This is a genomic window from Arthrobacter psychrolactophilus, from assembly GCF_003219795.1.
GTDB lineage: Bacteria > Actinomycetota > Actinomycetes > Actinomycetales > Micrococcaceae > Specibacter > Specibacter psychrolactophilus.
The window spans coordinates 1-57,671 of record NZ_QJVC01000002.1 but is presented as its reverse complement, the minus strand read 5'-3'; the positions used below and the strand labels follow the sequence as shown (position 1 = coordinate 57,671).

At 56.5% G+C, this 57,671-nt stretch carries 48 protein-coding genes and 3 pseudogenes; 29 read left to right on the top strand and 22 right to left on the bottom strand.

What is annotated here, in order from left to right:
- Window positions 1-23: 23 nt before the first annotated feature.
- Window positions 24-275 carry a hypothetical protein gene (locus CVS30_RS02630; protein ID WP_110483775.1) on the bottom strand — a complete coding sequence of 84 codons (252 nt, stop codon included), beginning with the start codon at window positions 273-275 and terminating at the stop codon, window positions 24-26.
- Between the two features lie 107 nt (window positions 276-382).
- On the opposite strand from CVS30_RS02630, the gene CVS30_RS02625 reads away from it, so the two are divergent.
- Window positions 383-1,522, top strand: a complete 1,140-nt coding sequence (locus tag CVS30_RS02625; RefSeq protein WP_220033852.1) for a N5-glutamine methyltransferase family protein — start codon at window positions 383-385, stop codon at window positions 1,520-1,522.
- A gap of 4 nt (window positions 1,523-1,526) precedes the next feature.
- Here the strand turns inward: CVS30_RS02625 and CVS30_RS02620 are convergent, their stop codons facing one another.
- Window positions 1,527-2,027, bottom strand: a complete 501-nt coding sequence (locus CVS30_RS02620) for a DUF3515 domain-containing protein (protein WP_110484094.1) — start codon at window positions 2,025-2,027, stop codon at window positions 1,527-1,529.
- 513 nt (window positions 2,028-2,540) lie between these two features.
- Between CVS30_RS02620 and CVS30_RS02615 the strand changes: the two genes are divergently transcribed.
- From CVS30_RS02615 to CVS30_RS18370, 10 genes and pseudogenes are all read left to right on the top strand, one after another.
- Window positions 2,541-3,923, top strand: coding sequence for a hypothetical protein (locus tag CVS30_RS02615; protein ID WP_245934395.1), 1,383 nt, complete (start codon window positions 2,541-2,543; stop codon window positions 3,921-3,923).
- A gap of 781 nt (window positions 3,924-4,704) precedes the next feature.
- Window positions 4,705-4,851 (top strand): hypothetical protein, encoded by a 147-nt coding sequence (locus tag CVS30_RS17900; protein WP_181419671.1) that lies wholly within the window; start codon window positions 4,705-4,707, stop codon window positions 4,849-4,851.
- Window positions 4,852-4,858: 7 nt separating this feature from the next.
- Entirely contained in the window at window positions 4,859-6,097 is a 1,239-nt protein-coding gene (locus CVS30_RS02610; RefSeq protein WP_110483774.1) for a glycosyltransferase family 4 protein, read from the top strand.
- Window positions 6,094-7,848, top strand: a complete 1,755-nt coding sequence (locus CVS30_RS02605; RefSeq protein ID WP_110483773.1) for a glycosyltransferase family 4 protein — start codon at window positions 6,094-6,096, stop codon at window positions 7,846-7,848. Before CVS30_RS02610 ends, CVS30_RS02605 begins: the two co-directional genes overlap by 4 nt.
- Entirely contained in the window at window positions 7,845-8,732 is an 888-nt protein-coding gene (locus CVS30_RS02600) for an ABC transporter permease (RefSeq protein WP_181419670.1), read from the top strand. Before CVS30_RS02605 ends, CVS30_RS02600 begins: the two co-directional genes overlap by 4 nt.
- Window positions 8,719-9,597 (top strand): ABC transporter ATP-binding protein, encoded by an 879-nt coding sequence (locus CVS30_RS02595; RefSeq protein WP_181419669.1) that lies wholly within the window; start codon window positions 8,719-8,721, stop codon window positions 9,595-9,597. The genes CVS30_RS02600 and CVS30_RS02595 overlap by 14 nt, the downstream gene beginning before the upstream one ends.
- Window positions 9,598-11,499 (top strand): glycosyltransferase family protein, encoded by a 1,902-nt coding sequence (locus tag CVS30_RS02590; RefSeq protein ID WP_245934394.1) that lies wholly within the window; start codon window positions 9,598-9,600, stop codon window positions 11,497-11,499. It abuts the gene before it with no gap.
- Window positions 11,480-12,769 carry a UDP-N-acetyl-D-mannosamine dehydrogenase gene (gene wecC / locus CVS30_RS02585; protein ID WP_110484089.1) on the top strand — a complete coding sequence of 430 codons (1,290 nt, stop codon included), beginning with the start codon at window positions 11,480-11,482 and terminating at the stop codon, window positions 12,767-12,769. Before CVS30_RS02590 ends, wecC (CVS30_RS02585) begins: the two co-directional genes overlap by 20 nt.
- A 71-nt stretch (window positions 12,770-12,840) precedes the next feature.
- Window positions 12,841-15,582, top strand: a complete 2,742-nt coding sequence (locus CVS30_RS02580; protein ID WP_181419668.1) for a bifunctional glycosyltransferase/CDP-glycerol:glycerophosphate glycerophosphotransferase — start codon at window positions 12,841-12,843, stop codon at window positions 15,580-15,582.
- 368 nt (window positions 15,583-15,950) lie between these two features.
- Window positions 15,951-16,187: pseudogene (locus CVS30_RS18370) on the top strand (transposase family protein); the annotation flags it as partial.
- A gap of 108 nt (window positions 16,188-16,295) precedes the next feature.
- On the opposite strand, the gene CVS30_RS18225 reads toward CVS30_RS18370, so the two are convergent.
- Window positions 16,296-16,625: a hypothetical protein gene (locus tag CVS30_RS18225; protein ID WP_245934432.1), complete on the bottom strand. Its 330-nt coding sequence runs from the start codon at window positions 16,623-16,625 to the stop codon at window positions 16,296-16,298.
- On the opposite strand from CVS30_RS18225, the gene CVS30_RS18220 reads away from it, so the two are divergent.
- Window positions 16,506-16,853, top strand: a complete 348-nt coding sequence (locus tag CVS30_RS18220; RefSeq protein WP_245934429.1) for a transposase — start codon at window positions 16,506-16,508, stop codon at window positions 16,851-16,853. The two genes, CVS30_RS18225 and CVS30_RS18220, sit on opposite strands and share 120 nt — an antisense overlap.
- Here CVS30_RS18220 and CVS30_RS18215 read toward each other — a convergent pair.
- From CVS30_RS18215 to CVS30_RS02570, 3 genes and pseudogenes are all read right to left on the bottom strand, one after another.
- A pseudogene (locus CVS30_RS18215) lies at window positions 16,788-17,408 on the bottom strand (transposase family protein); the annotation flags it as partial. The gene CVS30_RS18220 and the pseudogene CVS30_RS18215 overlap by 66 nt on opposite strands.
- A gap of 467 nt (window positions 17,409-17,875) precedes the next feature.
- A complete protein-coding gene (locus CVS30_RS17740; protein ID WP_220033851.1) occupies window positions 17,876-18,535 on the bottom strand; it encodes an acyltransferase in 660 nt (219 codons plus the stop codon).
- Between the two features lie 103 nt (window positions 18,536-18,638).
- A complete protein-coding gene (locus tag CVS30_RS02570) occupies window positions 18,639-19,463 on the bottom strand; it encodes an acyltransferase (protein ID WP_146233304.1) in 825 nt (274 codons plus the stop codon).
- A gap of 550 nt (window positions 19,464-20,013) precedes the next feature.
- On the opposite strand from CVS30_RS02570, the gene CVS30_RS02565 reads away from it, so the two are divergent.
- Both CVS30_RS02565 and CVS30_RS02560 read left to right on the top strand, forming a co-directional pair.
- Window positions 20,014-20,763 carry a putative transposase gene (locus CVS30_RS02565; protein ID WP_146233302.1) on the top strand — a complete coding sequence of 250 codons (750 nt, stop codon included), beginning with the start codon at window positions 20,014-20,016 and terminating at the stop codon, window positions 20,761-20,763.
- Between the two features lie 25 nt (window positions 20,764-20,788).
- Window positions 20,789-21,169, top strand: a complete 381-nt coding sequence (locus CVS30_RS02560; RefSeq protein ID WP_110483768.1) for a hypothetical protein — start codon at window positions 20,789-20,791, stop codon at window positions 21,167-21,169.
- Window positions 21,170-21,433: 264 nt separating this feature from the next.
- Here the strand turns inward: CVS30_RS02560 and CVS30_RS02555 are convergent, their stop codons facing one another.
- Entirely contained in the window at window positions 21,434-22,021 is a 588-nt protein-coding gene (locus CVS30_RS02555) for a YdcF family protein (RefSeq protein WP_110483767.1), read from the bottom strand.
- Window positions 22,022-22,076: 55 nt separating this feature from the next.
- A complete protein-coding gene (wecB, locus tag CVS30_RS02550) occupies window positions 22,077-23,219 on the bottom strand; it encodes a non-hydrolyzing UDP-N-acetylglucosamine 2-epimerase (RefSeq protein WP_110483766.1) in 1,143 nt (380 codons plus the stop codon).
- A gap of 656 nt (window positions 23,220-23,875) precedes the next feature.
- Here wecB and CVS30_RS02545 point away from each other — a divergent pair.
- The 6 genes from CVS30_RS02545 (at window position 23,876) to CVS30_RS02520 (ending at window position 31,746) form a co-directional block, all read left to right on the top strand.
- Window positions 23,876-25,447: a glycosyltransferase family protein gene (locus CVS30_RS02545; protein ID WP_181419666.1), complete on the top strand. Its 1,572-nt coding sequence runs from the start codon at window positions 23,876-23,878 to the stop codon at window positions 25,445-25,447.
- 12 nt (window positions 25,448-25,459) lie between these two features.
- Window positions 25,460-26,749 carry a UDP-N-acetyl-D-mannosamine dehydrogenase gene (gene wecC / locus CVS30_RS02540; protein WP_110483764.1) on the top strand — a complete coding sequence of 430 codons (1,290 nt, stop codon included), beginning with the start codon at window positions 25,460-25,462 and terminating at the stop codon, window positions 26,747-26,749.
- 73 nt (window positions 26,750-26,822) lie between these two features.
- Entirely contained in the window at window positions 26,823-27,635 is an 813-nt protein-coding gene (locus CVS30_RS02535) for a hypothetical protein (RefSeq protein ID WP_146233298.1), read from the top strand.
- 5 nt (window positions 27,636-27,640) lie between these two features.
- Complete coding sequence (locus CVS30_RS02530; protein ID WP_146233297.1) at window positions 27,641-29,833, top strand: glycosyltransferase; 2,193 nt, start codon at window positions 27,641-27,643, stop codon at window positions 29,831-29,833.
- Between the two features lie 81 nt (window positions 29,834-29,914).
- Window positions 29,915-30,775 (top strand): SGNH/GDSL hydrolase family protein, encoded by an 861-nt coding sequence (locus CVS30_RS02525; RefSeq protein WP_146233295.1) that lies wholly within the window; start codon window positions 29,915-29,917, stop codon window positions 30,773-30,775.
- A 59-nt stretch (window positions 30,776-30,834) separates the two neighbouring features.
- Window positions 30,835-31,746, top strand: coding sequence for a hypothetical protein (locus CVS30_RS02520; protein ID WP_110483760.1), 912 nt, complete (start codon window positions 30,835-30,837; stop codon window positions 31,744-31,746).
- A gap of 874 nt (window positions 31,747-32,620) precedes the next feature.
- Here CVS30_RS02520 and CVS30_RS02515 read toward each other — a convergent pair.
- The 5 genes from CVS30_RS02515 to CVS30_RS02495 all read right to left on the bottom strand — a co-directional run bounded on the left by CVS30_RS02515 (window position 32,621) and on the right by CVS30_RS02495 (window position 37,703).
- Window positions 32,621-33,253 carry a DUF624 domain-containing protein gene (locus CVS30_RS02515; protein WP_245934393.1) on the bottom strand — a complete coding sequence of 211 codons (633 nt, stop codon included), beginning with the start codon at window positions 33,251-33,253 and terminating at the stop codon, window positions 32,621-32,623.
- Between the two features lie 74 nt (window positions 33,254-33,327).
- The gene (locus CVS30_RS02510) at window positions 33,328-34,272 is read right to left on the bottom strand and encodes a carbohydrate ABC transporter permease (protein ID WP_110483758.1); all 945 of its coding nucleotides are present in this window, start codon (window positions 34,270-34,272) and stop codon (window positions 33,328-33,330) included.
- Window positions 34,272-35,198, bottom strand: coding sequence for a carbohydrate ABC transporter permease (locus CVS30_RS02505; protein ID WP_110483757.1), 927 nt, complete (start codon window positions 35,196-35,198; stop codon window positions 34,272-34,274). Before CVS30_RS02505 ends, CVS30_RS02510 begins: the two co-directional genes overlap by 1 nt.
- Window positions 35,199-35,317: 119 nt before the next feature.
- Window positions 35,318-36,601 (bottom strand): ABC transporter substrate-binding protein, encoded by a 1,284-nt coding sequence (locus tag CVS30_RS02500; protein ID WP_110483756.1) that lies wholly within the window; start codon window positions 36,599-36,601, stop codon window positions 35,318-35,320.
- Between the two features lie 88 nt (window positions 36,602-36,689).
- Window positions 36,690-37,703 (bottom strand): hydroxyacid dehydrogenase, encoded by a 1,014-nt coding sequence (locus CVS30_RS02495; protein WP_110483755.1) that lies wholly within the window; start codon window positions 37,701-37,703, stop codon window positions 36,690-36,692.
- 161 nt (window positions 37,704-37,864) lie between these two features.
- Between CVS30_RS02495 and CVS30_RS02490 the strand changes: the two genes are divergently transcribed.
- The 3 genes from CVS30_RS02490 to CVS30_RS02480 are packed head-to-tail and all read left to right on the top strand — an operon-like array spanning window position 37,865 to window position 42,924.
- Window positions 37,865-39,868, top strand: coding sequence for a heparinase II/III family protein (locus CVS30_RS02490; RefSeq protein WP_245934392.1), 2,004 nt, complete (start codon window positions 37,865-37,867; stop codon window positions 39,866-39,868).
- A complete protein-coding gene (locus CVS30_RS02485; protein WP_110483754.1) occupies window positions 39,858-40,991 on the top strand; it encodes a LacI family DNA-binding transcriptional regulator in 1,134 nt (377 codons plus the stop codon). The genes CVS30_RS02490 and CVS30_RS02485 overlap by 11 nt, the downstream gene beginning before the upstream one ends.
- Window positions 40,992-40,998: 7 nt before the next feature.
- Window positions 40,999-42,924 (top strand): DUF2264 domain-containing protein, encoded by a 1,926-nt coding sequence (locus CVS30_RS02480; RefSeq protein WP_110483753.1) that lies wholly within the window; start codon window positions 40,999-41,001, stop codon window positions 42,922-42,924.
- 84 nt (window positions 42,925-43,008) lie between these two features.
- Here CVS30_RS02480 and CVS30_RS02475 read toward each other — a convergent pair whose 3' ends face one another.
- On the bottom strand, window positions 43,009-43,962 hold the full coding sequence (locus tag CVS30_RS02475; RefSeq protein ID WP_110483752.1) for an endonuclease domain-containing protein: 954 nt from the start codon (window positions 43,960-43,962) through the stop codon (window positions 43,009-43,011).
- 188 nt (window positions 43,963-44,150) lie between these two features.
- Complete coding sequence (locus tag CVS30_RS02470; protein ID WP_110483751.1) at window positions 44,151-44,540, bottom strand: hypothetical protein; 390 nt, start codon at window positions 44,538-44,540, stop codon at window positions 44,151-44,153.
- Window positions 44,541-44,576: 36 nt separating this feature from the next.
- Between CVS30_RS02470 and CVS30_RS02465 the strand changes: the two genes are divergently transcribed.
- Window positions 44,577-44,999, top strand: coding sequence for an alpha/beta fold hydrolase (locus tag CVS30_RS02465; protein ID WP_110483750.1), 423 nt, complete (start codon window positions 44,577-44,579; stop codon window positions 44,997-44,999).
- A 9-nt stretch (window positions 45,000-45,008) separates the two neighbouring features.
- Here the strand turns inward: CVS30_RS02465 and CVS30_RS18210 are convergent.
- The 3 genes and pseudogenes from CVS30_RS18210 to CVS30_RS02450 all read right to left on the bottom strand — a co-directional run bounded on the left by CVS30_RS18210 (window position 45,009) and on the right by CVS30_RS02450 (window position 47,273).
- A pseudogene (locus CVS30_RS18210) lies at window positions 45,009-45,752 on the bottom strand (iron chelate uptake ABC transporter family permease subunit).
- Window positions 45,753-45,882: 130 nt separating this feature from the next.
- Window positions 45,883-46,062 (bottom strand): hypothetical protein, encoded by a 180-nt coding sequence (locus tag CVS30_RS02455; protein WP_110483749.1) that lies wholly within the window; start codon window positions 46,060-46,062, stop codon window positions 45,883-45,885.
- 20 nt (window positions 46,063-46,082) lie between these two features.
- Window positions 46,083-47,273 (bottom strand): CaiB/BaiF CoA transferase family protein, encoded by a 1,191-nt coding sequence (locus CVS30_RS02450; RefSeq protein ID WP_220033850.1) that lies wholly within the window; start codon window positions 47,271-47,273, stop codon window positions 46,083-46,085.
- A gap of 143 nt (window positions 47,274-47,416) precedes the next feature.
- On the opposite strand from CVS30_RS02450, the gene CVS30_RS02445 reads away from it, so the two are divergent.
- Both CVS30_RS02445 and CVS30_RS02440 read left to right on the top strand, forming a co-directional pair.
- Window positions 47,417-48,256 (top strand): IclR family transcriptional regulator, encoded by an 840-nt coding sequence (locus CVS30_RS02445; RefSeq protein ID WP_110483748.1) that lies wholly within the window; start codon window positions 47,417-47,419, stop codon window positions 48,254-48,256.
- Window positions 48,257-48,414: 158 nt separating this feature from the next.
- Window positions 48,415-49,803 (top strand): FAD-binding oxidoreductase, encoded by a 1,389-nt coding sequence (locus CVS30_RS02440; RefSeq protein ID WP_110483747.1) that lies wholly within the window; start codon window positions 48,415-48,417, stop codon window positions 49,801-49,803.
- Window positions 49,804-50,117: 314 nt separating this feature from the next.
- Here the strand turns inward: CVS30_RS02440 and CVS30_RS02430 are convergent, their stop codons facing one another.
- Both CVS30_RS02430 and CVS30_RS02425 read right to left on the bottom strand, forming a co-directional pair.
- Window positions 50,118-51,224, bottom strand: a complete 1,107-nt coding sequence (locus CVS30_RS02430; RefSeq protein WP_110483745.1) for a histidinol-phosphate transaminase — start codon at window positions 51,222-51,224, stop codon at window positions 50,118-50,120.
- Between the two features lie 68 nt (window positions 51,225-51,292).
- A complete protein-coding gene (locus CVS30_RS02425) occupies window positions 51,293-52,747 on the bottom strand; it encodes a purine-cytosine permease family protein (RefSeq protein ID WP_245934391.1) in 1,455 nt (484 codons plus the stop codon).
- Window positions 52,748-53,073: 326 nt separating this feature from the next.
- Between CVS30_RS02425 and CVS30_RS02420 the strand changes: the two genes are divergently transcribed.
- Complete coding sequence (locus CVS30_RS02420) at window positions 53,074-54,261, top strand: acyl-CoA dehydrogenase family protein (protein ID WP_110483743.1); 1,188 nt, start codon at window positions 53,074-53,076, stop codon at window positions 54,259-54,261.
- 71 nt (window positions 54,262-54,332) lie between these two features.
- Here the strand turns inward: CVS30_RS02420 and CVS30_RS02415 are convergent, their stop codons facing one another.
- Together CVS30_RS02415 and CVS30_RS02410 are read right to left on the bottom strand one after the other, a co-directional pair.
- Window positions 54,333-54,584, bottom strand: a complete 252-nt coding sequence (locus CVS30_RS02415; RefSeq protein WP_110483742.1) for a DUF6458 family protein — start codon at window positions 54,582-54,584, stop codon at window positions 54,333-54,335.
- 36 nt (window positions 54,585-54,620) lie between these two features.
- Window positions 54,621-55,112, bottom strand: coding sequence for a hypothetical protein (locus tag CVS30_RS02410; protein WP_110483741.1), 492 nt, complete (start codon window positions 55,110-55,112; stop codon window positions 54,621-54,623).
- On the opposite strand from CVS30_RS02410, the gene CVS30_RS02405 reads away from it, so the two are divergent.
- Both CVS30_RS02405 and hutU read left to right on the top strand, forming a co-directional pair.
- The gene (locus tag CVS30_RS02405) at window positions 55,113-55,514 is read left to right on the top strand and encodes a hypothetical protein (RefSeq protein ID WP_110483740.1); all 402 of its coding nucleotides are present in this window, start codon (window positions 55,113-55,115) and stop codon (window positions 55,512-55,514) included. It abuts the gene before it with no gap.
- A 342-nt stretch (window positions 55,515-55,856) separates the two neighbouring features.
- On the top strand, window positions 55,857-57,536 hold the full coding sequence (gene hutU / locus CVS30_RS02400) for a urocanate hydratase (protein WP_110484086.1): 1,680 nt from the start codon (window positions 55,857-55,859) through the stop codon (window positions 57,534-57,536).
- Window positions 57,537-57,671: the final 135 nt, after the last annotated feature.

Here is a 57,671-nt window from a genome sequence, read left to right as displayed (position 1 = left end):
GGTTGCGTGACCACCTGTCCGGACTATTTTGGTTGTTCGGCCTTGATGCCAAGGAAACCTGTGGTCCGAAATAGATGGATCATACGCATCGCGGCGCCTATCAGGCACACCACGGCGCCGCCTACAAGAATCAGCAAAAGCACCAGCACAAGGGCAAGATTATCCGAGCTTCCTGGCACCAAGGGTGTACCAATAATTCCAGCCAGTCCTGCCAGCATGACGAGACCGCCAATGATCATGAGTTTCAGGCCGGGAGTGAAGCGTTTTTTGGTCATGGACCGAATATAGCCGATGAGTCTGATTGCCTCACGGGCTAAACTAGTTTCTTATTGATTCTGCGGAAACGAGGCCGCGCCGCATTCTGCAAGGAGTTCCAATACCCATGAGTACCCAGTCAACCCAGCCGGAGCCCACCTTGAGTTGGATGCAAGGGGAAATCGAGCATACGGCACGGTGGTACTCAGCGAGTGGTACCCCCGCCCCCAAAAAAGTGCAAGCAGTGGATGACTCCTTGACCGCCGATGAAGCTTACCGCCTTGCCGCGCAAGGAACGGCAATGCTGTGGCAAGGCGACTATCACAATGCCCGTCAGCTACTGTCGGCTATTGCCCGGCGTCTGCCCACATTTTCACGGAACGACGGCGAGGACGTCGCTAAGGCTTTCTATCGCTATCGCCAGGGCCGCACCCAGCGCGCGCGGATGCTGGGCCAATTGCTGGTTCCGTTGGAGACAGGCCCGGCCGTGGCGCTCCGCCGGGCACCAGATGTTTCACAGTCATGGTTGGCAGCAGCGGGCCCCGTCGAGGAGCCAACGGTTGTCACGCTGCAGGAAGTCTTGGGCGCAGTTGGTGCTTATGAGTGGCGCCGCAATGGCTTGTTTGTTCAAGATCTCGACGCGGTTATCTACCCGCATTACGGGACGTTTGCTCCCATTCGCAGCGAGTATCTTGGGCTTGTGGCTCAGGCCGAGTTACCACCAACGGCGTTGGCCTTTGATATCGGCACAGGTACCGGGGTGCTCGCGGCAATTCTGGCCCAGCGTGGCGTCAAACGCGTCATTGCGACGGACAGCGAACCTCGGGCCATTGCCTGCGCAAACGAAAACTTGGTGAATCTGGGTCTGGCGGATTCTGTGGAGGCAACGCTGACAGATATGTTCCCGGAGGGTCGTGCCCTTTTGATCGTGTGTAATCCGCCGTGGTTGCCGGGAACTGCGAACACGCTTTTGGACCATGCCGTTTACGATCCCAAAAGTCGCATGCTCAAGTCATTCCTCACGGGTCTTAAAAGCCATCTGGAACCTGAAGGCCAGGGTTGGCTGATCATTTCCGATCTTGCGGAGCACCTCGGCTTACGTTCGCGAGATGAACTACTGACTTGGATCGACAATGCGGGCCTGAAAGTTTTGGACAAACTGGATACACCTGCACGTCACCCTCGTTCGATGGACAGCAACGATCCATTCTTTGAAGCTCGCAGCAAGGAAGTCACATCTTTGTGGCAGTTAGGGCTTAAAGCATAGATTCTTACCCTGCAGAAGTACTCGGAGAGGCAATGGCTAGATCGCCCAATCCTGTGCATCCTCCCGTGGAGGGGATTTTGGAGACTGCCGCCGAGATCTCTGTCAGGACAGTGTCGGAAGGAATAGTGTTTTCTTCCAGCACTAGTTCCGTAGCCGGGTTGCGGCCGTAGCTGGTGATGGTCCACGTTGTATTCTCTTGCCGAAGTACCCAGTCCACGCCATTGACGGTGACACATTTGTCAGTCGTTGGGCCTAAGACTTTAACGCCACAACGCAGAACCACCAAGGCTGGGTCGCCCCACGCTGCCGTTGCCTGGCTTGAGGTAGTGCGTCGTTTCGAGCCGGCCAGGGAATCCGGAAGGGCTACCATCATGGGAGCACAGGCGGGATTGTTGGCGTCCTTGGCTTCATTGATGGTCACCGAGGGTGCGCAGGCGGTCAAAACGAGCAATGCGGAAGCGGCAAAAGGCGCAGTAAACCGCCAGGACCGGGAATTCAAATACATGTACTGAAGCATATCGGTCAAAGCTGGGAGCAGGCTTCGGCTGCAGTACTCACGGGCTTACTCACCTGCTCGTATCGTTGAAATGGGACAGGTGAGCAATTCAGAATTAGTCCAATCCATGTGCAATACTGCCAAAAATTGTCCGCCCGTTCATCTCCCGCTGCTAACATTGCAAGCTGAGCCAGAAGGCGTAGTGCATTCGGCGGTTAGCCGGTGCAGATGTGGCTGGAGATTCATAGCACCGCGCCGTTGCCCCTAATTGTTTGGAGTTCACTTTTGCGTCAGAAGAAGGCTTGGATCATTTCCGGAGGTGCCGCAGCTGTTGTGTTGGCTGCATCTGCGGTCGTCCTCCCTCCCATGTTCGACGGCGGTTCTGAGGTACCCGAGCCCACTGCGGTAACGCAGGTGGTAGTAACCCCAGATCCAACAAAGACCTATCCTCCTGTGAGCAGTTTTTATGATCAGGCTGGCCCGCCCGCCGGGTCGCCGCTGACGGCCGTAGACTCGCAGACCTTGACCATCAGCAAGGATGAAGTTGGAACCTCTCTTTCCACGTCTCAGATCGGCATTTCGTTGGAAGCGACAGATCTGGCCGATCCCAACCTGAGCGCGGACAACGTCTCAATGGTGGAAGTCCTGAAGGGTCTGCACCAGCCGGTCATTCGTTTTGGTGGCAACGCTGTAGATCGACGTTTTTTCTGGACATCAACAGGTGAGCCTATTCCAGCGGATTACACCGGAGACAAGGCGCACCCGGTGCGATCCGCTGGCCCAGATGATCTGAAGCGTATTAAGGGCATGCTTGATGCTGCCGATGCTTACGCCAGCCTCTCAGTGGACTTGGGACATTTTGATCCCGCTCGCGCTGCTGACATGGCCAAATTTGGTGCGGAAATCCTTGGCGACCGACTGGTAGCCATCACTATTGGCAATGAGCCCAACGGATTCGGCGACGGGGATCGCCGACAAGGGGAATATACGGCAGCGGATTTCATCAAAGAAGCCCAAGCCTACGCCGACGCCATGTATGAAGTTGCTCCGAACGTGCCTATTTCCGGGCCCGGGACTTACGCCGCGGACTGGGTTACTCCATGGGTAGAGATGCCCATGAAGCAAAAGAAGATCCTAACCTTCCATCACTATCCATTGACCGGTTGTAACACCGGTGCTGGGGCTGACCAGCCCACTATGGCTAATCTATTATCGACAAACATGCACGAACGCTCCATTGACTACAACAAGACGTTTGTAGAAAAGGGCAACGCAGCTGGAATCCCGACTTGGATTCCAGAAACTGGAATCTCGGCTTGCACCGGCAGCAATGAAACTACTAAGACCTATGCATCAGCGTTGTGGGCAGCAGACTACGCTCTGAATGCTGCCCAGACGGGAATCCAACAGACTGATTTCCACAGCTCCATGATCACGTGCAAGGGTGGCCCGCCCATGTCCGTAGTTTGTGCAGAAGGAGAATACCTTCAGCCCACAGGAGTCATGAATGTCCGAGCTAACTACTACGGACTTTCAATGGTCTCGTCCATCGGTGCCGGTAAGTTCCTCAAATCAAGCAATGAGGGTGGCGGGCTGAACTATGCTTACGCGATTCAGCAAGAAGATGGCAGCACAACGGTAGCTTTCGTCAATGAAAACAACCCGGAGACGGCGGCGCAGACCAAGGTGACGCTCAAACTACCTGACATCCCCGCCACGGCGACAATGACCCAAATGACGGGCAGCAGCTACGCAGCAGAAGACGGTGTAAACATTGACGGAGCACCCGCGGCTCCGCCAGCTCAAGCCGACCGCCCCGCACCGATGGACTTCAAACCAGGTGAGCAAACACAGACTTTCTCGCTCACCGCTGGAACCGTCACCATTATGAACTTCAAGTACTAAAAATCGCGTCTGGACTTACTGAGAACTAGGCAGGGTTCGCCAGATTGGCGGGCCCTGCTTTTCATTAGCTTGGTGGCGTTAAGGACACAATTTTACCGGAAGATTTGGCTGAAAGTGACGTCACATCCTACATGACAAAGCTAACAGTTTTGAGTGATGAGTCTGTTAAAAAGCTGTGTTCATGAGATGATCAATCTGATGGGCTAATTGTCATGCCCGTTATTATTGTGAGCAAAAGTCATACTCCGGACCTCGTGTATGGACTTATTGCATCATCAGCGGGCAAGCAAAGGGCGGTTCGAACTTGATTAGTGGGTACAGGCGTTATGCCCGGATTTCACTCGCGGTGGCCTTCTTGGTATTTGTGTGCATTGCTCTCCAACACACTTCTATAGCGAGTGCCGACGACGGCACTTCGCCTCCACCGAGTATCGGTACACCCTTGCCGGATCCTGGCCCTGCAGCACCCTCAATTCCCGTGGTCCCCACTCGGACCGAGCCGCCTCCAGCGCCAACTACGGAGCCAACTCAGGCGCCCGTTGTTCCTCCCTCTCCAGATCCGGCTCCTATTGTTGAGCCGCCTGCTCCGGAACCGATCATTGAGGAACCCGTTGTTCAAGAACCTATCTACGTAGAACCGGTTCCTGAAATCGTTGAACCTGAGCCCACCACAGTAGCTCCGACAACCGCTGCACCCACCACAGCAGCGCCAGCAACCACTCGAGCAACATTTGGTAGCCCTATCAAAAGCACCGAGACGATAGCGCCTGCTCAAGCCAACTTGTCGACCACCCTGCCGCCGGACAATCCCATCTATCTGCAGGCTCTGGTCATTGTGGTATTGCTGGGCATTGGTGTTTGGTACCTCCGCTTCATGAAGCGCGGCGGCAAGCGCTTAGGGACCGCCACAGCTAGCCCGGTGAAATAGACCAAAGATGTCGAATAATGGAAAAAGTGGCCAACGCACTCGGATCATGCTCATGGCCCATTCGTACTGGCCAGAGAACAGCCCCCCGCAACGCCGCTGGTCATCGCTTATTCGTGAATTCCGGGCTGCAGGATGGCAGGTCGATGCTGTCGTCCCGGTAGCTCATTTCCCGCAAGGAAAGCGAACCCTGTCTCGACAGCAAGCTGGTACGGCATTTCGGAGCCAAAAAGGACCGCATGGCGAGACTATTTTACGAATTCCCTATGTGCCGCACAGTGGAAATTTTCACCCTGCACGTTTGATCGATCAGTTGTTTTCTGCTGCCATGTCCGTTCCTGCTGGTATCTTTTGGCGCAAGCCCGATGTTGTCATTGTGACAGCGCCAAGCCTGCCCATCTTGCTGGCTGGGTATGTCGTTGCAAAAGTGCGACGGGTACCGCTCATCGTTGAAATGCGTGATGCCTGGCCGGACCTGGCTAGAGATGCCCGGCTCGTCAAGGGCAATGTCAAGAGTGGTATCGAGCGGGTTGTCGAAGCGGTTCAGTTCCGTGCGGATATAGTTGTTGCCGTCACACAGGGATTCGCTGAGACACTTCGTGCGCGTGGAGTCAAAAACGTTGTCACGGTTAGCAATGGACTTGATGTTGATTCAGTGCCGAGCTTTGCTGCGCCTCCAATGGACAAGGAAATCCTTGACGTCCTGTACCTCGGTAATCATGGACAGAGTCAGCGATTGGACACAGTAATTCGGGCCAGCGCATTGGTCGGGCACATCATGCATTTGCATATGGTGGGTCATGGAACTCACCGTCCGGTTCTTATGAAATTGGCCGCAGAGATCAACGCTCCAGTCTCGTTCCACGATTCTCTCCATGGCCAGGAAGTTCTAGAACGCTACAAGGCTTCGGATAGCTGCATAGTTTCTTTGCGCGATGATTGGAAATCGTTTGAAGCCACTGTGCCGTCTAAAACTTATGAGGTCCTAGCCGTGGGGCGCCATGTCACTGCTATCGTGCGTGGTGAGGCGGCTCGTATTGTTAAGGACGCTGAGGCGGGGGATGTTGTCGCGTGGAAGCCCGAAGCTATTGCGCAGCTATGGCGTGAATTGGCAGCCGATAGGAGCCGCTTAGACGCCGGTACGTCTGGGCGTGATTGGGTTCGCGCTCATGCTAACTACCCTGTCTTGGCTGCCAAGTACATGCGTGTAATCAATACTGTGACAGGCAAAGGCAGCGTTGACGCATGAGTCGCATTCAAAATTTAGTGCTAGCGGCTGGAACTGCATTGAATCACCTCAGCGATGATCCCGTGGTGTTGGCCCTCCAGATTTCCCGACGTTTGCCGACATCAATAGTGATGCCGGCTGCAAAACTGATGATCAGGACTTTCCCTCACTCCACAGCAACGCATTCCATGTTGGCCAGTTTCGTGACAGGCGATATCGATGCTCTGGAGGTAAAGTTATCTGATGCGTTGACCCGTGATATCTCCGCGAACCGGGCCCGGCTTGCTGCCGATGTAGCTTTGGCAGCTGGTCGACCTGATTGGGCCGATCAGTTCCTTCCTCTCGCCAAACCATCCAAACGTTTTCCCGCGACTGAAGCCCGCCGTGAATGGTACAGCGGCAATATGGAATCCGCCATTGCTGCTCTTGCCGGTCAACGCGGAGCCATGAAACGGCATAGGGAACGCCTCGCGGGGGAGCAGCGTACCTTTAGTGGCTGGACTCCGGAACTGCCCAGCACTCCGATGGCTCCCATAAGGGGACGTGTGTTGCACCTGTTGACCAACTCTCTGCCTCACACGAGCAGCGGCTATGCTCAACGCAGCCATTCCATAATGCTTGCCCAGCAGCAAGCTGGGCGAGAAGTTTTGGCAGTCACTCGGCTGGGCTACCCCGTGCAAGTAGGCAAGGTACTAGCTGCAGGTGAAGACATAATTGACGGGGTTTGTTACCGCAGGATGATTCCATCCAATCTAGCTAGAACTCCCGATGCACGGATGCAGCAGGAAGCTGAAGCGCTACTTAAGATTGTTGTTGAATTCCGTCCTGAAATTCTGCACACCACAACTCATTTTGCCAACGGTCTTGTCGTAAACGCTGTGGCTAAAGCCGCGAATATTCCGTGGGTCTACGAGGTGCGTGGACAATTGGCAGATACCTGGGCTTCGACGCGCGGCGAGAGTGCCAAAAATAGTGAGCGTTATCAGCTATTTCAAGCAGCTGAGGCGCGAGTCATGCAGGACGCTGATGCCGTCGTAACTCTGGGTGAGACCATGCTTGCTGGGATCGTTGCCCAAGGGATTTCATCAGAGAAAGTAATTCTGGGCCCCAACGCCGTCGGCGGGGATTTCCTTGCGGAACCAGGCACTCCGGAAGCTGCCCGAGAAAAATTGGGTTTGGACCCGTCGCTCAATTACATAGGTACCGTTAGTTCCTTGGTCGATTATGAAGGCCTCGATCACCTCGTGGATGCGTTTTCGCTCTTAGCGCCACAGTTCCCGAAACTTCGTCTGCTGATTGTCGGAGGAGGAACGGCGGGCCCGGCGTTACGAGACCAAGCCGCCAAGTTGGGGCTGTCAGATCGGGTGATCTTTACAGGAAGGGTTGCACGTGAGGTTACTTCCGAGTACCACCAATCGATGGATATATTTGTTGTGTCCAGGAAAGACCTCGATGTCACGAAGGCTGTCACGCCGCTGAAACCAGTGGAAGCGTTGGCCAGTGCTCGTCCAGTTGTCGCCAGCGATCTTCCGGCGTTGCGGGAGATCGTGACTCCGGGTGAGAACGGTATGCTGAGCCCTGCCAATAATCCAAAAGCACTTGCATCCACGTTGGCTATTCTGCTCCGTGACGAGACGCTACGTCAGCGCCTTGGCGCGAGTGGTCGCCAATCTGTGTTGAAAAACAGAACATGGGCGGCAAACGCCCAACGCTACGCGGAGAGATACGAAGAATTGATCAATCACCAGACCAGGAAGGAAGTCATAGGATGACACGAACACAACAAATCCCCATGGTGTTTGCTGCTCCGATCGACATCCCCGTCAATCTGAACAATCTCAGCCGTGTTGGTGCGCGCCCGGCGTTTCTGGACTATCTAGTTCAACTGTGGGACTTCCGCAGCTTTATCGTCTATGACGCTCGAGCTCGAGTAAAAAGCGGAACGCGTCGCGATAAGTTGGGCAGCGCGTGGCTGTTGTTGAACCCCATTTTCAATGGTCTCACTTACTTTTTGGTTTTTGGAGTATTACTTGGTACCGGAAAAGGAATTCCGAACTTTATCGGGTATCTTGTCATCGGGGTTTTCATGTTCCAGATGACTTCGGGTGCGATCACGGGTGGCGCGCGCTCGATTCAGCAAAACCGGGCACTCGTTCAAGGATTTACCTTTCCTCGGGCGGCCCTACCCCTGGGTGTGAATCTTCGCGAAGCCATGGTCAACGTGCCAATGATCTTGGCAATGATGTTGCTGGTTCTCTTAATTCCCCCCACAGAACCAATCACCTGGCGATGGCTACTTATTGTCCCCGTCCTTGTTTTGCAGTTCATGTTCAATCTCGGTATCGGAATGTTGCTGGCACGGGTCATTGCGCGTGTGAACGACGTGGCCCACTTGTTGCCCTTCCTCTTGCGGGCAGTGATGTACCTATCAGCGATTTTCTATTCGTACGAGAGATTCATCAATAAGCCGGTACTTCTTCACATCATGCAGGCGAATCCCGTCTTTATCATGATCGATATTGCTCGAGATTGCCTACTCTATGCGGAAACACCTTCGTTGCATTCGTGGGCGGTGCTCACTGCATGGTCTTTGTCCGCTTTGATCATTGGCGGCATCTACTTCTGGAAAGGGGAAGAGTCCTATGTCCGTGGCTGATATGCTCACCAATTTGACGCCCACCCCTTGCATCGTGGCTGACAGCGTTGCTATGAGATACCGGGTACCCTCCACAGAAGTAACCGAAGACAACCGTTATCCACATATGAAGTTCTTGCGGCTCCTGAATCCCTTGCCAAACACTGTGACTGTTAACGCGCTAAATGAGATCTCTCTCGTGGTTAATCGCGGTGAATCGGTAGGAGTTATTGGCCGCAATGGCTCAGGCAAGAGCACACTGATGCAACTTATCAGTGGACAAATCCGCCCTACCTCTGGTGCCATCCATGCCTCGAGCACCCCCATCATGCTGGGTGTAAATGCTGCATTGGTCCCAGAACTTTCTGGTGACCAAAATGTAGTGTTGGGTTGCCTCGCTATGGGGCTGAGCCATGAAGAGATCGCTGACCGCTTTGACGAGATTGTAGAAGTCTCCGGCTTGGAAAAGTCCATTCACTTGCCAATGAAGTCCTATTCCTCTGGAATGGGTTCCAGACTTCGCTTTGCCATCGCTGCCTGTGCCAACCCGGAAATTCTTCTCGTGGATGAAGCATTGAATACTGGTGATGCGCAGTTTGCTGCGCGGAGTAAGAAGCGTATGGATGAGCTCCGTTCCGAGGCCGGTTGTGTGCTCCTGGTTAGCCATAGCCTAGATACCATCAGACAGATGACCACCCGAACAATTTGGTTGGACAAGGGCGATTTCATCATGGATGGTCCGTCAAAAGACGTGACGAAGGCATACACCGCCTTCACCAAGCACCTTTCTAAAGGGAACAATATCTCGGCGGCCAAACTTCGAGCAGAAGCGCAGTCTTCTTTGCCCATGGTGAATTTGCTAAAGACCACTGGAAGTGCCGGCTAAGTGTATTCGTCTGTAGATTTTCGCACTGCCGTGTGGCACCTGAGAAATGGTGGAACCGCGCAGTACAAGGAGTGGCAATCGCGTCGTCGCTCAGAACTCGGCTTCATTTCCCCTAAGGATGCTAAGGGGGTGGAAGGCGGATGGGTCGGACGGGGTAAGAAACGCCGGCTTTCCTTTGCGGAAGCTACCCTTCCTGCCGATTATGTGCGCCGCCAAGACCTTAACGTCGGCGTCATCCTCGATGATTTTTCGTCAATGGCGTTTGCCTTCGAATGGAACCAGATTGCTCTTGATCCGGCATCCGGTGAGCAGCAATTACAGGGGTTGGACTTAGTCTTCATTGAGTCAGCTTGGGCTGGCAATAGCCGTCTCTGGCGAGGCAAGATTGCGGGACCCGTTGGGCCCTCACAGCAGTTTCTGGACCTCCTTTCGGCCTGTAATCGGTTGAATATTCCCACCGTATTTTGGAATAAGGAAGATCCACCACACTACGACGATTTTCTTCCTGCAGCAAAGCTGTTTGACGTTGTGTTTACCTCTGACGGGGACCGGATTCCACACTATCGGCGAGACTTAGGCCATGAGAGAATAGCTGTTCTGCCATTCGCGGCCCAGCCTGCTGTTCACAACCCTGTTCGCCCGTCAAAAGGCTGGCATCATCGTGACGTGGCCTTTGCAGGCATGTACTTCGCCCATAAGTACCCTGAACGCCGTGAGCAGATGGACATGCTACTCACCGGCGCCATGGATGTTTCAGCAAAGATGACGACCGGCCTGGAGATCTTCTCCCGGCAGCTAGGCGGAAGTCCGGAATATCAATTCCCGGTACCGATGGATGCCCGTGTTGTTGGATCTTTGACTTACCGCCAAATGCTGTCCGCTTATAAGGCGTACAGGGTATTCCTCAACGTGAACTCTGTTGTAGATTCACCGAGCATGTGTGCACGACGAATCTTTGAGATTTCGGCCGCCGGCACTCCAGTTATTTCGGCTCCCAGTGCTGCGATCCGTCACTTCTTCACGGAGCAGGAAGTGCCCGTGGCGCAGAGCCGTGAAGAAGCGGGTCACCTGAGTCGCGCGCTTGTGTCCAACTCCGAGTTTAATGACCGGACAGCCCATTTGGCACAACGGCGTATTTGGCAGGAACATACATACGCTCACCGGGTTGACTTGATTCTTGACCATGCGCTGCCCGAGAAAACCAGACAGGTACGCCACCTCAGCGTTTCTGCCTTGGTGCCGACCATCCGACCCGGGCAAGTTGAGCAAGTCTTCAGGACCTTGAGTACCCAAAACGAGGTTCGGGCGCAGTTAGTCCTCTTGACTCACGGATTTGAGTTGGCAGGCTCTGAGGTGCAGCGTCTGAAATCCGAGTACGGCCTAACCGACGTCATCGTCTTGACCGCGGACCGGGACATATCCTTGGGTGCCTGCCTAAACCTCTGCGTTGCAGTGGCATCGGGAGAAATCCTCACAAAGATGGACGATGACGATCACTACGGCCCCAACTATCTCTCAGACCAGCTATACGCGTTGAGCTATTCTAGGGCAGATATTGTAGGCAAACAGGCGCACTACATGCACCTCGTAGAGTCTAAAGCCACTGTCCTTCGCTTCGCTCGCAAAGAGCATCGTTACACGGACTTCGTTATGGGCCCAACTATTATGGGACACCGGCAGGTTTTTATCGAGAATCCGTTCCCGGAACTAGGGATTGGTGAGGACACGGGCTTCCTGCGTAACGCGAGAGATGCAGGCTTTAAGATCTATTCTTCTGACCGCTTTAACTTTTATCAGGTGAGGTCCGGAAACGGCCACACCTGGCAAGTAAATGATGCCGAGATGCTTGCATCTGGTGACATGAAATTTTATGGGAGTCCAAATGACCACATTGACATCTGAGCCTGGGGCAGTATCGGCTAAGTCTGAATTCAGTAGCGTGGCCGTTATCGGTCTCGGTTATATTGGGTTGCCTACTGCAGCCGTGTTGGCTCATAGTGGAATCGATGTCGTTGGCGTTGATATTTCTGAGAAGACGGTCGAGGCTGTAAATCGTGGTGAGGTTCCCTTCGTTGAGCCAGAGCTCGGAACTCATGTTGCAGCAGCTGTTTCTCAGGGAAAACTAAAGGCCCAACTGTCAGTATCGGCGGCCTCCGTCTACATTATTGCCGTTCCCACGCCGTTCTTGGAAGATAAGTCTGCCGACCTGAGTTTCATCATGGCTGCGGCTGAAAATATCGCCCCGGTCCTGGTGGGGGGAGAGTTGGTGATCCTCGAATCAACTTCACCTCCAGGAACAACGCAGAGGCTTGCCGACCATATTTTGGAAATTCGTCCGGACCTTAGCCTCGATGGTTCGGACAATCGACCCGTTGTGTACTTCGCACACTGCCCTGAACGAGTACTCCCGGGCAAAGTCATGACTGAAATCGTCACCAATGACAGGGTAGTCGGGGAGGTCAATCCCGGAGCAGCGGCAATGGCGAGCAGCCTCTATCGCACCTTCTGTAAAGGGAAGATGCTGGAAACCGACGCAGCTACTGCGGAACTCTCGAAGCTGGTTGAGAACACCTATCGTGATGTCAACATCGCTCTAGCTAACGAGCTCTCTATTGTCAGTAAGAACTTGGGAGTGGATGTCTGGGAACTGATTGAAATCGCAAATCACCACCCGCGGGTGAATATTTTACAGCCAGGTCCAGGCGTTGGCGGACACTGCATTGCAGTTGATCCGTGGTTCATCGTGGCAGCAGACAAAGAAAATACTCCGCTCATCCGCACAGCGCGAGAAGTCAACGATGCAAAGCCAGGGCACGTTGTGAAACAAATAATGGCCCCATTTAAGGTATCTGACAAGCCCATCATCGCCGCGCTTGGTCTGGCATTCAAGTCAAACATTGACGACATGCGGGAGTCGCCCTCAGTTTCAATAGTTCGAAAGCTTGCACTGGAAAATACGGGGATTAAAATCCTTGTTGTTGAGCCACATACGGATGAACTTCCTCAGCAACTAGACGGACTGTCAAATGTTCAATTAGTAACAGCAGCAGAAGCCATCGATCAGGCTGATGCTGTCGTCCTACTCGTAGATCACGATAAATTTAGAGAAATAGATATTGACAGGCTTTCTAAGAAACACGTTGTAGACACTAGAGGGTTCTGGTCCAAATGATCGCGCCATTGAAGAAATAGTATAGCTAATCCTTCCGGTATGTGTTTAGAGTCTTGAAAGAAGCATCAACTTTGAGTAGTTCAGAAGAAGTTCTTTTCAGCGTAGTAATTGCAGTCTATAATAATGCTGAGTATGCATCGGATCTTTACCGGTCGCTTGAATGCCAGTCTAAAGTGGAAGGCGGATGGGAAGTCATCATCGTCAATGACGGGTCTACAGACTCGTCGTTATCTATTGCTGAAAATTGGCAAAAAAAATCACGACTCAATATTAGGGTTTTGGATAAAACAAACTCAGGCGTATCGGTTGCCCGAAATCACGGTATATCAGAATGTTCAGGGAAGTGGATAACTTTTGTTGACTCTGACGACGTCCTGCACCGAGACTATATGGCTTCTCTGGAAGACTTCCTGAGACGTGACCGGCATAATATGGCATCACTTTTGGCCACAAGGTCCGTCATCTATAATGAAAAAACTGGAATTCTCGTGGATAACCATCCTTTGGCATGGAAATTCAAGCACGGTGATAGACTAGTAGACATAAATCAGCAACCTCATGTAGTACATCTCGGCGGTCACGCAACGGTTGTTAGAAGAGATTTTATCGAAGCGAATTCAATACGATTCAATGAAAATGTCAGACCTGGATTTGAAGATGCAGACTTCATAGGTAGATATCTAGGGAAGTTTGAGCGTCCGGTGATAGGGCTGGTAGCGAGTGCCCGCTATTACTACAGAAAACGCTCGAATGGCACCTCTCTAATTGATACGACATGGACCAAACCAGAGAAATTTTCACATGAGCCAAAATATGGTCACTTGGGAATGCTTCGTTCAATTACCGCAGATCGCGGATATACTCCAAAATGGGCGCAAAATACGGTGCTCTATTCACTTTACTGGTACTTCCTTGCTGACCGCAGTTGGAATTCACCTATTGCTGGAGTACAAAAGCAGCTGCTGGACGATTTTTGGGTGGTTCTACATGAAATAATGATGTACATAGACGTGGATGTTCTGCGTCAATTTAGTCTTCGAAACTATGGATGGTATCTCTCTGAGGGTATTATTCGCCAGTTCAAGAACAATTCTTGGGTCAAGTCAGAAGGCCATACGGTCTACCGATGGGGTGGCATAACCTCGAAGAAAAAGACTCAAAAATTCGTCTATTCGTATATCGGTGTAAAACCCAAAGAACAATTCTTTGTCGACGGTAAGAGAGTGACGCCGGTCCATACTAATACCGTGGTGAACAGGGCCTTTGATCATGAATTAATGACTGAACGAATCTTGAATCTTCCCTCTCATGGTAAAGTTCGGATCTGGCTTGATAATAAGGAAGCCACAATAGTTAGGATGCCGCCATTCAACAGGCTTCCGTCTTTTGCAGATGAAATGGATCCAGATTTGATTCTTTCCGGCGAATCGAAGATTGTCTCACCACATGCGGTTACATCTGAGTACAAGAAAGCTAATGGAGGCCTGACAAAGAAGGCCATAGTCGGAATCAACGCATTAGCGTCTAGAGGTAGCGAAGAAGCATGGGTTAATAATAAATATGTTATACGTTCCGTATATGACATATTATCCAGGGTCGTGAAGCGTAAATATCAAAACTGGATAATTCTTCATAATAAAAGCAAAGATGCAAAAATATTGCGTGCATCCTTGCAGCCTGAAGTATGTGTAAATTACAAGCATGCGTGGATATTTATTGACAGACCTGACCGCGGGGATGATAATGCGGAGCATCTCTATCGATATGTCCGCAAGAATCATCCCAATGTAAATATTTGGTTCTTGATTGAAGAGTCAGCTCCTGACTGGAATCGTTTAAGTGCCGATGGTTTCAATTTGCTACCGTATGGTAGTGAAAAAACAATTACTGCAGTTCTTAACGCCAAATTTATTTTATCATCACATATGGATGCTGGAATATTCGATTTGATTGATCGTAAGCGTTTTGGCGCTACATCAGCTAAGCGAGTATTTCTTCAGCATGGCATGAATATGAATGACATATCCAAATGGTTGAATACCAAAGATCTTCCACTTATGATCACGAGTGCCCGGCCAGAATTGGAGGCTCTAGTCTCAGAACGTAGTCAATATCGGATTTCCAAACGTGAGGCGAAGCTGACGGGTCTTCCTCGACATGACAAACTCGTGAAAATGTCTAAGGAAACTCCAGTCTCAGAACGTCAGAATATTTTGATCGCACCGACTTGGAGGAAATATCTGTCGGATGATATGGCAGTTCTAGATTCAGAAGTTGCGCGAAGAGATTTTATTCTGGGCACCGATTTTTATAAGTCTTGGCAGGGGCTGTTAAACTCTACGACAATTAGAGAGATGGCACAGCGAAATGGACTCAATATTGTATTTGCCCTTCATGATCATCTGACAGAGTTTGCTCGTCTTTTTGATTTCGGGGACCATGTAAGTGTTCTTCCTTATCGTGAGATGTCTGTCCAGAAGATGCTGGCAAACACTCGTCTATTAGTTACAGATTACTCCTCTCTAAGTACTGAAGCGGCTATTGCCAATAGTCCTGTTATTTACTATCAATTTGACTCGGAGTCCATCTATAGTGGAAAACATTCCTTCAAGAAGGATTGGTTTGACTATAAAATTAATGGATTTGGACCGGTATGCAATAGTCAGAGCAGTGTTGAAGGATCTCTGATTGATATAGAGTCTAACGCTTGGGAGCCATTCAACCTCTATAAGAAGAGGTTGTCAGAGACCCTTCCCTATTTGGATGGAAGTGCCTGTGCTCGTGTCGTCCACCAAATTATGAAGATTGCTTGATCTCTGACGCTTAAACCAATTGACGGTTCCGTCCTCAGATTTCAATACGAGTGCATTGCTCGTAGGATTAGTCCGAGCGGCTCTTAGTGGTTCGTGGGGATTCAGATTCCCGGGTGAGTGTCATGCCGTCGTCCTGGCGGCACTTCTCAAGAGAACAACTAATGTGTAGTTGTTTGGGTTGCGGTAGTGGAATTTTTCAAGTCAAGCGGTACCACGGTGAGTTAGACAGCCGTCAGGCGGCTCTTCGTGGTTGGTGGGGGTTTGAGTTCTTGATTTAGCTATGCAAAGGGCCCGTGGCCCTGCTGGGATGAGTGTTATCTACGCATTCAACCTGAACAGGACCACGAGCCTTGAACGAGCCTACCGTTGTGGCAGTCGATGCTGCCACCACCCTTTTCAATCTGCCTGACTACCGCGTCATATCAACGACCCTGAGCGCTGATGGTTGCCGCCAAGTCATTGTTGAAAGTGAGCAACCACCCGGGTGCCCCAGTTGTGGTGTGGTGGCCACGCGCAGGAGGGAACGCCGCTTCCAACGCATCCGCGACATTCCCGTCGCCGGCCGAATTGAGGTGTTGTGGCGAAAGTACCGCTGGTACTGCCAAGAGTTGCAGTGCCAGCGGCTGTCATTCTTTGAATCAACCACACAGGTCCCTCCTCGGGCGCGCTCCACTGGCAGGCTCCGAGATCACTTGGTAGATGCGGTGATCCGCTCAGGCCGGACCATGTCCGAGACCGCTGCCGGTTTCGCCGTGTCTTGGTGGATGGTTAGGGCTGCGGTGAATGAAGCCTGCCTGCTCACGCTCCCGAATGTTGATGCCTTGCGCCCAAGGATGCTCGGTATCGATGAGCACCGCTTCCGTTCCGTACGCTACTTCAAAGACCCAGACACCAACTCCTGGCACCGCTTCGAGCCCCCAAAGATGACAACCATCGTTGACCTCGATACCGGTCAAGTCCTGGGCGTTGTCGATGGCCGCGACCACACCGGTGTTGGTGCGTGGCTGATCCAACGCCCATTGGGTTGGCGCCTCGGAGTGCATGCCGTAGCGATTGACCCCTCCGCTGCGTTCAGGAAAGCACTACGGATGTGGCTGCCCCGCACGGCTGTGGCGGTGGATCATTTCCACTTGGTCTCCTTGGCGAACCAGGCTGTGACCGAGGTTCGCCAGCAGCTCTCTCACCAGGTTCATGGTCGGCGGGGCCGGGCCATAGGTGGTGATGGCTCGTTCGAGGACGTCCTTGGCATCGGCGCTGTTCTCGGAACGTGAGTACGCTGCTGTGCCCACATCGAAGCGCGAAGCGTCATCGAGGAGCTGGTACATGGTCACGAGCTGCCCACCGGTAAGACGGTACTCGAAAGCATCCAGTTGCCACAACGACATCACAGTGGCGCGCACGAACGGGATGTACGAAGATTTCGGGCGTTTCCTGGGGGCTGCATCGACGTGGCCGACACTGGATAGCAGGCGGGCTATCGTCGCGACCGAGGGAACCTTCCCGCCCGGGAATTTCTCTTGCTGGCTCGCTTCGTAGTAGATCGAGCGTGGGCCGCAGTCCCGGCCATCGGCTTTGAGTTGTTTGCGGATCTTCACCAACCCGTTGATAACCGAGGGGCCATATTTGCGGGCCGGAGTCTTCGGTGCACGTGACCTGGGGTGCAGGGCCCCCATGGACTCATGGAGGGCACGGTTGCGGATCTTGTAGAAAACACTGCGGGAAATCTTGACCGAACGGCAAAACTCCATGACCGAAAGTGCATGAGGCTGGGTCGGATCGCACTTGATGATAGCGGCGCGAGTTTGAGGTGAAAGAGAGTTTGTCATCCAATGACTATCGTCATCAACGCACCGATAAAAGTGTCTCTGATGTTATGAGACATGGTGTCTCCGAAGTGATGAGACAGGACACCCCACCACGCTGCTACTGGAAACACCGGAAATACCCATGCCCGCTACCAAAAGCGTCGTCTAAACACCCTAACCAATCACGAAGAAATACCAAACCGGGAACCCAGGCATCGAGCTCATCTTCAAATGCACCATCAAAAAGAATCCCTCACTCTGAGTGAATCAAATCGTGATACCAAGAGGCCCGGGTCGATTTGATTTGGCACAAACAATCAAGAGAAACCGCCAGGTGCAAACCATAAAATTGCTCGACTGAATAATTCACGATGGCAAGAAAATGAATTCTGTTGTGTCCTTGTCACACATGAATTGTTTTCATAAAAGATTCTCTCAAAATATCAACTTTAGTTACAACTAACACACCTTGTGAACTAATGTCGCGACTATTTCAATAAAACCGTGTTCTCCCACGAAACATTCTTGGCCACTATTTTCGCGGGAGACCCAGAGACTAGGCAATTATTAGGTATAGTCCTCTTAACTACTGTGTTTCTAGAAAGTAACGAATTCTTTCCAACAAAGCTACCACCTAGAACTGCTACACCATCGGCTAAAAATACATTATCATCTATATGAATATCTCGTGAGGAATTTACGCGGCTACCATCTAAAACTGAGAAAATCGGATGCGAGTCATCACTCAAGATGTAATTTGACGAACGCATAGTAACCTTGTTTCCAAGACGAACTGTGGAACCTTCAGCAGCGCTAATATTAACCATAGAGGTACTCGAAGAATCGTCACCGATTTCTACACTGGAATCTTGCCCAACTCTTATGAAAGCACTCAAGCTTAGTCCGCAATATGAATTGCCAATTTCAATCAATCCATTATCGCAATCAAACAATGCGCTAAAGAAATCAAAATGATTCCCCTGACCCACCTTCAAGGTATTATTTATACCTCGAAAATTTACTGTAATTTTCCCTTCCATCGTAGCACCCTCATACACAATTCGATTGCCACGATCATCACTGTACTCAAAAATCGACTTTAAAATCAAAATAACTCTTTCCAAAAAGCAGCACACAAGGGGCGACATGAACTTCATCGAATAAATCTTCCATGAAGAGAATTAAATCAAAAGGAAAAATTCCTTAAATTTCAGAATATTCCACTAAACGTTGCTGTCGATGGAGATTTGTCTACTTCCAGAAACGAGAGGAAGCTCGTTTCCAAATATTGACTATGAAAAGTTTAGTTCTAGAAAAAATCTTGATCTCGTCGACTTCGTAGCCTAAGAATGTACTAGCAGTTGAGTCAACTACTGTAGGTGCCCAATATGGAGACTTCTGTATTGCACTTGCATCGGGTTTATAAAAAGGTTCCTTAAGGGAAAGATGAATGCGCTCCCATGCAATATTTTTCTTTATGATTCGAGCTGGAATTCCTGCAGCTATGCAATTATTAGGCAAGACACCATCCACTAAACTCCCGAACCCGATAACAGAGCCGTCGCCGATGTTCGCTCCGCCTGAAACTGTGGAGCGCCTAGCCAGCCATACGTGATTTCCAATACGAATTGATTTCGCAGGATTAACCCGTAGTCCACTTTCAACGTCGTAAACCGGAAATTCATCTCCAGTTGAGATATACGCATCGGATGAGAGCATCACATCACTGCCGATCACGATACTGCATCCCTCCGTTGCAACAATTGTAGAAACCATAGAATTGGATACACTATTACCAATTACTATCTTAGATTCAGAACCGACTTTAAGAAAAGCCTTGAGTGGGGTTACACCAAGATTTTCACCAATCTCGATTTGACCTTCGTTTCCAAAGAATTCTATATCAAGAAAATTGAAATTCGCATTCTTATGTACAACAATTCTGTTGTTTCTACCGTGGAAAATAATATTTACGTGCTTATCAATATTTCCCTTGTACTCAATTCGATTGCCTGATTCATCTAAGAAATTTGCCAGTTTACCTATATTTGCCATCATTCTATTCTCTGAAGTCAATTTTGGAATACATTATAAAATTTGAAATAAAAAGCCCGTCAAGATTGCAATCATTGATTGAATCTGCTAATCATCTCAATAGATGCAAGCATATCCATATATTATACTACTTCCGCTTTACGGAAGCTAGACGCAATGCCTTCCTAGGGTGCAATTGGGAAAATCCACTGAAAAGATAAACTGCCCAAACTGTTTTGCAGAGGCTTGCAGTAGCAAATACGGGTCGATCGGATTGCAGTCGTGGGACTCGGTAGCGCCAAGTCCCGTAGCTGCTTTGTTGTTGCTGGTTGCATCAGCCTGCCTTCCGATGCGAGTGTGACGGTCCATGTTGGACCCGCAGTGCTGTATGTATTCGTTGGCATTGGTGACGACGAAGTCTTGGTGGATTCTGCGACGCCCTCGCTGCTCAGGAAATTGGGTCCATGAGGTGTTCCTGTCAATACAGTTTTGCAACTTAGCCATTCTGAGCCGGTGATCTACTCCAGAAGTGCTACGTCGGTTACTGTCAATGCCGGGGAGGCCATACGAATCGCCGTTCACGGTGCCCCCGGTGTTCGTGGTCATGGCAGAAACAGATGCGTCTCTGGCCGCCGAAATCCGCGGCCTACTGCCTGAACTCCGAACCGCGGTGGGTGACGATCGGCGGGTACTGGTTGGCTTTGATCGTGGCGGCTGGTCGCCAGCCTTGTCCAAACACACGTCCGCTTCTGGTTTTGATGTGCTCACTTGGCGCAAAGGCGCCACAGAAGACATCACCGAAGAACACTTCAAAGAAGCCACCTACACTGACGAGCATGGTGAACTAAAGACGTGGATGGTCGCTGACACGCTCGTTGATCTGCCCCTGGCTACGACGAAGATCACCGGGGAAACGCTCCAGATCCGCCAGATCAGCCGAATCGTGGCAGCAAGCAATGGTGGTACCCGGCAAATCCATGTCCTCACCACCGACCGGACTATGAGTGTTGGGGAGGTGGTATATCGGATGGCCTCACGCTGGAGGCAAGAAAACCAGTTCCGCTATGCCCGCATGCACTTCGCCCTGGACCCACACGATTCATATAGTTCCAGCGATGACAAAGAGAACCGGATGGTGCCAGAACCAGCGAAAGCCCATGCGTACCAAAAGGTTGTTGCCGCCCGGAAAGCGCATGCAGAAGCATCAGCAGTGGCTGACCTGAACCTGTTAGCGTTGAAAACTCCGTCAGCAGGGACTGATGAAGTCATCGTGACCAAGTGCCATGCATATCCACGTCATGGCACCAGTATGGGAAGCCGAAACAGCCTCGCTTGCTGCTGAGAAAGTACATCAGAGCATCCCGACAATGGTTCGACTCGATGATTTGAACCCGGGCCAGCAAGTCCTCGATACCAAGACGGAATTAATTCATCACAGCATCCGTATGGCCGCTTGCAACACCGCGATGACACTCGCGCGGGAGAGCAGTACCAAAACCAGCTACAAACGTGCCAATCAAGAAGCCCATGCACTCATGCGACAGATGTTCAATCAGAGCGGTGACATCGACACCACCGAGCCCGGCTACCTCACCATCACACTGGACCCGCTACCGGCCAAAGTCAAAACCGTGGCCGCCACTCAACTGTGCACGCACCTCACCGGTACCTCACCAGTACCCAAACCCGCTACCCCGGCACCAACCTCATCCTCCGTTACACCATCAAAACAAAGCCCTCACCTCTGAAGAATTAAATCGTGATGTCAGGAGTCCCGAGAACAGGAGCATCAATATTTATATAGCAGGATGAGGGCTTCGATCATGCCGTAATCGATACAATAGGAATCTCAACTTCTTCTCCCATAAATCGCCACGAAGAATACAGTCTCGACTAAATCGATAAAGGGGTGGTAGACAGTGAGTCTATTCTGATTGCTTCTGCATGCGTATCATCTATTGGCATCAAATTGGTCCAACTTGTTCAGCGGATAGATAGCGTAACTTGCAGTTTCATCGAATAGGGGAATCGCACTCGGGGTACAGGAACACGGTGAGCAGCCCTCCGGTTTCAATGACGAACCGACGTAGCCACTGTTTAGGAGAAAACTGTGGGTCAGTGGCGACCATCTGAACCTTGGACGGTGTGCACTGGTTCAGTAATCGCTCCGCGCGAGCGATGTGGTACTTCGACGTAACGACCACAATCGATTTCCAGCCGTGTTTAGTTGCCAACAAGCCGATGGCGTCAGCTTCGCCTCGGGTGTTCATTGGATCTGGAGTAAAGCAGATGACGTCTGGGTAAATCGTTTCGTTGCTGTGAGTGTCGCAGTACTCATCGGCACTGGCATTACCTTTGGTATCCGTGTTGGAAATTACCAGGTAAGGCGCCTTGATGTCAGACCGAACCATCATGGCATCGAGGAGTCGTTCCTTACTTGCTCCGCCTAGCATCACCACGGCATCAGCTTGCGTGGGTGTGGATGTATGGACGTTATAGAACAGCTGTGACGCTACAATGAGCCAAATTGTCAGTAACACCATTAGGGCCGCTGACACTTTAACTACAGTGCGGCGAAATGGGGTTTTGGTGGCAGGCATCGGACTATTCTATCCGCCTACCTTGTGGGTGGACATTCCGCCCACAAGGTAGTTGCTATGCGCCAAATTCAGCCAAGCGATCACCTTGGCCCAAGAGTTCGCTGATGGCAGCTGTTGTGCGGGCAGCAGCTTTCCCGTCACCGTAAGGGTTCGTCGCATTCGCCATCGCGTTGAAAGCGTGCTGATCCGTGAGGAGCTGATTGACCTCATTGACGATGATGGTTTCGTTGGTGCCAATGAGTTTAACCGTGCCGGCCACGACGGCCTCCGGACGTTCGGTGTTGTCACGCATGACCAATACCGGCTTGCCCAAACTCGGGGCTTCTTCCTGGACTCCACCGGAATCGGTAAGAACCACGTGAGCAAGTGACAACATCCGAGTGAATTCACCGTAGGGGAGGGGCTCTGTCACAAGGACGTTGTTCTTGCCCTCCAGTGCCGGAAGGACTGCTTCGCGAACGACAGGGTTCTTGTGTGCCGGGAGAACAATCACCATGTCGGGGTGAGAGTCAGCCAAAGTTGCCAAGGCGCGACCCACGCCTCGCATAGCATCGCCCTGGTTCTCGCGACGGTGGGTGGTCACCAAAAGGATGCGCTTACCGGAAGCTGCAAGGGTCTCCAACTCAGGATCAGTGAATGGGATTTCTTTACCAACGGTAGTCAGCAGAGCATCAATGACGGTATTTCCCGTCACTACTACGTCGGCGGGGTTGACACCTTCAGCGAGAAGATTCGCTTTGGACGTGCTGGTGGGTGCCAAATGCAGCGAGGCAATTTGCGTTGTGATCTTGCGGTTGGCTTCCTCGGGGAAAGGCGAGAAGAGATTGTGTGAGCGTAGTCCGGCCTCGGCGTGGACCACAGGGATACCCGCGTAGAAGGCTGCGATTGCCCCAGCAGTGGAAGTCGTTGTGTCGCCTTGAACGACGACGACGTCTGGGCGGACAGTCTTGAACAGCTCATCCAGCCCCGTAATGGTCCGGGTCAAGATGTCTGAAAGTGACTGACCGGCCTTGTGGATATTCAAATCGTGATCCGGGCTGATCCCGAAGAGATCATTGACTTGATCGAGCATTTCACGGTGCTGTCCGGTAACTGTCACCACGCACTCGAACGTTGGGTCAGCCTGAAGCGCTGCAACGATTGGGGCCATCTTGATGGCTTCGGGACGCGTGCCATAGATCGGCATAACAACAAACATGGTGCACCTTCGTGGTTTGCAAGGAGAGCGACGGCTCTGGAGGATCAATGTTCCAGACCCCAGAACTGCCGGGGCTCTACGGATGATTCCTTTACCCTACTAGGTCACTAGAGCACTAACCCGCCGTTGCCAATGGGAATTGGCAGCGTTCCTTCAGCTTTCACCCAGCTAACCATCCAAGGATCCCTTGCGTTCACCCGCTGTTCACAAATAGCTGGCTAACTAAATTGCAGCGCTGGTCAGAACAAGCTGGCCTTTGCCGAAGTGACGAGATTTAAGGATCCTAGATGGTAGACCCTCCGCAGGGTGAGCAAACAAACCTTGCAACGGATACCCGCAAGGACGTGGTGCCAACCGTACGAACTGCCTTGTGGCACCTCCGTAAAGGTGGACTCAGTCAAGTCCGTTCCTGGGCACAATCGAAGAACTCGTCAAGCCAAATAGCTGCCCCTGAACCTGCCGTGGGAGCCACAGGCACATGGTCAGGGTCGGGAAATGCACGGCGCCTTGAATTTGCCTCAACCGTCCTCAACCGGGATCTTGGGCCTCGGAACCCTCAAGTTAGGGCCGCCGTTATCCTTGATGATTTTTCAGGCTTGGCATTTGGCAGCGAGTGGAACTGCACTCCACTGTCCAGGAAAACCTGGCGGCACCAAGTGGAAGCCGAGGATTTCAATCTCCTCTTCGTGGAGTCGGCATGGTCAGGCTATAAGAAGGAGTGGTTCGGAAAGCTCGACGGTGAAAACCATGAAGGTTCTGAGCTTTCCGACATCGTGGCGCACTTTGCTGGCAAGGGCATTCCTACAGTTTTCTGGAACAAGGAAGACCCCGTGCACTACGGAGATTTCCTTGCTGCTGCCCGTCTCTTTGACTTCGTCTATACAACGGATGCCGACAGGATTCCGGACTATCTTCGGGACCTTGGCCATGAAAGGGTCGGGCTCTTACCTTTTGCAGCACAGCCGAGAATCCACAACCCTGCGCGTCCGGAAGCGGGATGGCATGAGCGTGACGTTGCCTTTGGTGGCATGTACTTCACAGAGAAATATGATTCACGACGTGAGCAAATGGACCTGCTTCTGGGAACTGCGGCAAGGCTTTCACCATTGATGGAGAACGGCCTGGAGATCTTCTCGCGACAACTCGGGGGCGCCGAAAAATACCAGTTCCCGAAGGAACTAAACACGTACGTTGTCGGCAGCCTTGACTATTCACAGATGCTGACGGCCTACAAGGCCTATAAGGTCATGATGAACGTCAATACCATCACGGAATCATCAACCATGTGTGCGCGCCGAGTGTTCGAAATTTTGGCTTCTGGCACCAACGTCATTTCCACACCGAGCAAGGCACTCAGCCAGCTATTTGCCTTGGGCGAGATCCATATTTGTGCAACCGAGGACGACGTCGCAGAAGCCGTCATCACCTTGACCCGCGATCCTTTTGCTGGCGAGCAGGGACTGCACCTGGCACAGCGCCGCATCTGGGCAGAACACACATATCAACACCGTTGCGAGAGCGTCCTCTCAGCTGTTGCCCCACACCTAGCTGGGGGAGCGAGTCCCAGACGAGTATCCGCCGTCGTGCTTGTTGAAGACAGCGGACAGATACCGCACGTCATGGAAACTCTGGGAGGACAACGCGGCGTGGCGCTTGAACTGGTCCTGGTGACACACGGCTTTAAGCTGAACCACGATGAGATCGAGGGACTTGGGCAGAGATTCCCATCGTTGGCAATCGCAGTTCTGGGAACTGGTTCAAGAGATTCCCGCGCTGAATGCCTCAACAAGGCGATCGAGGTAGCAGCCGGAAATATTGTGGCGCTGATGGATGCCAACGACCACTACGGGCCAAACTATCTCAAGGATCAGCTGTTTGCCTTGGCATATTCAGAGGCAGACGTCGTGGGTAAACGAGCGCACTATTCGCTCAAGATAAAGACTGGCCAAGGCAAATGGAAGTCACGCCAGAGCGAACACCACTGGACCACCGAAGTTCTCGGGTCCACCATCACGGCAGAGATTGAGCGTTTCAGGCTCCTGCCCTTTTCTAACGACGTGCAGGAGCCGGAACAGGATTTCCTTGACCGCCTACACAACAGCGGTGGCACCATCTATTCAGCCGACCGCTTCAACTACCTCCGCCTGACAGGTAAACCACACGCGGCACTGGCTGCGGACAGTGACGGATTATCTCTGGCTACCCACACATCCAAGATCTTCTTTTAGGAGCACATAACCATGAATACGATTAATCATGTTGCAGTGATCGGGCTCGGCTACATTGGCCTACCCACCGCGGCCATCCTTGCCAGCAAGGGTCTGCGCGTTAGCGGAGTGGATGTCAACGACAAGACCATCGCAGCTGTGAACGCCGGTGAAGTTCCCTTTGTTGAGCCGGGGCTGAGCGTAGTAGTCAAGAAAGCGGTAGCTGACGGTTTTCTCAGCGCCATGTCATCGACGCCGGCAGCTGATGCCTACATCGTGGCGGTTCCTACCCCATTCATGGCAGATAAGAGTGTGGACGTGAAATACATCCATGCTGCAGCTGAAGGGATTGCGCCTCAGCTGGTGGGTGGCGAATTGATCATTTTGGAGTCGACATCGCCTCCCGGAACCTCCCAACGTCTGGGTGAATTCTTGATCGAGCTGCGTCCCGACCTCGCATTGCACGCCGGCGAGGGTAAAACCGTCATTCATGTGGCGCACTGCCCGGAACGTGTACTGCCTGGAAAGATCATGGATGAGATGGTCAGCAATGACCGCATCATCGGCGGCGTTTCACCGGAAGCCGCTGAGCTGGCACGCGATCTGTATTCAGTTTTCTGTGAAGGGGAGTTGCTTATTACCGACGCTGCGACGGCTGAGTTGGCCAAGCTGGTGGAAAACTCGTTCCGCGACGTCAATATCGCCTTCGCCAATGAGCTTTCCGTGATCTCCGAGAAATTTGGTGTCAACGTTTGGGAATTGATTGAGCTAGCTAACCACCACCCTCGTGTGAACATTCTTCAGCCGGGTCCTGGCGTGGGTGGACACTGCATCGCCGTGGATCCGTGGTTCATCGTGGCTGGGGCTCCCGAGGAGTCACGACTTATCCGTACGGCGCGTGAGGTCAACGATGCGAAACCACGTTGGGTTGTCGACAAGGTTATCGCTGAGATCGAAGCGTTACCAGCAAATTCAGAGGTGGCGCTTCTCGGTCTGGCCTTCAAGGCCAATATTGATGACCTGCGTGAGTCGCCGGCCGTTGCCATTGCTTTGGAACTAGCGGAACGTCTACCGAATCGCTTGCTCAACATTGCGGAGCCGCACGTGGATGTCTTACCCAATGCCTTTGACGCATTTAGCAATGTCAATCTGCGAAGCATTGATGAGGCGATTGATCGCTCTGGTGCGGTGGCTATTTTGGTGGATCACGACGAAGTGAAGACACTTGACCAAACCGTATTTGGTGAGCGCGCGGTAGTAGATACTCGCGGCATCATGCGAGTCAATAAGGGGTCCAACCAGGCGTCATTGGTGGCGAGCTAACGTGAAGCACTTATTGGGGTTACTGCAGAAGAGTCGCCTGTTTCAAGTTGTTGCCGCACTATTGACCGTGTGTGTGGCGCTCGCCGTGGCGTATATTTTCATGTCCTCGAGACTGTTTTCCTCAGCCAGCAGCCTGGTGATCGCTATAGTGGTGGCTCTCCTGACATTGCGGGTCATCCAGCTTGAATGGAAGACCGCCACAGCGGAGAAGTCACGTAAATTTCGTCGCGCGGAGCTCGATACGCGATTTGAAACACTGAACCGATCGCTGCGCGCTGAAATGACGCGGCTATCCGAGTCGACGCGCGTGGCCATGCCGAATAATGTGGCGCCGGTGGCAATTTCCTCCGCGGTGGCCCATGAACCCTCCGCCGGCATCGTGATTGGCAGAACGGCTGCAAGCGTCCCGGAATCTACTGTGCGCCAGTCTGTCCTCTTTGAACTTTTGGGGCAAGGTGGACGGGGGAACGCACTTCCAAAGATTGCAGGTGTTCTTTCGCCCAGACTGAGGCGTGCTCTGGAGGGGCTTTATGACGTGACGGAGTTGTCTCCGAGCTTTGCCCGCGAACAAATTGCAAGGATCGGTGCCGGGATGGTTGTCATCGATCAAAAAGCATTTGAGAGTGGACCCTGGTATGGCGCCGATTCTGCGACGGGGACGCTCCTATTTGCTGAGCTCAGCAGCACCATCGAAGCGGCAACAAGCGCCGGAAATCCCGTGTGGTTTATCGCAACAGATTCAGTCCCCAGCCCCTACACTAATGAGTTTCGTAAGAGATCAACTGGAGTATTTGGATTTGAGAGCACCGATGTAACTTGGACCGAGGGGCTTTCCGTGAGGTTTGTGAATGCAGTAGACGAGTATGTGGCAGGGGAGAAGAAGTAATGCTCTTGAATCAAAAAACTGAGACAGCTATTGATCCTCTACGAGGTCATGAACGCCGGATTCTCCTCTACGGAGACGTCAACCTCAACATCATCGATGGTTCAGCTATCTGGCTGGTATCTATGGCTGAGGCATTGGCGGCGACGAATTCTCAGGTGACTCTGCTGCTGAAGGCACGTGTCACAAGAGATGGATTTTTGGGCCGAATTGAAGAACTGCCAAACGTAGAGATCATTCAGCCAGAGCACGATGGAAGTGAATCCGATGCGCCGGAATTTGCCCCCAGGGCGGCAGCTCAAAGGTTGGCGGAGATAGACCGCGCCAACCCTTACGACATTGTGATTTGCCGGGGCTCGAAGGTTTGCGCTCATGTGGCAAACTCAGTTCAGCTCAATCACAAGTCATGGATCTACATGACTGATATTCCTCACCCGATTGAAAAAATCGGGGCGGCGCGGCTTAACAAACTACGCACCGGCATTGGAGCGTGCCAACGTGTCTTCGCCCAGACACGAGATGCGCAGTCCTACATCGAGGCCGCTATCCCCGAAGCCTGCGGCAAGACGCTTGTCCTGAATCCTATGGTTCCCGATGAGTACTACGCCTTCATGCCTCGGGAATCTGATGAAGAAATAACCCGGATTGTGTACTCAGGGAAGTTCGCCAAAGAGTGGCGCACCCTGGAAATGTGTGGTTTGCCAGCCGCCCTCATCGATGCTGGGATTTCTGCCACAGTGACAATGATTGGTGACAAATTCCAGCATGATCCAGCGCATAAGCATTGGGCGGCTCACATGGAGACGGCCATACACAATGGTGGAGTCGATTGGCGTGGCGGGATGCCCCGCGATGAAGCAGCCCGGACGGTGGCTGAACATGACATCTCCCTCAGCTGGCGCAGTAGGAAAATGGACGACAGTTTCGAGATCTCTACGAAAGTGCTCGAGTCCGCGGCTATGGGGGTGCCACCACTGATTAACAGGACGGCGGCGCATGAAGCGATATTTGGAGCTGACTACCCACTTTTCCTGGATGATGACGACACAGACTTGGTACTGAAAGTCATTGAGTCTTTGGGAACTGTCAAGCAGGAACTTCGTTATCGAGTGAGAGAGGCTGTAACGTCCTTCTCAATTTCTGCCTCGGCGCAGCGACTTGAATCCTACTTCCGCGCCGCAGAAGCAGACTACTCACTTTTCCCTCGGGGAAAACGAAAAACTCGCGTGGTCCTGGCCAGTCATGACTTCAAATTCGCCGGCGAACTAGTCACAGCTCTTTCCGCCCGGGATGACATTGAGCTGAAATTTGATCGCTGGCCCACACTTCACACTCACCAAGAAGCCCAGTCTCGAGAGTTGCTTGAATGGGCTGATGTCATCATTTGCGAATGGGCTGGGCCGAACGCCGTCTGGTACTCGCAGAACAAGCGGCGGAGGCAGAAGCTGATAGTTCGCTTGCACATGTTCGAGTTGCGAGGCCCGTGGCTGCCCAACATTGATGTGGCTGAGATTGACACACTTGTGTGCGTCTCGGAGCTCTACGAAGAGCGTGTGCGGGCTACTCCAGGATGGGAAGAGGCAAATATTCGAGTCATCCCGAACGCGGTGGAGGGCATTGACTTGTTCCGTCCGAAGCTCAGTGGCAGCGAATTCCGGCTGGGAATTGTTGGAATTGTTCCCGTACGTAAGCGCCTAGATCGCGCAGTCGACTTACTGGCAGGGCTTTTGGAGAAGGATGAGCGGTACACGCTTCACGTGCGTGGACGCATGCCTTGGGAGTACTCCTACGAATGGAACAAGCCCACACAACAAATGGCCTACCGTCAGATATTTGCCGATATCGGGGCCGATGAAAGGCTCCGAAAGGCTGTTGTTTTTGAGCCGTTCGGGGCAGATATGGGCTCATGGATGAGGAAAATCGGATTCATGCTCTCCCCGAGTTCGGATGAGAGTTTTCACCTGGCGCCAGCCGAGGGCATGGCCAGTGGATCCGTGCCAGTATTTTGGCCTCGCCCAGGAGTTGAAGGAATTTTTGGATCACGGTGGAAGGTTTCAGACTCGGCCGCGGGAGTCGACTTCGTCCATGGATTGGCGAGCAACCCGGCTCTCTTTGAAGCAGAAGCCACCGCGGCACGCAGCTATAGTGCAAAGTTTGAAGCGTCGACTGTAGCTGCCAGCTGGCTCGAGGAAATCCTATAACTGACAGCTTGCACTCCGGGTTCGGATCTGGTTTTTACGGGATCCGAAAGGGTCCTGAGTTCACGGTGGAAAGAAGAACGCATGAAGAGATACATCAGATTAAAAGAGCTCCCACCATCAACAGAGAGATTTCATACACCCTCGGAAGAGCAAATTGAATGTTCGGATTCTTCGCTGGTTGTTGAACCCTACATTTGCCGTGTAGATGATCAGGGGTTTATGAAGACAGGCTTTGAAGGGGGTAGCCATCTACAACCAATCGTTATTATGGGTGATTCCTTCGTTGAATCGATGTATTCCGCGGAGGAGCTGAGGTTCGTTTCTCAGGTGGAACGGAACCTTAATGAGGACAGCGAAAAGTACCGTTTCCTCAATGCTGGGTACTCTGGATCAACCTCACTTCAGTTGCTGAATTCATTGATCAACAAGGTGTATCCAACCGTTGGCCCAGGATCAACGATCGTTTTTTTCGCTCCGCATAGCGATAGAGACAACCTGTACAAGGACGGCTCATACTGGAACGGAAGCCAACGAGGAGCCGCACTGCTTCCGGCCTCCGGGGTAGGAAATCCGCAGCTGGTTCATGAGATCGAAGCCTTTAGCTCCGTCTTGACCCTCCTTGCTGCAGCGTCAAAGGCTCTGCAGCTGAATCTCATTTTGGGTACGGCGCCATTCAGGGTGGCTGATTTTGCTTCCGACGCTCCTCTAAGGAGGCTCTACCGACGAAGTCGAGAAAACTATGAATTGGGTCTACAACGTCGGCGAGCGTTTTGTGCGGAAGTGAGGAACTTTTCACGGGAAAACAACCTGCCGCTTATTGACGGTGAGATTGCCCTTGCCGGCGATGCGAGCTACTTCTACGACGAACTGCATCTGAACAGCACCGGTCACGAAAAGTTTGCCGAGTTCGTCTCACCTGAGCTGGCCAAACATTTGTCGTAACCGAATCTGGCACGATGTAGAAACTTTCCCACGCGAACAAAAAGAGTACTAGGTATCTAATGGCCAAGAGGAATTTGAGTAGATTCAATGCCTTTGACATCCACACGTATGCGAGCATCGATGAGTTTCTTGCTGCGGATGTCCACGAGGGAATCTCCACCATCTCCTATAAGGGACTGCCACTGGATCTATTGAACGTGAACATAGGGTCCCGCAGCACGCTAATCATGTTCCATTCGGCGCTGAGCAACAATATGCAAACGTTGCCGGTTTTCTCGGGCCAACGCCTTGCGGAGCGACTTAACATGAATCTGCTATCAATTTCCGATCCATCACTGGGTATGGATGAGAGCCTCCGTCTTACATGGTTCATGGGCAATAGGAGACAGCCTCTGATGGAAGATCTTCCTCATGTTCTCTCACATGTTGTACGGTCACACCATTTTTCCCGGCCGATCTTCTTTGGCGCTTCGGGCGGGGGATTTGCGGCCCTCCTATTTAGCCGAACCGTAGAGAATGCAATCACAGTTGTGGCAAATCCCAGGATAGATCTCAGCCAATCCCCAAATCCTAACCTTGCGCCGTATCTCAAGCACTGTTTCAATGCAGTCGGAACTACTCCTGCGGTGCGAGTCATGCGTGACAACATGGTCATGCAATTGCAAGCAGATTATGCCAAGGGACACGTCAACGACATCGTCTACCTCCAGAACGTAAAGGATGCATTCTTCCTTACAAAAAACATGCGCCCCTTTATTGACGCGCGACGTGGCAGCGGTACGTTATGGCTCCTTCTTGATGACTACGGCGTAGGGCATAAACCCGTCCCCACTGAGGTCTTGGAGTCGGTGCTGCGGAATGTGAAGGTAGCAAGCAGCTGGGTGGGTTCGGGGCCAGACGAGCTGCGCCTTAGAAAGAATCCATCAGTAGTGGATGTGGACGTGTGGGTCGATGATTTGATGTCGCGCTAGATTTGCTGAAGTTTACGGAATTCTTCATTCGAGCAAGAGTCTCGGACAATTAAGGCAGAACTATCTGGATTCCCCAAATTCGGTTTTGGCACCACGAGTCAATCCAGATTCATTGTGGCTGTCCTGCTCACTTCTAGGTGCCACGTCCTGCCTGACTAATGCAGATCAGAGCAGTATTACCATCAGTCGGGCACTGCCAGGCAGTGAGTACTACCGCCCGGCACGGCCCTTGACACTTAGGTCATGCCCATGTATCAAGGGCCGAGGTGGCATTCGAAAAGTGTGGGTGCCTGGCGCCGTCGCTATTTCTGCGCGAAGGTATTTGGCCTTGGAATCGCTAAGCGCACCCAAACCGCTTTCGCTCAACAGTGGTCCCGACTACAGTGTTTTCCGCTGTGTCACCGCGATACCCGAAGCTATCGTGGCACCCACGAGCAGCGGTCGGTGCACGGCATTGTCTACCTCACCCGGGAATTTGTCGTGTTGCGCGGAGCACAGTGCACAATAGCGGAGCAGCCATGGACGACGCGCAAAGGGCGAGCCTCGCCTTCAATCCCTTGCTCCATGTGAACTATTCCGTGGTGTCTTCTTGAATTTCATCAACGGCATGGGCGCATCCGGAGAAACACGATGGCAGGTCCCTGCAAAATGAGAGCGATCGCCTATTACTGCACTGCTTCCGTCGTGTTGCAAAATCAACACCATGGACAATAGTTCACCGAAAATGAGAATCCTGGTGGAGGCCCAAAAGATCGACTTTCATGTCCCGACGGACTCGAGAGCCAGAGCCAGAAGATGAATTGGCTGTGATGGCGAACTCTTCCGGCGACGGTCCCTAAAATTGGTTCCTGGCAAAGATTCCTTTTCGGAAGATCTATTGGGACCGCAAGGCTGCATGGAAAGCGTATGAGGCGTTGCTCCAGATGACGAACAGCAGCGGCGCCGGCGCTAGGGCGACGCCGAGAATTGGTTGCAACACCGCGGCCGATACGATGATTCCCAGCAGAAGGAACATGCCAAGGCTGAGATACCACCGCTGAACTACCAGATACAGGGCGGCCTTCAGGATGCTCTTGAGGCCGGTGTCAGGAAGGTTTACAACGCCGACAATCGTCGTCACCGTCAGGCTCACCGAGACTGCGGCAACCATAACGATCAACGGGACGAGAACTGCAGCCCCCGGCATTGTCTGAACGGCTACCAAATCCAAACCGAGGAACAGCAGCACCGCGACGGCGAGCACGCCGAGCAGTGCGGTTCGCTTGAAGCAGCGCTTGTATCCCTTGAGGAACGCAGCCACTGGCTTGACCGTTCCGGCATCGTCATTCAATGCACGGAAGGAGTCGAAGATACCGGCGAGCGACGGGGCAATCGTGACCGAGAGGATTAGGAAGAACGGCCAAGCCGTTGCAGGATCCGCCACCAAGGCTAGACAGAAAACGAGCGGGGCATTGGCCAGAGCGAGCAACACGTTTCCGGCGAGGAACGTGTATACGAACGCGAACATGCTCCCAAAGGTTTCAAATCCTGGCCCGACCCACCGGCGCCGCTTTGGCCGTGTCAGGTGCTGGCTCACAGCACTCATCCTTTCATTCCGCTGGTGGCGATGCCCTGGATGAAGTAGCGCTGCCCGATCAAGAAGATGATGAGGATGGGCACTACCGAGATGACCGAGCCGGTCATGATCATGGCGTATTCGGCGTCGAACTGGCCCACGAAAGAGCGGAGCCCCAGCTGAACCGTCCAGAGGCGGTTGCTGGTGAGGTAAATGAACGGACCCATGTAATCGTTCCACGTGTTCACGAAGGTCAACAACGCAAGACTGGCCAGTGCCGGCTTGGACAGCGGCAGAATGACGCGGGCCCAAATGCCGTACTCACTCAGACCATCGATGCGTGCCGCTTCGCACAGCTCGTCAGGAATGGTCATGTAGTACTGGCGCATCAGGAACACCCCGAACGCACCGAAGGCCTGCAAAAGGATCAGTGAGGTGAAGCTGTTGGTAAGCCCCAGCTGCTGCATCATGATGTACTGCGGCACCATGTAGGCCTGCCACGGAACAGCGATCGTACCGATGTACGCCAGGAACAACACATCGCGGCCCGGGAAACGGACCTTTGAAAAGCCGTAGGCGGCCAGCGAGCCGGTGAGAACCTGCAAACAAGTGATGATGACGGCTAGGTACAGCGAGTTCTGGAGGTAGCCCATCATGGGAATCCGGGTCCAGATCTCCGTGTAGTTGCTCCACACGAACTCCTGGGGGATCCATTGGATGGGAACCGTGAGAACCTGATTGTTTTCCTTTAGGGAGGAGGAAATCATCCAGAAGAAGGGAACGAGGAGCGCAAACACCAGGACAACGAGTACACCGTATACGACGATATTGATGGTGCGTGACTTCTGTTCGCGCGTTTTGTGCCGGAGCCGTCCGGACTTTTGCGGTGAACCAGGGCCGCGGCGGCCAGTGGTCAGCTCAGTGCCCAGAAGGGGCGCTTCGGCCTTGAGCTTTTCTGCCATGTTAGTCATTAGCGTTCCCTTCGCTGTTGGATTTTGAACTGCAGGACGGTCACCGTTAAGACGATCAGGAACAGCACCAAGGAAATCGCCGACGAGTAGCCGAACTTCCCTTCACCAATACCTTCCTGATAAATCAGCTGAGACAGGACAGTGGTGGACCGGCCGGGGCCGCCATCGGTCATGACGACGATCAAGTCAAAGACCTTGAAGCTGGAAACTGTCAGCATCACCAGGACGAAGAAGGTGGTGGGTCGAAGTGAGGGGATCGTGACATTCCAGAAGCGCTGCCAGGCATTGGCGCCGTCAACTTCGGCGGCTTCATAGAGTTCGGCGGGAACTGCCTGCAGTCCGGCTAAGTACAGGATCATGTAGTAGCCCATGTCGCGCCACACGCTGGTGATAATGACTGCGGGCAGGGCCCAGTCGGAGCTTGAGGTCCAACCCGGGGGATTGGCTACGCCGACTGTTTGCAGGAACTGGTTGATGGGACCTGTCTCTGGGCTGAAGAGCATGTTCCAAACGACGGCGACGGCCACCAGTGAGGTGATGTAGGGGAAGAAAATCGCCACACGGAAAAAGCCGATGCCCTTGAGCTTGCGGTTGAGCAGCATGGCCAAGACAAGGGCCAGTCCCATGGTGAGCGGCACATGGCCGAGGGCATACAACAAGGTGTTGCGCAGGGCAATCCAGAAAGAGTCACTGCCGAGCATACGTTGGAAGTTCTCCAGGCCCACCCACTTGGGCGCGCTGAAGGAGTCCCATTCCATGAAGGAGAGGGCGAAGGCGGCCAGCACGGGAATGAGTGTGAAGGCCAGAAATCCAAGGAAGTTGGGCAGGATGAATGACCATCCGATGAGCGCGTTGCGCCTGGCCTGCTTCCTGTTGCCACGGCCGAGCAATGGTGCCGTGGCCTGAGTAGTTGTTTCAGTAGTCATGATGACCGCTCCCGGAACTGGGAGCGTTCCTCCATTTCAGAATCCGGAGTGTTCAGGTCCGGTACTGTGCCGCGCTGGGCTCAGGTGAGCCACGGCGCGGCACCGTACCGGTGGGAGTGTTACTGGTTGAGAACTTCTTTTTTGACGCGCTTGTCCATCTCGGTGATGGCGTCATCGACGGACTTTTCGCCAACCATGATCAGGTCATGCTCCTGGTTGAGGATGGTGTCCGTGGCTGCTGACTTATCGCTGACGGGCATTTCCAATGCTGTCTTATCGGGCGAGAAGGCCTTCTTCGACAGCTCGTCCGTAGCCATTCCGTCCAAGGTGAAGTAGGCCTCTGTCACCGAGGCATCCTGGAGGGCTGGCACCACACCAATAGCGGAGATTGCCTTGGCGCCTTCAGCACCGGCAGCCCATTGAATGAATTTCTTTGCTTCATCGGAGTGCTTAGCGTTCTTGTTGACCGCGAAAGCCGTCGGAGAACCGAACGTGGTGATCTCGCCGTCGGCCGTCTTCTGAGGCATGGGAGCCAGACCCCAGTTAACGTCCGTCTTGCCCGCCTTTTTCGCCTCCAAAATCCCGGCAATGTACCAGGTGCCCATAGGCATCATGGCGGCCTGTCCGGTCTCAAACATGGTGCGGTAACTGGTCTTCTGGCTCTTGGCTGTGCCGTAGGGAAGGGTGGCGCCGCTCGTCTGCAGATCGAGTGCCGTGTTGTACTGATCCTTCATGAAACCGTACTCCCCGCTGTTCTGATCAGCGTCGTTCTGGGCAGCCGAGATGGCCTGAACAACAGAACGCCAGGTGTGCTGGTAAGTTCCGTAAACCTTTTTCCCGTCCTTGGTAGTGCTCAGTTTCTTGGCGATATCCGCGTACTGATCCCATGTCAGGTCTGTGGGGTCAGCAATACCGGCAGCCTTGAACATGTCCTTGTTGTAATACAGGAGCCAGAAATCCTGACGATATGGTGCGGCAAAGTATTTGCCATCCAGGTCGAAGGCGTCGATGCCGGCGAGCTTGTCCTTGCCCACAGTGTCGACCACGTCATTGATCTCCTGCAGCTGGCCATTGTTGGCGTAGCGGGAGTAATCAATGACGTTCTTCATGGTCAGGACGTCCGTGGTGTCGCCACCGGCCAGCATGGTGGTGACCTTCTGCGGGTAGTCGTCAGCCAGGATGTCGACAGGTTCAATGTTGATGCCAGGGTTGGCGGCCTCATAGGCATCAAAGAGGGCCTTGAACTCCGGGGTGCCCTCGTAGTTCCACACAGATACGCTCAGGGTCGTTTTGCCATCTTGAGCGCCGGCGTTGTCAGCCGGTCCGGCGGCACCGGCACAGGCCGACAGTCCGAATCCGGCCGACAGTGCCAGCGCGATTGCGGTGAGAGTTCTGCGCTTCATTGCGTTTCTCCTAGGTGTTTTCGTGGTGCCGCGGCTGCGGCCTATTGGGTCTTGGTGTGAAGTTTTTCGTACGGGCGTTCGTAGCTAGCTACGCGCTGAGCCGGAGGTCATCGTGCAGTACCTGAGCCACAAGACTCTTACCTGAGAGGTATCGTTCGAGGTCATTGACGGCGGCATCGGACATTCTTCTGGTTTCAGTGCCCAGAGAGCCCGCTATATGAGGCGTAAGGATCACATTGGGCAGGTCGTAGAGGATGGAGTCCGCCGGGAGGGGTTCTGGTTCGGTGACGTCCAGCAGGGCTTGGATACGTCCCGTGGCGCACTCAACCTCGAGGGCCGCTGTGTCGACCAGGGCCCCGCGGGCGGTGTTGATCAGCGTTGCGTGGTCCTTCATCATGCGGAGCTCAGCGGTGCCGATCATGTTGCGCGTCTCGGGCAGATCCGGTGCATGGATGGTGACCACATCGGAGCTTGACAGGAGTTCGTTCAAGGGGACCAGCGTGCCGCCGGCAGCCGCCACCAGAAGGGGATCGACGTGAGGATCACTGACAAGGCACGTGACGTCCTGGAGTTGCTGGACCAGCTGGACCACACGACGCCCAATGCGTGAGAAGCCGACGACGCCGATGACGCGTCCGATATTGCCCAACTCGCCACGGCCTGAAACGTAGCCCCAGTCTTCACGGAAGCTGCGAGCATCATTGGCCAGCACTTGCGCCTTTTTTCCTGCCAAGACAATCGAAGCGAAGGTGAACTCGGCTACCGGGATGGCATTCGCGTCAGCGCCGTTCGTGACCGTGATGCCCCTGTCCCACAGATTGTCGGTGACGAAGCTTCGGACAGTTCCGGCGCAGTGGAACACCGCACGCAGTTTCGGCATGCGCTTTAGCCGTTCCGCATTGAGCTGCGGGACGCCCCAGCTGGTGACGAGGATTTCAACATCTTCCAGACGCCCGGACACTGCAGGATCTTCCAAAGAATCTGTCCACGGTTGCGCTCCCAGATCGACCAGCTGCGCCAGCCGGTCCAGTCGCTTGGAGTCGAACTGATCGGCAAAGGTTTCGCGATTCATGACCAGCAGGGCGTGAGGTTTATGCGACATTGGCGAGCCTCCCTTCGGGTCGTGGTCGGAATGTTCGACCAGTTATTTATGTGTTGCATCACATCTAATAATCAGTACATACTGATAAACAAGATTGTTCAATCAAGATAATCGAAGTTGAACTGAAACGTTCAAAGTCGAACAAATGGGAGAGATTTCTGATGGCAGGGCCCGCCGAAACTGCTTCCGTTGTCGCAGCGCACAAGGACGCCACGAGTCCACTCAACGCGGCTGGTCCGCTCAGAGCCATGTGGGGCCGCAAAGTCACCAACGACTCGCTGGAGTTGCTTTTGGTCGGTTCGCGCGATCGGCTCAGCATTCGACCAGCCGATGATGACGCTTGGCAAGGAGTGGCTCCGGCTGCGGTTGAGCTTCTCGTTGACCAGGCGACAGCTGAGCGCGGCACCCCGTGGCCGCAGCCGCTGGTATCCCACTATTCCCGGTACTTCCGTGACGGAAACCGCACCGCCTACGAGGCCCTAGTGGGAGCGCGGCAGCAGCGACTGACACGCGCGGTGGTGATGGCGGCTCTGCGCGGCGATACCACTGAATGGCTGGATGAAGTCATCGACGGCGCCTACCTGTTGTGCGAGCAGAGCTCGTGGAGCTGGGCGGCGCACGACGACGTTTTCGCCGTCTCGGGCGAGGTTGTCCCCGATCCGGACCGCCCTTTTCTGGATCTTGGCGCCGGCGAGGTCGCTGCCCAGCTTGCGTGGATCGACCAGGTCTTGGGTGAACGATTGGACCGGCGGGCACCCGGCCTGAGACGGCGCATGCGATACGAAACTCACTGCCGGGTGATCCAGCCGTTCGTGGATCGCTTCGACTGGCATTGGCTCGGATTCGATGGCGATGTTCACAACTGGAATCCCTGGATCCACTCAAACATCATCGCGGCAGCGCTGCTGCTGGTTGATGATCCGCAACTGCAGGCGCACACCATTTCCCGGTGCATCGAGGGACTGGACCGTTTTCTGGCATCGATCCCGGACGACGGCGCCATTGATGAAGGTTTTGCCTATTGGTGGAACGGGGCTGGCAGAGCGCTGGAAGGACTGGCCATACTGGACGAGGCGAGCGGCGGAGTTCTGAGCGCTGATGCGCCGGTAGTCCGTGCCATGGTTTCCTTTCCGCACCGGATGCATCTGGGTGGCCGGTGGTTCTTGAATGTGGCCGATGGCCCGGCCCGTGCAGCTGACGGACTGCCGTGGGACATGCTGTACCGGGCGGCAATCCGGGTCGGCGATGTACATGCTGCACAACACGCTGAGGCATTTGTTCGTGATCACGTGGATTCGAAAGCCGGACTGGGCAGGGTTCTGCATTCGTTGCTCCAACCCGTGCCAGGACCGCCGGCAGCGAAATCGCCTCAACCCCCACTTGCTGCCTTCAGCTACTTGCCGTCGGTGCAAATTATGGTGGCCCGGCAAAGATCTGGCAGTGCACACGGACTGACGCTGACGGCCAAGGGCGGACACAACGGTGAACACCACAACCACCGCGACGTCGGATCCGTGGTGGTTGCGCTCGATGGTGTGCCATTGCTCGTCGATGCAGGCCAACCCACTTACACGGCGCAAACATTTGGTCCGGACCGGTACCAGATTCGCGCCATGCAAAGTTCCTGGCACAACGTTCCGGCACCCTTTGGGCTGGAACAGGGGACCGGTGTGGAATACGGTGCCACCGTCATCGAGGAACCCACCGGCGCTGCACCAACACTTACCTTGGGACTCGGCACTGCGTACGGATTTGCCCAAGCGGAACAATGGATTCGCACCGCCGCCCTCAATCGTGAAGACGGTTCCATTGTGATCGGGGACCGCTGGGAGCTGCCGACGTCCGCGAACTCTCAAACACGCCAGCCGGATGTCGCTATTGCCTACCTCATCGCCGGAACGCTGCAACTAAGTGACGATGGCATCGCCACCGTCTGGTCGGAGGGCATACCCGGGGTCGCTTGCATACCCGGCCACAGCCGCGGCTTGAGGCTGCGCTGGAAGCCAGGGACCGCCGTCGTGCATGTGGATGAATGGATCCTTGACGATCCGCTATTGCAAGACATTTGGGGAAAGAAGTTGACGCGCCTGCGGTTCCGATCCCCTTCCGCAACGTCAGCCACCGGCGAATTCTCTGTGATCATGGAGGCAACAAATGAGCAATGACTCGAATCAGAAGGGCGGCGGTAAATCGCTGTTCGCACTACAGCGACGTGAACTGCTCATGGACGAACTCCGTGCCCACGGAGCCATCACGGTCCGGGACATTGCCGCCAAACTTGGCGTCAGTGAATTGACCATCCGGCGCGATGTCAACAGCCTCGCGGACGGGGGTCTGGTATCCCGTGTCCATGGCGGCGCCACGCTACGTAGTCCACTGGACCGGACAGCGGTGGCGGGGAAACCTCCGGCGTACAGTTACGCGATCGGCATGGTGGTGCCGTCGCTGGATTATTACTGGCCGCAGGTCATCAGCGGGGCGAGGGAAGAGGCGGAGGGGCAGAACCTGAGAATCATGGTGCGCGGCTCGGCCTATGACGCGAGCGACAATCGCCGCCAGGTACAGGCGCTGCTCGACACACAAAACATCGACGGGCTCATCGTGGCCCCGGACATGGCTGGCGCTCCCGGGCGCGAGCTGTTGCGCTGGCTCAATGCCCTGCCGATTCCCGTGGTTCTAGCGGAACGCAGGACGCCGTCAGACATCCCTGCCCACCGGCTGGAATGGGTAGCAACAGACCATGCGTTCGGAGCCGGAATGGCAGTGCGGCATCTGTGGCAAGAAGGCCATCGTGCGATCGGCTGTCTGACGGATACCAGCAGCCCCACGAGTCCCCACGTGGTTCGAGGCTGGCAGCAGGCAATGGCAGCTCTGAACATCCCTCCCGAGAATCAGTTCTACGGTGAATCCGCGAAACTCGACAATGGTGAGCGCGCACAACACTTTGATGATGTCCTGAAAAGGTGCCAAGAAACCGGGACGACGGCTTTGCTGGTCCACTCCGACACCCAGGCCGTGGCCTTCGTGCAGCACTGCGTGGACAAGGGCATCGAGGTGCCCGGCGACATGGCCATTGTGGGCTATGACGACGAGGTGGCCTACCTTGCCGAGCCAGCCATTTCCGCCGTCAAACCGCCCAAACGCTATGTCGGCAAGGTAGCGGTGCAGCTCATGGCCGCCCGTCTCGCTGAGGGCCGGATGAGACCGGTGCACCGGATCCAGCTCAACCCGGAACTGATTCTTCGCGAGTCCTCAGTTGGGGCTCAACGGACAACCCACGAACCCTGAGGAAGCAATGCCAACCACCACTTCACGTGCTGTTCTGACCCTGCCCCCGCTGGATCATGAGCTGTCCCCACACACCGGCCAGACACGGGAACATTGGTGTGCCTACGCGGATTACCTGCTGCGCTCTGCTCAACGGTTCGGCACGGCCGACCATGCGAACATCCACCTGCCTGGAGCCAACAGCGTTTACGGCCCTCGCAGCGATGCGTTGGAGGCGTTCGCCCGCACGTTCTTATTGGCGTCCTTCCGCATGGCCGGGGATCCTGAGGGGACTGGCTGGATTGCCCAATGGTATGCAGAAGGGTTGGATGCGGGGACGAATCCTGCCAATCCCGACCGCTGGCCCACGCCCGGCGAGCTGGGGCAGGCGAAGGTCGAGGCCGCATCCTTGGCCGTGGGCCTGGCACTGACCCGTGACGTGCTCTGGGACAAGCTGTCTCAACGGGTTCAGGAGCAGCTGATCGCCTGGTTCGAGACGGTTATTGGCGAGGAATACCCGCCCATCAACTGGGTGTGGTTTCAGATCGTGGTGGAGACCTTCCTGGCCAGCGTCGGCGGGCGATACTCGGATGCAGATATTGATGCGGGCCTGGCCATCCACGATTCCCTCTACCGTGGGCACGGCTGGTTTGCCGACGGTCCGGAGCGCGCCTACGACCACTACAACGGCTGGGCGTTCCAGGTCTACCCTCAGCTGTGGGCGCTGATGGCTCCCACGGATCCACGGGTGCTCGCCCGTTCCACGGTCGACGGCGAGCGGCTAGCGGACTATCTCGACGACGCCGCCGACCTCGTGGGCGGCAATGGTGCGCCGCTCATTCAGGGGCGCAGCCTTATTTACCGCTTCGCCGCGGCAGCACCTTTCTGGGTGGGTGAGCTGTCCGGCCACACCCGGCTCTCGCCTGGCGTAGCCCGGCGCGCGTCCTCCGGCATGCTGGACTACTTCCTCCGCCGTGGCGCCATGAACGACGATGGTCTCCTCACCCTTGGTTGGCACGGTGAGTTCCCCGGGATGCGGCAGGCCTACTCCGGTGCGGGCTCACCGTATTGGGCGGCCAAGGGATTCCTTGGTCTGGCACTGCCAGCAGACCACCGCGTCTGGACGGCAGTCGAGGAACCGCTGCCGATAGAGGTGGGCAACACCCGGCGGCTCATTGCCGCGCCCGGCTGGCAAGTCGACGGCACGGCGGCCGATGGCGTGGTCCGTGTCCGGAACCATGGAACCGACCACGCCAACCCCAGTGTTGCCGTGGCGGACTCGCCACTGTACGCGCGGCTGGGCTACTCCACGCACACGTTCCCGGACCTAGAGAGCGAATCTCTGGATAATGCCGTGGTTCTGGTCAACGAGGCCGGTGAGATGACGCATCGCACCGGATTCGAATTCCTCGGCCAGGCCAACCTGGCAGGAGTACTGGCCAGTGCATCACGGGCCACGACCAACTGGATCACTATTAATCCCGACGCCGGACCGGATCACGGCAGTGGCGTGGCGGGTACTGCTGTGTCTGGCCCCGAGGTCACCACTGTGTCGCTGACGCATGGGGCTGTGGAGTTGCGGCTGGTCCGGGTCCGTGGCTGTTCGCCGGAGTTGCCGGCCACCCTGCAGATGGGCGGCTGGCCCGTGGACGCTGAGTCAACGCTCATCAGCGAGATCCGTCCCGTGGCAGGAATTGGTTCCACGCTTGACGATTCCGGGACGTGGAGCAGGACGTCGCCCCATCCCATGGGGGAGTGCCTGAAGATTCCGTGGATTGGTACCGCCGGTGCCGCGGTCGACGGCGATTACGCCGCCGTCGTCGTCCTTGGGGGCGAAGGCTGCCGTGCGGAACTGGATGGCGCCCGCTTGGGAGGGGACGATCAGTTCTACTTTGCCGATGGCGCTGTGGTTGATCTTGCCGTTATTTGGGAGAGGTTCCAGCCCACCGGTTAGCCGACGTCGACTCTCACCCGCCACGGACACCTGCCTCCTCATCGAGGTGACATGTCATGGTGATGTTTTTGCGGAACACCACCACTACATGTCACCTCGATGAGGACTATTCGGGCGCCAGTTTTTTGCGCGCAAGGCAGCAGCTATTTTTTGCACGACAGCTGGGTGATCACCTCGTAGATCGTTGCGTGAGATCCGAATTTCGACCCAGCCCAAACGCTTCGTGGTCTCCAAACGCTCAATATCGTGCTCATACTGTCGCGAATCGTTGTGGTGGATGCCGTCGTATTGCAGACTGAGCTTGTATTCGGGGTATGCGCCGTCGGGCCAGAGCACAGCGACCCCATACTCATTCCTGACGACGACGTTGAGCTCGGGTTCGGGAAGGCCCGCTTCAACCAATGCGAGACGCATGAAGGTCTCGGGAGGAGAATCGGAGCCCACCCTAATGAGTTCCAGGGCAGCGCGGGCTTTGCGTATTCCTCGGACGCCCGGATGATGGGCAATGACCTGAGCCAGATCTTCAATGGTGCACTTCGCGGTGCGAGGGGCGGGGAATTCGGGTCCGTGACTGCACACCAGAAAGTCACCAGCAGCGATCAGATCATTGAGTGACAGGCTTGGCGCCAAATCCAGCCACGTCCGGGCGCAACTTGTTAGCCGGACGCCATTGAAGAGCCAAATTTCTCCACTTAGGAGATTCAAACGATGCCCGACGACGTTGGCCCGCCGTGGGGCTCTCTGAGCGGCGGGGTTAGCCAAATGGATCCGCCAATCTTCTTCACGGCCCCATGGCAAAGGGATGCCCCACAGGTGCGCCGCGGAGAGATGGCTCAAGACACTGCGAGGATTGACCTCCGTATATGCTGCCAACGCTGCGGATCCCTTCAGCTCCGCGTCGGTGGGCACGCGTATACCTCGGGAGACGTAGATGAGATCACTAGCCCTGGTTCGTTCGCGGGGTACGCCCGCGGCGTCGGAATTCATGACCGTGAACGACGTCTTACGTAGATGCTTTGGAAGCTCGAATCGGTGCATACTCAATTGTTTCCCGAACGTTTTCCGGGAAACCGGGAGATGTAAGGTTTATCCACAGGCCCGGAGTTCTACCCCGAATTCGAGGTGACACACAATGGTGATGTTGTCGCGCAACATCACCATTGCATGTCACCTCGATTCAGCAGGCGATTTTGGAGCCCTTCTCTGGGTGTCCTTTCCCTCGTGGCTCAGCAGCTGTGGGACGGGTACAGCAGTGTCTGGTGCTGAGTCACTGATTTGCCGTCAACGGTGGCAGTCACCTCGGCGTCGACGGTTCCCTTGGCGATATTCTGAGACTGAGCATTGAAGGGATTGAACCGGGTGGCTCCCGGGTCCAGATCGTTGAAGGTCTTGGTCCCGAACAATGTCTTCAGGACCACAGTGACGCGCAGATCGCTGTCATTGACAACGCTCACCTTCATTTTGACGTTGGGCCCCGCGCAGCTCTGTTCCGCCGCAAGCTTGACCGGTATGGACTTGACCAGAAGTGCCTGTGCCTCGGACAGCTTCCGTGCCGCTGTATCCGCCGCCTCCTGGATGGCGGCGTCGTCAGCCAGGACACCACGGGCGGATGCCAACGCAGCAGCGAAAGGTGCCCATGACGCCGTCGTATATTGGTAGCTATCAGCGCCAACCTTGATCCCGGCGTCTTCACCCCCGCAGCTGGCAATGGCCCCAGACTGGACTCCCCGCCGTCGGCTCCTATTGCCGGGGAACCGAAGCCGGATTTGGAGCGGATGCATTATGGGCGGCTCTCGCCGGATGGTGTCGGGCATGCAGACGGGGTCCTGGCTAAACTCATGCGGCTGTGGACCAGCGAGCCGAACCTCGATCCGGCCCATCTGGCCGCCGTCAGCGCACCGAAGCTCATCATGTCGGGGGACCGGGGCTCAATCCCGCCGGCGCACAGCCTGCTGATTGCGGCGTCGATTCCGGGGGCGCAGCTCGCCATCGTGCCCGGCGCCGGCCACGGGTTGATTGCTGAGCGCCCGGAACTGATCAGCACCCTGATTCGGGACTTCCTGGCCCACGCCTGACGCGGCAGGCTACCCGCGCGAGCGCCGGAGCAGCCATACGAAGTAGGGGCCGCCCATCAGGGCGATCATCAGCCCGGCTGGAATCTGGGCCGGCGAAATCAGGGTCCGGCCCAAAATATCGGCCACGGAGACCAGGAGCGCGCCCAGCAGCATCGACACCGGGATCAGCCGGCCATGCCGGGCGCCCACCAAGGCCCGGGCGGCTGTAGTTACGATCCGCGTATCGCTCAGAGGCTTCCACACATCAACAGCCAGATCCATGGTCCTTAGAAGAGCAGTGAGCGCGTTAGCTTTGGCTGTTCGTTCAAGCGTCATCTGTTCTCTAGCATCCACCAAAACACCGTAGAGCCGAACGAATCCCGTCGTCCTGTCGTGGATTGCGTAGATGAGGCTCTTCAAGTGGCAGTGCCGTCGCAGCAATAGCGGCGGCATCTAACAGGTCTGATTTTCCGGCACCACGCCGGGCTGGACCATATGTCTGGGGTCCCTCCACCACACGGTAACCAGTGCGTGAAACTGTGCCTGTGAGTAAGGCACCGTAGCTACCGACCCCTTCAATGACCCAGAGCGTATCAGCGTAGCCTTGAGTACGGCGCGCTACCCAAGAGGTCGCCCGCTTCCGTCCCGGGACGTACTGGAGAAAGTCTCGATGCCGAGTTGCTCACCGTTGGCGGCGGTCACGGCGTAGGTATGGGTTCGGGCATGGGTGTCTACACCGATAATGAATGGATATAGATGCGCGACAGTGGGCATTGATACTCATTCCTTTCTCTTTGACGGTTCGGATTGTTCCGGCCATAGTGCGGCCGGCAGCCCGCATGGGGGTCACTCACGAGGCATTCCTGTAACGAGCCACAGACATCAACTCTGGGCAATCTTCATATCAAGCCATCGAAGCGGACACAGCAGGCAGCATCACCACGGCATCGGCCGCTTTCAGCGGCGGAGTATGCACGTTGTAGAAGAGCTGGAACGCGAAAAACAGCCACACCAACAGAGTCGCCAGCACGCCAAGGGCAACCCTGGACAGGGTGCGGCGGAGCGGTGCTTTGGTGGCGGGCATCGGCCCAGTCTAACCGGGGACTATGGACGTCCCGTCCGAACAGGACCTTCCAGCCAGGTGCCGATCTGGTCATTGTGCTGGCCCAGCGTGGGGGCGGGGGAGGGCGGCACCGAGCCGGTCAGTCGCAGGGGTGAGGCCAGGGTCTTGAAGCCGTCCGACTCCGTGGCCACGGTGCCGCGATATTCCGAATGCTCGCTGGTCAGTGCCTCGTTGACCGTCTGGACCTTGGATACTGGCACATGGTGGGCGGACAGCAGCTCGATCGCCTCGTCGTCGGTGAACGGGCTCAGGGCCTCCTCCAATGCGGCGCGGAATTCGACCGGGAATTCATTCCGGCGGGTCTGCTCGCGGAAGCGTTCATCCACCAACCATTCGGGCCGGTTCAACGCCTCCGTGAGGCGGGGGAACAGCCTGTCGCCGGCAATCGCGATGGCGATGGGGCCACGCCCGGTTTGGTAGGTGCTGAACGGGGTGGACATGGCGTGGTCGTTGCCGCAGGCCACCGGCTCCTCGCCGTGCAGGGCGCGCATGCCCACGGATTCCAGCACGGAAATCAGACTGTCCAGCATGGCGACGTCAATGTGTTGGCCCATGCCCGTGTTGTGGCGTTCGTTGATGGCGGCCAGCGCCGCGATGGCCCCGTAGAGCCCCGGAATGACATCGCCAATGCTAATGCCAATGCGTGTGGCCTGCCCATCCGGCCAACCGGTAATGGACATCAGCCCGCTCATGGCCTGGGCAATGAGGTCGTAGGCGGGCGCCTTTTGCAGCGGCCCGGCTTGGCCGAAGCCGGAAATGCTGACAATGACCAGCCTGGGGTTTTCCGCCATGAGGCTCTCCGCAGACAGGCCGAGCCGGTCCATGACGCCGGGGCGGAAGTTTTCAATCACGACGTCGGACCGCCGCACCAATGCGAGCAGGCGCTCACGCTCCGCTGCATCCTTCAGGTCCATCGTGACGCCGTACTTGCTGCGGTTGAACAGGCGGTAGTAGGCGGATTCACCGTTGTACCAGGGGCCGAAGTGGCGGGAATCGTCGCCGTCGGGGCTTTCCACCTTGATGACTTCAGCGCCGAGGTCCGCCAGGATCATGGCACAAAAGGGGCCCGCCAGCACCCGGGACAGGTCCAGCACGCGCAGGCCTTCAAGGGATCCGGGACGGTTCAGCGCAGCGGGCTCTTGGGCGGCCGTGGCCGGAGGGGGAGTGGTCATGGAAGATTCAGCCTTTGAATGTGGGGGAGGGTCCGGCAATGCGGCAACTGTTAGTACCATCACAGCACTGAAAGCGCTGAGAATCCCAGTTCGGCGCGGCATCCCGTCTGTGATCACAGACGAACAGCGGTTACGATAGCTCTATGGGTACACAGAATTTGCCGCAGGTTCCAGCCGCCAAGAACGTCCTTTCGGTGCTTCGCTATGTGGCGGCGCAGGCCGGCCCGGTGGGGGCGGCCGCCATTGCCCGCGAGGTGGAGCTGCCGCGCTCCACCACCTACCACCTGCTGGCCGCGCTGGTGGATGACGGCTTTGTGGTTCACCTGCCCGAGGAGCGCAAGTATGCGCTCGGCGTCACGGCGCACGAGCTTGGCACCGGCTATTCACGCCAGGCGCCGCTGCAGCGGCTAGCCAGATTTCCCATAGCGCAGCTGGTGGAGCGCACCAAGCGCACCGCCCACCTTGCCGTCATGCACGGCCGCGAGGTCATTTACGTCATTGAGGAACGGGCCAAGCGGCAGTCCGCGCTGGTGACGAATCCAGGTGTTCGGCTGCCCGCCCACCTGACGGCAAGCGGGCGCGCCATGCTTGCTTCGATGTCGGCCGAGCAGCTTGCTGCCCTGTATCCGGGGCCTGAAGCCTTCCCCACGCGGTATGAAACGGGCGTGCACTCGGTGCCGGCGCTCAATGAGCTGCTGGTGCGGATTCGGGAGCGGGGCTTCTCGTGGGAACAAGACGAGATCACCGACGGATTTTCCAGCATCGCCGTCCCCGTCCTTGACCACAGCGGGCTGGCCGTGGCCAGCGTGACGCTCACTGTGGCCAACCGCCCGGCGTTGAGCCCGGCGGCCGCGGCACGGAATGAGGCCGAGGGAATTCTCCAGGAACGCACCGTGGACGTGGAGGACCTGGCTGCGCAATGGCTGCCCGAGGTGACCCGCTGCGCCACGGAGATTTCGCGCCGGCTGCGCCCCAGTGGGTGACGGGCCGGCCGCCGTCGAACATGGGAAAATGTCTTGGATCCGAGAATTGGCCCGCAGGAATGTGATTGGCCGCACAAGCTCGGATTCAGTGGGTATCGTTGCGGTAGCCCCCCGGTGCAGCGCCGCGCCACAGCCACGCAACACGAAGGAAACAACCAATGACAATGCTTGCACCCGACAATAAGACGGCGGTCCTGGCCGAGCTGCGGGCCGGGCTGGGAAGCAAGGTCAACACTGACGACGGTGTCCGGTCAGCCCGCGGGCACGACAGATCGCACCTGCCGTGGGAGGCGCCCATGGCCGTGGTGCATTGCACCAGCACCGGGGACGTATCCGAGGCTCTGGCCATTTGTTCACGCCACGGCGTGGCAGCGGTGCCGATCGCGGCGGGAACCGGGCTGGAAGGTGGCGCCAACAGCACGGCCGACTCCATCTGCCTGGACCTGTCCGGCATGGACAAGATCCTGCGCATCGGTTCCGCCGACCTTGACGCCACAGTCCAGGCCGGCGTCATGAAGAGCGCCCTCAATGCGGCCCTGGCCGGCCACGGGCTTACGTTCCCCGTGGGCCCGGGCGTGGATGCAAGCGTTGGCGGCATGGCCTCCACGGGCGCCAGCGGAACCACCGCGGTCCGGTACGGCACCATGAAGGAAAACGTGCTGGGCCTGACAGTGGTCCTGGCGGACGGGACCATCATCAAGACCGGCGGGCGCTCGCGCAAGTCGGCAGCCGGATATGACCTCACGCACCTGTTCGTCGGCGCCGAGGGAACCCTTGGCGTGCTGACCGAAGTGACATTGCGCGTGTACGGCATCCCTGAAGCAGCCAGCGTGGCAATCTGCTCATTCCCCACCCTGGAAAGTTGCACCGCCGTGGTCCAGTCCACACTGGAGTCCGGAGTGCCCATCTCCAGGGTGGAACTGCTCGATGACGTCACTGTCGATGCCGTCAACCGTTACAGCGGGCTGGGACTTCCCGTCATGTCAACGCTGATCTTTGAATTTGAGGGCTCGGCCACGAACATCGCCGATCAGGGGGAGGCGGTCCGCAAGCTTGCCTTGGTGAACGGCGGGACCGGCTGGGATTACGCCAGTGATCCCGATCAAATCAGCCGCATCTGGCGTGCCCGCCACGACGCCCTGCCGTCCTACACGGCCCTGGTTCCCGGCTCCAGCACCTGGTCAACCGACGTTTGCGTGCCAATTTCCAGGCTGGCCGAATGCATCACGCTGACGAAGGCCGACACCGACCGTGAGGGTGTGCTGGCCCCGATCGTTGGCCACGTGGGCGACGGCAACTTCCACCTCGCCTTTGTCCTTCCTCCCGGGGACGACGGCGTTCTGGTGAAAGCGGGTGCCATCAACGACAGGCTCGTTGAGCGTGCCCTGTCCATGGGAGGCACCTGCACGGGTGAGCACGGCATCGGACTGGGCAAGACTGCCTCCCTGGTGAAGGAGCATGCATCCGCCATCCCGGTCATGCTGGCCATCAAGAGTGCGCTGGACCCGCAGGGGATTCTCAACCCCGGCAAGGTACTGGCGGGCTAACGGGTCAGGGCACCAAAAATGTCCCGGTTGGTTCGGGAGTTGCGCGACTTTGCCGGTGAGTTCGGTGAGGTGAGGCGCTCGCTGCCGTTTCAACTGCCGGAAAACTTCTTACTGATCATCCGGGCGATGTCGCTGACCTCGGGCGCTCTGTCCAGCCCCACCACTGTCGCGTCCTATCCCCTCCTGGACAACCATGTCCTGGAAGGCGACGTTGGCGTAAAAGCTCGACGACGACGAGGTCTCCTACCTGGCGCTGCACGCGAGCCGGCTGTATGTGGAGATGGCTGGGCTTTTTGCAACTGCGTGGGGCTGCGTTAAACCCTTCCGCCGGCCAGCCAGGCGTCAACGCCGCGCAGCACCGCGGCTTCGGCATCCCGGGAGCCAACAGTGACGCGCACGCCCTCGCCGGCAAAGCTGCGAACGCTGACGCTCTGGGCCAGACATGCGGCTTCCAGGGCCGCAGAGCCTTCACCCACGGGCAGCCACAGGAAATTGCCGCCGCTGTCCGGTAGTGCAAGACCGCGGGAGGCGAGGGCTGCATGAAGCGCTATCCGGCCTTCGCGCACGGTGGAAACATTTGCGGCCAGTGCACCGGTGTCCGCGAGAGCGGCAACGGCGGCAGCCTCGGCCACCGCATTCAAGCCAAAGGGCGGCGACACCGCGCGCACCGCGGCCGCAATGCTGGGGTGGGACACCAGGTATCCTGCCCGCAGTCCGGCCAAGCCGTACGCCTTGGAAAAGGTCCGCAAAAGGACCAGATTTGGATGCGCTGCGAGTAAGGCGAGGCTTTGCCGGGAGGAGGCCTCGGCGTCGTCCGCGAATTCGATGTAGGCCTGGTCCAACACCACCACCACGTGGGCGGGAATGCCGGCCAGGAAATCCTCCACCTCGGCCGCGCCCAGGACGGTGCCTGTGGGATTGTTGGGGCTGCACAGAATCACGGCGGCGGTGTCTGCGGTGACGGCGGCGGCCATGGCGGGCAGGTCGTGCCCGTGGCCGGCAGTCAGCGGCACCGGGATGTCCTGCGCACCGGACAGGCGCACCAGGATGGGGTAGGCCTCGTAGCTGCGCCAGGCAAACACCACCTCACGGCCTGGCCCCGCGAATGCCGTCAGTAACTGCTGAAGCACCGCGAGCGAACCCCCGCCCGCAACGATCTGCGCCGCAGCGACGCCGAGGTCGCTGCTGAGGGCGGAGATGAGGGGTTCGCCCTGCAACGTGGGGTAACGCTGGCAGCGCCGCGCCGCGGCATCAATGGCGGCGAGCACTGCCGGCGACGGCGGACGGAAGGACTCGTTCGACGACGCCCGCCACCTGGGTGGGACGGTGCCGCCCGCCGTGGAATAGACGGGCAGCGTGGCCACCAGGTCCCGAGGCGCTGGCAGGGTTGCGAGCGCCTCAGGGGTCTGGATCGTGGTCATGGGTGAGTCCTTTGTGTCGGGTCAGGCTGGGCAGGTCAGTCAGGGTTGCTCAGGTAAAGCTGACTCAGTCAGGCGACAGGTGCCGTTGCAGCCGCTGCGGGGTCCGGGGAGACCTCATCATCGGCCGGGTAGACCATCTCTGCCGGCGGGTGGTTGAAGCGCTTGGCCACGGGGTAGTAAACGGCTGCCGTGACCAGCAGACCAACGATCCAGGAGATGTCGGCCCCGCCTAGCAGGGGAGTGATGGGGCCGGTGTACATGTGCTGGGCCAGGAACGGGATCTGGACAAGCACGCCGACCAGGTACGTGAGCAGCGCCGGAACGTTCCAAGTGCCGTAGCGGCCCTTGGAGTCGTAGAGTGCCGGGATGTCAACCTTTTCCTTGGAGGAGAAGTAGAAGTCCACCAGGTTGATGGAGCTCCACGGGATGAAGACCATCAGCAACAGCAGCACAAAGTTCTTGAAGTTGGAGACGAAGTCCTCCGAGGCCACGAGGGCAATGATGACGGAGACGCCGATGAAGCCGATCACGTACGCAAAGCGGACCCAGGGGGCGAAGCGCAGCTGGCGGGTGAAGGCGCTGACGGAGGTCAGGATGGTCATGTAGCCGCCGTAGGCGTTGAGCGTGTTGACTGTCAGCTTGCCCACCACAATCACCATGTACATCAGCACGGCGATGACGCCGCCGCCGGCGAGATCGCCCACGAACGAGACCTGATTGTCGATGAAGCCCTTGCCCGCAGGCATCGCGATGGCTGCAAACAACGCACCGAGAGTCATGGACCATTGGGCACCCAGGACGGAACCGGACATGCAGGCGAAGAAAGTCTTGGTGGCGTGCGTGTTAGCCGGCAGATAGCGGGAGTAGTCGGCCACGTAGGGGCCGTAGGTCAGCTGCCAGCCAGCGCTGAGGGAAATGGCGAGCAGGAACGTGGGGATGGCGAAACCATCAACGCCCAGGACTGAGCCGACGTCGTGCTTGAGGAAAAGCTGGATGGCCAGGTAGGTGAAGCCGAGGATGCCCACGATCGTGGAAATCCGGCCCAGCATGTGGATGTACTTGTACCCCAGCGTGGCCACCAGTACGGTCAGGCCACCGAAGATGAAGACCCCGACTGCCGGGTTGCCTGTGGGGATGATCAGGTCCACAGCCTGCCCGGCGAGCACTGCTCCGGTTGCGGCGAAGCCCAGATACATGACGATAACCAGGATCAGCGGGATGACGGCGCCAAACACGCCGAACTGGGCGCGACTGGAGATCATCTGCGGCATGCCCAGCTTGGGGCCCTGGGCTGCGTGGAGGGCCATGACGGCGCCGCCCAGCAGGTTGCCGATGAACAAGCCCACGATGCCCCAGAAGGCGGGGGCGCCAAAGATGACGGCCAGGGCGCCGGTGACGATGGCCGTGATCTGCATGTTCGCCCCGAACCACAGCGTGAACTGGCCAAAAGGCTTGCCATGGCGCTCGCGGTTGGGGACGAAGTCGATGGACCGGCGCTCAATGGCCGGCCCGCTCTTTCGCACGGTTTGTATTCTTGACATCTCATTCCTCCAGTGGAATTTAGTGTTGTCGCGATGAAATTCTTGAATCAATCTGAGCATGTTTACTGGCGTGGAAGTGATACGGTTCACCAAACTAGTCTGTGATCCGAGACGAGCGACCCGTTTGCGTGATCTGGGGCACGTTCTGCTCCGGGTCCGGGCTATGTTCGAATGACGCCGCACTTTAGGGGCGGCGACCCGGAGCCGGTGCCACGCACTGCCTTCCGGCAGACCCCCGGCCAACTGCCACCCTGGCTTTCCCGTCTTGTCCCGCCTTTTTGTCCCGCCTTCCCCTGGAGGAGAATCCCTTGACTGACCACGCCGTTTCCGCCGCCCTGCCGTACCCTGACGGCGACTTCTTCGCCTTTGAGACCCTGCTGCCAGCCGCTGAGCTGGCCCGGCTCAATGAAATCCGCGACTGGATGGAGGCCAATGTGCGCCCCATCTCCCGCGACTTCTGGAACCGCAGCGAGTTCCCCGTGCACCTGATCCCGGAGGTCGCCAAGCTGGACATGATCAGTCCGGTCCGCCGCCAGGGCCATTCGCACCTGCTGGCCGGCATGGTCACCGCCGCCATCCACCGCGTGGACGCCTCCTTCGGCACCTTCTTCAGCGGGCACGACGGCCTGTTCACCGGCTCCATCGAACTGCTCGCCTCCGAGGAACAGAAGGCGGCGTGGCTGCCGGACATCTATGCGCTGCGCAAAACCGGTGTCTTTGCCATTACCGAGCCACTGGCCGGATCCGACGTGGCCGGCGGCACGCAGACAACTGCGGAGCGGCGCGGTGACAACTGGGTGCTGAACGGAGAGAAGCGCTGGATCGGCAACTCCACGTTCTCCGACTACGTCATCATCTGGGCCAAGGACGTGGCCGATGATCAGGTCAAGGGATTCCTGGTGGAGACCTCGCGGGCGGGCTTCACGGCGACCCTGATTGAAAATCGCATTGCTCTGCGCGCGGTCCAGAATGCCGACATTGTCCTGCAGGACGTCGTCGTGCCGCACTTCAATAAGCTGGCGGGCGCCAACAGTTTCCGCGACACCAACAAGGTGCTCAAGACCACGCGTGCAACGGTGGGCTGGCAGGCCGTTGGTATCCAGCTGGCCGCCTTCGATGTGGCCCGGAAGTACGCCGTGGAGCGCCACCAGTTCGGCAAGCCGATCGCCAGCTTCCAGCTCATCCAGGAACAGCTCGTCACCATGCTCTCGAATGCCCAGGCGTCGATGGGCATGATGGTCCGCCTGGCCCAGATGGAAGATGACGGCACCACCCGGAACGAGCATTCCGCCATGGCCAAGGCCTTCGTGACCAAGTGCATGCGCGAAACCGTGGCGCTGGGCCGAGGCATCCTCGGCGGGAACGGTGTCTCCGTGGACTACGAGATGGCCAAGATCTTCTGCGACGCCGAGGCCATCTACACCTACGAGGGCACCTACGAAATCAACACCCTAGTGGCCGGGCGCGCGATCACCGGGATTGCAGCGTTCGTCTAGCCCCTCTGCCTGAAGTTCGACGGCGGCCGCCCCACCAAGGTGGGACGGCCGCCGTCGGGCTTCCTCAAGGGCTAGACGCCGGTGTCATCCGTGCGGTCCGTGTGGCGGACAGTGCCGTTTCCTTCAGTCGGGCGGATGACGGTCCTGGACGATGACTGGCGCCTGCGGAAGGTGAAAATGAGGCCAAGGATGAAGACCACGATTCCGGCCCCCATCAGAATGTTGCCGACCAGCGCGATGTCGATCCAGGCCACTTGGATCTCGAGGGCAAACCTCAGAATTGCGCCAATAACAAAAAGAACTACTCCGGCACCGATGCTCATGTTGATGTCCTTTCAAAATTCTCGTGATGGTTGGGTTTAGGGACCGTCATGGAGGGGCCGGCTGTCCGCTGCTGTGTGCCGGCCGGTGCCGGCATCATTTCCTTCCTCCGGGGCTCCTTCCCCTGAGGGCCGGTCCGTGCGATCCTCGGCGGGGGAGGGCTGCGCACGATTCGATGCATCGGCTCCGGGGTCGACGTCGGCGGCCTCGGCAAGTTTTTCCCTGGCTGCGGCTGTAGCGACGGCGGCATCCGAGCGTTGCTGCTCGGCTTCCATGCTTAAGCGTTCAGCGGCGACTGCGGCCTGTTCCGCATCGGATGCCTTGCGCATTGCAGCGGCGTTTTTCTCGCGGGAGTCGAGCTCGGCAACCCTGGCGTCTTCGCGCAACTTGGCCGCCCGCTCCCGATCTTCCTTTGCTTGGAGTTCTTTCGCCTCGCGGCGTCGCCGGGAGGCGAGGGAAATCAGCACTGCGATGATCACGATGATGACTATTGCGGCAATTGCGATCCATATCCACATCGTTGAATCCATGTGAATCAGTCTCCGTCCTTGTGCAGTTCCGACAGGCTTTGGAACTTCGTCTTCGTCAAGCGGTGCAAAATCACGTTACTTTTCCATCATGCCCCGGATGGGGGCCTTTGCACAGTACTGGCCCGGCGCCAGACGGCCCGCCACCTGCCTTGCGCGGGGCGGATTTGGGCGAACGGCCCTGCTGGATGCCGCCAGGACCTGCTGCAGGAACTCATCGCAGACATCTTCCCCCGCTGGACTGAGCGCGTCACCGGTGCCATGGCCGACGCCCCCACCAAGGCCGACCGGATCCTTGCCTACGCACTGGCCCACGTGGACCTCGTCGCCGAGGGCGCCCGTGCCGTGGGCTTCGCCCTTGCCACTCTGGCCCCCGGCCTTGCCTTGGACAGCAGGTGGACATGATCAACTCCGTGGTCCACGCAGGCACGCGCATGCTCGAATCCGGGCAGTCCATCCAGCAGGTCCACGCCCACCTGCATTCGTTGCTGGATCCCTTCGTTGCCGCGCACCGCTGACGGACGGACTGAAGTGCGCAGGACGTGATGCGGCGCTGCAGCGCAAGGCGGCGTCACGGCGTCGGACATTTCCAAGGCAGGACGCCCTGACACCCAACTGTCTTGTATCGCAGACGGTGTGCTCGGCCGGCCCCTAGGTTTGGGCGGCGGGCTGGGGTTTGATTGAGACATGGAACACGCCCGGAGCAAACCGGTCACCGTCTTTGAATCAACAGCTAAGGAAACCCTCATGGCAACGATGCATGACCCCTCACGCACCATTCGCGCGGCACGTGGCACCGACCTTTCCGCGAAATCCTGGCAGACCGAGGCGCCGCTGCGCATGCTCATGAACAACCTGGACCCGGAAGTTGCCGAGCGCCCCGAGGATCTGGTGGTCTACGGGGGCACCGGCCGTGCCGCCCGTTCCTGGGAAGCCTACGACGCGATCGTCGCCACGCTCAAGACGCTCGAGGACGACGAGACTCTCTTGGTGCAGTCGGGCAAGCCGGTGGGCGTGTTCCGCACCAATGTGTGGGCGCCGCGGGTATTGCTGGCCAACTCAAACCTGGTGGGGGACTGGGCCACCTGGCCCGAATTCCGCAAGCTCGAGGCCGAGGGCCTGATGATGTATGGCCAGATGACGGCCGGTTCTTGGATCTACATTGGCACGCAGGGCATCCTGCAGGGCACCTTCGAAACCTTTGCAGCTATTGCAGAGAAGCGTTTTGGTGGCACCTTGGCTGGAACACTGACCCTCACCGGGGGTTGTGGCGGTATGGGCGGAGCGCAGCCGCTGGCCGTCACCTTGAACGGTGGCGCTTGCCTGATTGTTGATGTCTCCGAAGAACGTCTCCTGCGGCGTGTGGGCAAGCGCTACCTCGATGAGTTGGCTCCATCTTTGGATGCGGCCCTTGAGCGCGTGCTGGCGGCGAAGTCCGCCAAAACGCCGCTATCCGTGGGGGTTGTGGGCAATGCGGCTGAGCTGTTCCCCGAGATTTTGCGTCGTCACCAGGCCGGCGAGTTCACGGTGGACATTGTCACGGATCAGACCAGCGCGCACGATCCGCTGTCCTACCTACCCACCGAATACTCTGTGGAGGAGTGGGCTGCCGAATCCGAAGCCGACCCGGAGGGTTTCACCAAGAAGGCGCAGAACGCGATGGCTCGCCATGTACAGGCCATGGTGGAATTCCAGGATGCTGGGGCCGAGGTCTTCGACTACGGGAACTCGATCCGCGATGAGGCTCGCAAGGGAGGGTACGGCCGCGCCTTTGAATTCCCTGGATTTGTTCCGGCCTACATCCGCCCACTGTTCTGCGAGGGTCTGGGCCCGTTCCGTTGGGTAGCCCTCTCGGGAGATCCTGAAGATATTCGTGTCACCGACGAGGCTTTGAAGGAACTCTTCCCCGACAACGCTCATCTGCACCGTTGGCTAGATGCCGCCGCCGAGCACGTTGAATTCGAAGGTTTGCCGGCCCGCATCTGCTGGCTGGGATATGGGGAACGAGCCAAGGCCGGGGTGCTGTTCAACGAGTTGGTCGCCTCGGGCAAGGTTTCGGCTCCGATCGTGATTGGCCGCGACCACCTTGACTCCGGTTCTGTGGCGTCACCATACCGCGAGACAGAATCTATGAAGGACGGCTCCGACGCCATTGCCGACTGGCCGCTGCTCAATGCCATGCTCAACACGGCGTCGGGTGCCACTTGGGTCTCCATCCACCACGGTGGCGGTGTGGGTATTGGCCGTTCCATCCATGCCGGTCAGGTCTCTGTTGCCGACGGCTCTGCCCTAGCCGCCGAGAAGTTGTCGCGTTTGCTCACGAACGACCCTGGTATGGGTGTTATTCGCCATGTCGATGCCGGGTACGAGCGGGCTATTGATGTTGCCGCAGAACGGGGCGTCCGCATACCGATGCAGGAGCAATAGAACACTAGCTGCTCTTTGCTGTCGAGGTTGAAATGCAGAAGAGGCGGTCACCCTTTGGGGGTGGCCGCCTCTTCTGTGTGGTGGTTTAGAGTGCGAGTTCTGCTTGGACGACGGTGACGAGGTCGTTGCAGATGC

Coding starts and splice junctions, on each gene's coding strand:
- CVS30_RS02500 (WP_110483756.1), bottom strand. CDS start 36,601: ATGAAGCGCAGAACTCTCACCGCAATCGCGCTGGCACTGTCGGCCGGA.
- CVS30_RS02625 (WP_220033852.1), top strand. CDS start 383: ATGAGTACCCAGTCAACCCAGCCGGAGCCCACCTTGAGTTGGATGCAA.
- CVS30_RS18220 (WP_245934429.1), top strand. CDS start 16,506: ATGACAACCATCGTTGACCTCGATACCGGTCAAGTCCTGGGCGTTGTC.
- CVS30_RS02490 (WP_245934392.1), top strand. CDS start 37,865: ATGGCAGGGCCCGCCGAAACTGCTTCCGTTGTCGCAGCGCACAAGGAC.
- CVS30_RS02560 (WP_110483768.1), top strand. CDS start 20,789: ATGGTTCGACTCGATGATTTGAACCCGGGCCAGCAAGTCCTCGATACC.
- CVS30_RS02610 (WP_110483774.1), top strand. CDS start 4,859: ATGTCGAATAATGGAAAAAGTGGCCAACGCACTCGGATCATGCTCATG.
- CVS30_RS17740 (WP_220033851.1), bottom strand. CDS start 18,535: ATGTCGCCCCTTGTGTGCTGCTTTTTGGAAAGAGTTATTTTGATTTTA.
- CVS30_RS02430 (WP_110483745.1), bottom strand. CDS start 51,224: ATGACCACGATCCAGACCCCTGAGGCGCTCGCAACCCTGCCAGCGCCT.
- CVS30_RS02605 (WP_110483773.1), top strand. CDS start 6,094: ATGAGTCGCATTCAAAATTTAGTGCTAGCGGCTGGAACTGCATTGAAT.
- wecC (WP_110484089.1), top strand. CDS start 11,480: ATGACCACATTGACATCTGAGCCTGGGGCAGTATCGGCTAAGTCTGAA.
- CVS30_RS02480 (WP_110483753.1), top strand. CDS start 40,999: ATGCCAACCACCACTTCACGTGCTGTTCTGACCCTGCCCCCGCTGGAT.
- hutU (WP_110484086.1), top strand. CDS start 55,857: ATGGCAACGATGCATGACCCCTCACGCACCATTCGCGCGGCACGTGGC.
- CVS30_RS02510 (WP_110483758.1), bottom strand. CDS start 34,272: ATGACTAACATGGCAGAAAAGCTCAAGGCCGAAGCGCCCCTTCTGGGC.
- CVS30_RS02445 (WP_110483748.1), top strand. CDS start 47,417: ATGGGTACACAGAATTTGCCGCAGGTTCCAGCCGCCAAGAACGTCCTT.
- wecB (WP_110483766.1), bottom strand. CDS start 23,219: ATGTTTGTTGTTATGCCGATCTATGGCACGCGTCCCGAAGCCATCAAG.
- CVS30_RS02505 (WP_110483757.1), bottom strand. CDS start 35,198: ATGACTACTGAAACAACTACTCAGGCCACGGCACCATTGCTCGGCCGT.
- CVS30_RS02525 (WP_146233295.1), top strand. CDS start 29,915: ATGAAGAGATACATCAGATTAAAAGAGCTCCCACCATCAACAGAGAGA.
- CVS30_RS02485 (WP_110483754.1), top strand. CDS start 39,858: ATGAGCAATGACTCGAATCAGAAGGGCGGCGGTAAATCGCTGTTCGCA.
- CVS30_RS02440 (WP_110483747.1), top strand. CDS start 48,415: ATGACAATGCTTGCACCCGACAATAAGACGGCGGTCCTGGCCGAGCTG.
- CVS30_RS02600 (WP_181419670.1), top strand. CDS start 7,845: ATGACACGAACACAACAAATCCCCATGGTGTTTGCTGCTCCGATCGAC.
- CVS30_RS02450 (WP_220033850.1), bottom strand. CDS start 47,273: ATGACCACTCCCCCTCCGGCCACGGCCGCCCAAGAGCCCGCTGCGCTG.
- CVS30_RS02515 (WP_245934393.1), bottom strand. CDS start 33,253: ATGTTCGCGTTCGTATACACGTTCCTCGCCGGAAACGTGTTGCTCGCT.
- CVS30_RS02415 (WP_110483742.1), bottom strand. CDS start 54,584: ATGAGCATCGGTGCCGGAGTAGTTCTTTTTGTTATTGGCGCAATTCTG.
- CVS30_RS02595 (WP_181419669.1), top strand. CDS start 8,719: ATGTCCGTGGCTGATATGCTCACCAATTTGACGCCCACCCCTTGCATC.
- CVS30_RS18225 (WP_245934432.1), bottom strand. CDS start 16,625: ATGCACTCCGAGGCGCCAACCCAATGGGCGTTGGATCAGCCACGCACC.
- CVS30_RS02620 (WP_110484094.1), bottom strand. CDS start 2,027: ATGTATTTGAATTCCCGGTCCTGGCGGTTTACTGCGCCTTTTGCCGCT.
- CVS30_RS02630 (WP_110483775.1), bottom strand. CDS start 275: ATGACCAAAAAACGCTTCACTCCCGGCCTGAAACTCATGATCATTGGC.
- CVS30_RS02455 (WP_110483749.1), bottom strand. CDS start 46,062: ATGCCCGCCACCAAAGCACCGCTCCGCCGCACCCTGTCCAGGGTTGCC.
- CVS30_RS02495 (WP_110483755.1), bottom strand. CDS start 37,703: ATGTCGCATAAACCTCACGCCCTGCTGGTCATGAATCGCGAAACCTTT.
- wecC (WP_110483764.1), top strand. CDS start 25,460: ATGAATACGATTAATCATGTTGCAGTGATCGGGCTCGGCTACATTGGC.
- CVS30_RS02520 (WP_110483760.1), top strand. CDS start 30,835: ATGGCCAAGAGGAATTTGAGTAGATTCAATGCCTTTGACATCCACACG.
- CVS30_RS02475 (WP_110483752.1), bottom strand. CDS start 43,962: ATGCACCGATTCGAGCTTCCAAAGCATCTACGTAAGACGTCGTTCACG.
- CVS30_RS02555 (WP_110483767.1), bottom strand. CDS start 22,021: ATGCCTGCCACCAAAACCCCATTTCGCCGCACTGTAGTTAAAGTGTCA.
- CVS30_RS02410 (WP_110483741.1), bottom strand. CDS start 55,112: ATGGATTCAACGATGTGGATATGGATCGCAATTGCCGCAATAGTCATC.